Raw genomic sequence first — 42,392 nt, 5'->3', positions numbered from 1 at the left:
CTGAAATTGTCTTTTGTCCTTTGTAAAGAAGTCTTAGAACTGCTAATTTTTCATCTTTTGAGTGGTTACTTCGAGCCATAAAAAAATGCCCCCCTAGATAAACAGATTTTTATTTTTTAATCTGTCTACCTAAAGGGGAGCATATCATATCAGGCGGCTAATTTTTTTATTTTTGTTCAACTGCTTCTTTTATCTCGTCTTGCGTTTCACTAGCTGAAGCTGGCGCTTGCTCTCCTAAGCCTACTGCTATTCGCTCTAGCTCAGGACGCAATGTATGTTTACCTGCATAGCTTTCAATTAGTTCCTTCACGTCAATCCCAGAAGTCTCCTTCAACGTTTCCTGTAATGTTGACATTAAATTCGTTGCATAGGCAGTTACTTTATTAGCACCGCCTCCTCCTTCTCCACCACCAGTATCAACAACCGTAATCTTATCGATATTGCCAAGTGGACTCGCAAGCTCTTTCGCATATTCTGGCATCATACGTACAATCATATCAAGGACAGCTGCTTGACCATAATATTCGAAGGCTTCCGCAATTTTACGTTTTGCCTCGGCTTCTGCTAGACCACGAAGACGAATAATATCCGCATCCGTTTCCCCTTTTGCACGTTCAGCATCCGCTTTCGCAAGACCATCCAAACGAATTTTCTCTGCTTCCGCTTGTGCCAATGATTCGATACGGTATTTCTCCGCATCTGCCTGCGCTAGTTCACGCATTTTGGCTGCCGCTGCATTTTGCTCGACAGCGTAACGATCAGCATCAGCCTTTTTCTTAACTTCTGAATCGTATTGTTTCTCACGACGTAAAATCTCTTTTTCCTCTAATTCAATTTGCTTTTGACGTTCGATAATGCGAATTTGCATTTCCTGTTCTGTTACTTCCTGCTTTGCACGTGCTGTTTCTAGTTCATACGCTTGGTCTGCACGAGCTTTTGCAATATCCTGCTCACGACGGAATTCTGCTACTTTTAATTGATTTTCTTTTTCTGCTTCTGCAATTTCTGTTGCACGTTCAAGCTCTGCCTTTTGTGCTTCTTTCGATGCTTCAGCACGCTTTATACGTGTTTCCTTATCAGCATCTGCGGTAGCTATATCCGCATCACGTTTAACTTGTGCTATACGTGGCTTACCAAGCGATTCTAAGTAACCATTTTTATCACGTACATCTTTAATCGTAAAGGAAACGATTGTCAGACCCATTTTCGCCAAGTCTTGAGAGGCAACACGTTGTACTTCCTGAGAGAATTTATCACGGTTTTTATAAATTTCCTCAACCGTCATTGAACCTAAGATCGAACGTAAATGACCTTCTAGCACTTCACGTGCCTCATTTTCACGCTCTTCCTTTTGCTTCCCTAAAAACTGTTCCGCTGCCGTAGCAATTTCTGAAATGGAACCACCGATTTTAATGATAGCTGTTCCATCGGCCATAACCGGTACACCCTGTTCCGTATACACTTCAGGTGTCGTCACATCAAGCTTACTCGATAATAAGCTTAATGGATGTGCTTGCTGGAAAATCGGGAATACGAATGTACCGCCACCTCGGATAATTTTTATACGATTTCCTGACTCATCTTTATGTACATTTTTTGAGCCAAGATAGCTACCAGTCACAATCAGTGCTTCATCAGGACCCGCTGTACGATACTTAGTTACATACAGTCCAATTAGTGCAATTAAAACAAAAGCTACAATCCCTATAACAATTAAAATCTCCATTGACATATAAATATCGCTCCTTTATAAAAATTTCTTATCATAAGATCTCACAAAAAGCGTTCCTTCTTTCACTTCTACAACAAGTACCGTCGTATCGTAATCGATAGCCTCATTGTCAAATCCTGTTGCTCGCTTCGAAATCATTCCGCTAGTCGTTTCAATAACTACCTCTCCAAAACCATCAGTCGGGATTGGAACAATAACCTTTCCAAGCTGACCACCAAGCGATTCTTCTGTATAAGCTAAAGAAACATCGGCCGACCGTAGCGGAACAAGAACAAATAAATAAAATAGTGCACTTAAAATAGCTCCGATGATACAAGCAGCAACAATGTTCCAAACGCTAGGGAAGAAGGCTAGTTTTTCTAAAATAAATCCTGTTGCTGACATCAACGTAATGAAAGATAGAATGACACTTGGATTAAAAATTGGTAGCCCCTCTCCAATGCCCTCGACAGCATCACTAAAAAACGTAAATAAAAGTGTTGCAAGGCCCCCGAATATTAATCCCACTAAAAAGATTTGCTCGAGTGAATAGCCAAATAGCGTCAAGTGTTGTTCACCCCTTTTCATTGTATTACCTACTATACGGATTCAACCTATAAAAAGTTTCGTAATTTTTCATATTTTCTCAATTTTATAGTGATGACTTTTGAAATAATCAATAATGCCTCGGCATTATTGCGTCTGGAATCGGCTTTGTGCTTAGGCCTGCAGATGGTTTTTGCGCGAAAGCTCAGTGCTAACGTAGCTGCAGCAACATATTTTTGTCTGTGCGAAAGCGAAGCGACAGCAAAAGGGTTTTATCTGCGCGAAAGCGAAGCAGCAGCGGCAACAGCACGATGTTGGTCACTCAGTCGTTTTCACAGGATGTGAAGTTCTTAGCCTGAGTTCCTTTATTTCAGCGGAAGTTGGGACACCCGCTGAAAAGTAACTTTAGCCCGCATTCATCTCACCACCTATAGAAGTAGGAGACTTCTGTATCTGTCGCTTCGCTTTCGATACAAAAGACATCTGTACCTGTCGCTTCGCTTTCGCTACCCAAGCACTTGCTGAAAGAAGATAAACTTCTTAAAGTATTATTAGCCATGTTACAATAAATGGAATACTGGCAACTAAGGAGATATTACATGAGACTTTCAACGATTTTAAATTTTTGTATTCTTGTATTTTTCACCTTACTTTTCGTTAATGATTTCTTTCCACACACTACAATAGCTGAGATACTAACTAAAAAAATCATCCTTCTTATATTCGTAGCACTAGTGATCGTACAAATCGCATCTGACAAGGGTAGATATAAAAAGCTTTCAATAAAAGCCTATGTTGGCTTTACAGTATATACATTCGGACTTTGGATTGTATTAACATTACTAGGCGGCGAGTCACAAATAGGTCTATCCTTTAACAGTCCTACTTTTTATTTTATCGTACTGTTACTTGCGCTCGATTTATTGCGTATTTATCGTCAATCAAAGAAAGAGCAGCCTGAGGAAAAAGCAAAACAGTAAATACGGTTTATCGCCAAAAGTTAGGATGCCATTTGCTAAAACATTTAACAAAAATATTAGTTGATTGTAGTGGAGGCTGGGCTACTCCTTGGGGTCAGGTCACAGCGTCACAGACGAGACCCTGGAGCGAGCAAATAGAGGAACGAAGGCTAAGAATATCACTTATGATAACGCCTTCGTGACCAACATCCAGTTGCCGCTGCCGCTTCGCTTTCGCACAGAAATCATTTGTTGCTGCCGCTTCGCTTTCGCACAGAAATCATTTGTTGCCCTAGGCGGCCCATCGGAAGCGCCCAGTCGGAACGAGAGCAACCACACATTATGGTATTATCCTTCTATTTCTGTCTAGGAAAACAAAAAGCATGTCACCGACTGGGCTTTACTTGGAAGCTTCAATCTGCAGACATGCTTTTATTATGATTCTAGTACAATTAATGTGGAATAAAGTCATTTTTAATAAAGAATCCTTCGATGAATCACCAGCAATTACTATATAGAAACTAATATAAACAACCATTCGACACTATTCAGAAGTATTTGGTTTAGGTAAAACATACAAGAAACATAATTCTGTTTGCATATAGTAGCAATGTAATATAATAGAAAGGGTGTGCATTGTGGAAAAAGAAAATAATTTTAGAAAGTTCAAGTTTAAATCAAATCCAAGTTGTCGTTGTAATTGTTGTGGTTTTTGTTGTCCTTGTCGTTGTAAGCCACCATTTATACCACCATTTATACCTGAACCACCAACTCCACCTTGTCATTTTTTAGTGTACGTTACAGACGCTGGTCAGCAAGCAACTCCTGATAATATGGTATCAGTAATTGATACAGCTACAAATACTATAGTCGCTACCATTCCAGTAGGATCTGCTCCTCTAGAAGTAGCGATTACACCAAATGGAGAATTCGGTTATGTTCCAGCGCTCTTCTCAAATAATGTAACGGTTTTTAATACTGCAACAAACGCTGTAGTCGCTACCATTCCGGTAGGAAGTCAACCTCTTGGTGTAGCAATTTCACCAAATGGATTACTTGCTTATGTATCAAATCATGGAATTGGAGCTAACTCTGTATCTGTCATAGATACAACTACAAATACGGTAACGGCTACTATTCCAGTAGGGCTCCAACCTCAAGGCATAGCTTTTACTCCGGATGGTGCGTTTGCTTACGTCGCAAACGAAAACTCAAATTCAGTATCAGTTATAAATACAGCTACAAATGCCGTGGTGGCTACTATCCCTGTGGGACTTCGCCCAAGGTCAATCGTTTTCACACCGAGCGGACAATTTGCTTACGTTACAAATGAAAGTAGTAACACTGTATCTGTCATTGAAGTAGCTACAAATACGGTATTTACTACAATCCCAGTGGGAACAGGACCTGTTGGAACAGCAATTACACCTGATGGAATATTTGTTTACATTGTAAATAAAGGTAATAATACTGTATCTGTCATAAGTACAGAAACCAATTTGGTGATTGCTACAATCCCTGTAGGAACATCCCCAGACCAAGTAACCATCTTGCCGGATGGAACACTTGCTTATGTTACAAATCAACTTGACAATACTGTGTCTGTTATAGATATAGAAACAAATACAGTAATCGATACAATTCCAGGATTTAACGGTCCAACTGGTATAAAAACAGGGACAATCTGCCTAACTTCATAATCTAGAGTCCTTGAGGCACAAGGGTAAAGCAGGCACCTTCCCTTGTTCATAAAAAAGACATACTTCAATTGCCATCATTTAGGCAATTGAAGTATGTCTTTTCGATTTTGTTATGAAGTTCGGCTATCTTAAAATCTTTGACGTAGAACTTTAGACCAAGCGATTACTAGTTCCTAGTTGTTCACTGCCTTCATAAATGTGTTGGCAGTTCTTTTAATTCAGCCGACACATTTGACCGAGCTATTGAAAATGGGGCTAGCTCATAGCTACCCCCACTCAAACTGCATTTTATAGGCATTAACATAGCCTTTAAGATTCTAGTACATTTAAAATAGCATCAAGATCATTGACAGCAATATCTAGGCGTTCCTTTGCCTCGATATTTTGCTGTTTTAACTGACTAAACTCTAGCAAATTTTTCTCATGCTTTAATTTGATAGAAGACAAGCGTTCAATTCGCGATTCTACCTTTTCAATTGCTTGCTCACAAACTGCTGTCCATATCTTTTCTGACTGCTGCATTTCAGTCGTTGATGGGTTGTGGTGACGCATAATTCTTGCATATACTGCTTCAATTTGTTCAATTAATTCTGAATAAAAATGTCGCTCAACACGAGTTGTTTGGAATGTTGGGTGCTCTACCTCTTTTGCATATGGGGTAATTTGACGTAGTAGCTTCCCAGCATTTTCTCCGAATCCATGTGATAAATTCAATACGTTCATTAACTGTAAAAGCAAACGTATTTCTTCTAGATTAATAAGTTGTGAATCGATGCTTTCCTTTAGCTTTAAGGATTCCATATAGCGTCGATCAAAGTGCTCAATTTCACCATTGCGTTGTTCTACTAAATGATCACCTGCATTATCTTTTAAGCTTTTAATATAGCGAATTGCATGGCTTTTTAGCTCTTCCATTGATAGCAAGTTGTCATTGTCTTGTTGTGGCTTTCCTCGTTGAACATACGCAAATGCATCCATTTTTTTGGGCCATTGTGCTGCTGGGGTTTCTTCTAAGACATTATAGCGTATATAAATTCCGTGCATTCCATATCCTCCAAGTCCATTAAACAAGTATCTCTAAAGAGAGTAAATCGAATTCGCCATTTTTTCAAGTAAAAAACTTTTAAAGATTGAAAATCCTTCTTTTGAACAGTAATTCAAAAATCCTGAATAGTCGATACTATTCAGGATTGCCTTATATTTATCATGATAAAATTTTTTCCATTTCACCCTCTAACTAGCTTTGTTCGTATACGGTTTGAAACATACTCCACTACTAAAATAAGAAAAATCAGTCCCAATAAAATAGCCCCTACCTCTGACCACTTATAGGCATTCATAGCAAAAATAAGTGGTGCTCCTATTCCGCCAGCCCCAACTAGGCCGAGTACTGTTGCATCACGCAAATTCATATCAAAACGGTAGATCACAATAGATAAAAATAATGCCGTCAGCTGTGGCCATATTCCAAAGCGAATCTTCTCCATTAATGTACAGCCGATAGCCTCCATTGACTCTAGTACACTTTTATCTAAGTCCTCAATTACATCTACATATAGCTTTGATAGCATTCCGATAGACGTCAATGACATTGTGAGCACACCTGCAAATGGGCCAGGACCTGTTACCCTGATAAACATAAGTCCGTAAACGATTGCTGGAATAGTGCGAATGATGATTAACAACAAACGAACTACAAATGCAATTGGTTTTGGCATAATATTTGAAGCTGAAAAAAAAGCCAAAGGTATTGCCAACAATGCACCTACAATCGTACCGAGAAAGGCAATTGCCATTGTTTCGATTAATAAATAAGGGATACCACCAGTAGACACATTAAAGATTAATGACCAATCAGGATTTAGCAGTCCTACAAATATGTTTTTAGCAATCTTCGTACCATTTAACGATACATTTTCGAAATGAATTGTTGACACAGACCAGACAAATAAAATACTTAAAATAAAGACGGTCATGATGTATGACAAGCGTCGATTTGGTTGTAATTGTAATTGCTTGTCGATTGCATTCATAGCATCACCCCTACATTAATTTCTTGCGAAGATATTCGCTAGTTGTTTCAATAATAAAAACGGTACAAACAAGCATTAGTAAAATCATGCCCACATTCGAATAACTTCTCCATCCTAGACTTTCGTTGAGAAGTAAACCAAGCCCACCAGCACCGACATAGCCTAAAATAGACGCATAACGAACATTTCCTTCAAAGCAAAATAAAGATGTCGATAAGTAATTAGGCAGAATCTGAGGCATAATCGCATATCGAAATGCTTGAATCGTTGTCAATCCCATCGAATGCATTGCTTCAAAGGCCTTCATATCGACATTTTCAATTTGCTCATATAACAATTTTCCAACGTATGCAATGGTAAATAAAAAAATAGCAACCGTACCAGCCATTGTACCGAGCCCGAATATAAATGTTGCTATAAGAGCAACAATCAAAGTAGGCAATGTTCGAAGCAAACTTAAAATAAATTTGCTCGACATAGCGATCCATTTATTTTTTGTGATATTTGTCGCAGCAAGCATTGCGATGGGTAAGGCACAGATAGCACCTAGAATGGAACCAAACAATGACATTTTAATCGTATCGAATAACGGTTTCCATAGCTTCGATAAATACGTCCAATTAGGTGGTATCATCTGTTGTATAATAACGAAAAACTGACTGATTCGATTGACAATAACCTCTATGCTAAAACCTGTAATACGAATTGAAAGGAATGTTAATAGAAGCAGAATAAGCCACATCAATGGCATTATCGAGTGTTTCTCTAGCACTTCTTTGCCATTAGGCAATACTATTTTTTTCTGGGATAGCAGCCTCCATTGCATGATTATTTGCCCTCCTCCCTTCACTATTGTTATAGATATACGAAAGAATTTCCTCGTCTACCTCACTAGCTCGCCCATCAAAAACAATTTCACCGCTTCTCACACCAATAACACGAGTTGCATAGGCTAATGCCAGTTCAACGTGATGAATATTAATAATAATCGTCATATTGAACTCATGATTAATGCGTTTAAAATCCTCCATGACTTGCTTTGCAGTGACGGGGTCTAATGAAGCAACAGGTTCATCCGCTAAAATAATTGATGGATTTTGCGCGAGAGTACGCGCTAAGGCTACACGCTGTTGTTGACCACCAGATAACTGATCTACTCGTACATATGCCTTATCTAAAATACCTACCTGATCAAGTGCCATTAATGCTTTAAGCTTCTCTTCTTTCGTAAAGATGCCGAGCATTTTTCGCCAAAGCGGCATATTGGGCACAAAGGAAACGAGGACATTTTTCAATACAGATACACGAGTTACTAGGTTAAATGATTGAAAAATCATCCCGATATTACGGCGTAATTTTCGTATCCCCTTCCCCTTTAGCTGTTGTACGTCAACAGAATCTACACGTAATGATCCTCCTGTGATGTCATGCATTTTATTTATACAGCGCAATAAGGTTGATTTCCCTGCACCTGATAAGCCAATAATAGCAACAAATTCGGCCTGCTCAATTTGTAGGTTAATTTGATTTAAAGCAAGAAAGCCATTTGGGTATCTTTTTTCTACCTCTTTAAACTCAATCATAGAACCGCTCCATTTCTGACAAAGTGCTGTAGTATTTTAAAAAGGACTAATCGCCATATTGTTATTCCAAACTTTAGATGAAGAACAAAAAAAGAATCTGCAAGCCTTCTGCGGGTAAGCCGCAAGCTTCGCAGATTCTTTACTATGAACAGCTCTATTCCATTCTATTTAAGGTTCTGAACTAATTCCTGAGCCTTGCGCTCATTGTCATAGTCACTATCCTTTGCTACCTGATAACCTTCATGGCTGTAGATAGCGATAACTTCCTTACCTTTTTCAGAGTTTCCAATATTAATAAATGCTTGCTGAATAGCCTTTTTTAAATTATCATTCATGACCTTCGAATTTTTACTTACGCTAATTGTGTCATTATAAATAGCAGGCATTACACCGATTAAATCAGTTTCATCCCAAATAGAAGCGCTGCGACCAAATTCACCTTTCCAGCTCTCCTCATAGTCTCTACGTGCATCTGCATATGTGACCAATACATCAGTTTGACCTGCAGCTAAACGCGCAAAGGCATTGCCATAGGAGTCAGCCTGAACAACCTTCGCTAAATCTGGAATTGTTTTATTAAACTTCTCATGTAACCATAGTGTTGGGTAAATATAACCTGCTGGTGAAGATGAAGACATAACATTCCAAGTGACATTATTTAAATCCTCGAAAGTTAATTCTTCACCGTTATTTACTTTCGCTGCTAAAGCTTTTCCTTTTTCCGATGGCCCCGCAACTAGAATCGCTCGATATGATGTCGTTTGTGTCGTTGTTGGTGCAGTTGGCTTGTTTTTATTCCAATCAACTGGATTATCTGAATCATTACTTAAACCTGCGCGTGTTGCTGTTAAAATAACTTCTGCGCCATCATCATAAAGGACATATGTCCCCCCAGGAATTAAACCAATATCAGTAGTACCCGCTGATAATGCTTCGCCAACCGCTTCATAATTTGTGCCTACTGTAATATCGATTTCACCTACGTCATAGCCTAAACTTGCAAGCTCGTCCTTTAATAAATTTTTTAAAGGCTCCGTTGCTGTAATAATTTCATCCGGATCACGTGAAGGCACAAAGCCAATCGTTAATTTTTTTATAGATTCATTGCCTTTTACTTCTGAGGACACATCTACAGTCTTGTCAGAATTAGATGTTTCGGAAGCCTCGTTTCCACATGCCATCAAGAACACTGAAAACATAATTGTTAAACAGAAAAATAGTAATTTCTTCAAGTTATTATCCTCCTCAATTTCAAAATGCTTCCTCAGTATAAACAGTAAATATTTCCCTGGTGTTAATAACAGGTAAATATATGTTTCTAATATGTAAAACAATATTTTGATATCGTAAATAGGCAAAATTATTAAAAATAACTTTATATACTATGGATATACTAACTAACGGAGGACTTCTTATGACTGTAAAAAAAATACAAATACTTGCAACTAGTGATATTCACGGCTATATAATGCCCACCACTTTCCGGAATACACGCAACGAAGCACTTGGTTTAGCCAAACTAGCAACAATCATCCAGGAAAAAAGGTTGGAAGGGCCAACAATTTTAATAGATAACGGAGATTTTATTCAAGGAAGTCCGTTAACCTATTATCATCAAAAATTTCAAGCACAAGAGCCTAATCCATTAATACAGGTTGCCAACGCTCTTCAATATGATGCGATGATATTTGGTAATCACGAATTTAATTATGGGCTGCCTGCCTTACAATCTGTAATAAGTCAGTCTAAATTCCCATGGCTAGGCGCTAACATTTTAACGAATGAGGGCCAGCATTTTACAAAGCCCTATATCATCAAAGAGATAGAAGGCGTTCGCATAGCTATTTTAGGCGTTACAACTCATTTTGTAACTAAATGGGAGGAACCGCATCATATCAGTGGGCTGCGTTTTGAAGATGCTTTCTCTAGTGCGAGCTACTGGGCAAAATGGATACGTTCAAATGAGCAAATTGATGTTGTTATTCTTTGCTACCACGGAGGGTTTGAGCGAAGTCTAGAAACCGGAGAATTACTAGAAACAGAAGACGGGGAAAACCAAGGATATCGTATATGTACCGAAATCGAAGAAATAGATATCATCATTTCCGGTCATCAGCATCGTGAAATTAGCACAACATTTATGGGAAAATCAATAGTACAGCCTAGCACTAAAGGAACTTGCTTAGCAAGTATAGGACTAAAAATTATGATGGACAGCAAAAAGAAAATCCACTCTATTACCCATGCACCATCACTGATATATGTTACGGAAGATATAAAACCTAATACATCTGTTTGTGGCATCATCTCCCCTACTTTCGACAAAACAGAGGCATGGTTAGATGAAACGATTGGGACCATTCATGGAAATATGCTAATCGAGAATACATTTTTTGCACGTATTCAAGAGCATCCATATATCGAATTTATAAATCATATTCAAATGGAGGCATCTGGAGCTTCTATTTCTTGTACAGCGCTCTTTCACGATGAGCGTGGTGGCTTAAAACAAGAGGTGACCATTCGTGATATTGTTACAAACTATATTTACGAAAATACATTAAAAGTTCTTCGTTTATCAGGGCTCGACATCTTACTCGCCCTTGAACAATCAGCGACTTATTTTACTGTAGAGGAGGGAGAACTGAAAGTAGCGGAGCCTTTTCTTTATCCTAAAGCACAGCCTTATAATTATGACATGTGGGAAGGTATCGAATATATTTTTGATATTTCAAAGCCTATTGGTGAGCGTGTAACTAAGCTTACCATCAATGGTGAGCCTATAAAGATGGATGAAGAATTCGACGTTGTTATGAGTAGCTATCGTGCAACTGGGGCGGGGAATTTCGATTTTTTAAGAAGCCGCCCTGTCGTGAAGGAGATACAAATTGATATAACGGAGCTAATTGCAGATTATATTTTAAAACACCCATCTATTCATGCAACATGTAATAACAATTGGCAGGTAACGTTCTAGCATAAAAAAATTCGCGCTTTTCCTGTAGGAGAATCCATCTTGGATTGCTGTCCTACAGGAGTAAGACGAATTTTTTTATCTTTCATCCTAATTAAGAATCTTGTCGTATTTGATGAATGCTTTTTCCCTCAGTAAAGGCATGAATTGATTTTATTGTACCTACTGATTTGAAATTTGCTCTGTCATAGACCTTGGCAACCTGTTCATTGATAGGTAAAATCCAGAGATATTCTAACCCCTGCTTTATTGACTCTTGCTGAATATGTTGCAGAATATATCCAATCAATCCTCGTCCTCGATAGCTTTCAAGTGTTGCTACACTCTCAACTCTCCCTTGATTTCCTGAGACAAAAATATTGGCAGTACAGCAAGCTGTGCCATCCAATCTTAATAAATAATACGTAAAATGCGGAGAATGATATGTTTCCTCAAAGGCTTTTTTGATTAATGCAGGCTCTCCAAATGTAGAAATGCTCATTTCTACAGCCAATGCTTCCTCCATATTGGCATCTGTTACACGTTCAATTTGTATGGCTGGATTATGAGCTAATTGCGAGTATTCGCCATTCCAACACTGTACATCATCAGTAAAACTTTCATACTTGAAAGCCATGATTCTCTAATACTTCTATGCATGACTGATTTTCCTCCACGTTGTATAAATACAATCTTGGGATGAGAGATTTTGACTGATAGAAATCCTTGATTTTCTTCAAAAACATATCTGGTTCGGCAACTCTCTTCCAAATGTGTGCATGATTGGCGTCGTAATATGTTGGCATTTCCTTATTATAAAATAATACTCCTTCGTGACATGTTTCCATCTCACTAAAACTTTTAATATAATCAATATCTAGCTGCATGATATGCTCAATTTTATGCATCTTTTGTTCCTCCCTCAATCCATTTTTCATATAAATCCTCTAGCTGCTGTTCAAGCTTTTGACGTTGCTCTTTAGCAAGTGTCGGCTCCTTTAATCTCATTTCGAGCTTTTCAATTTGTTCTTCAATTGATATCTCTTTTTTAGGAACATAGTTTTTTTCAGGTACTACTTTGATAACTGGTTCTTTTACTATTTCTAATCGTTTTTGTCTTGCCCATTCATAATCGCCTTCAAATACTTGAATCTTCTCATGCTCAATCCATGCAACTTTTGTAAAAATCTTTTGTAAAAAATAACGGTCATGCGAAACACCAATAATGGTCCCTTCAAAGGATTCTAGTGTATCCTCCAATACCTCTCTCGCTTCAATGTCTAAATGGTTGGTCGGCTCATCCAGCATCAATAAATTAATATCCTCATGCATTAACTGCGCTAGACGTAAGCGCATTTTTTCACCACCACTTAAATCCTTCACTTTTTTAAAAACGTCATAGCCATAAAATAAAAACTGAGCAAGAATATGACGCGCTTCAGCCTCTGACACAGAGACACTCTCACGGAAGGCATCTATTAAGCGAATGACCGGATTTTTATGTTCAAATTGCTGTGAAAGGTAACCAATTTTAACACTGCTGCCTACATAACAAACACCTTCATTAGGCTCAACTTCGCCTAACATCATTTTTAATAACGTTGATTTCCCACTGCCATTGCCACCAACAATCGCCAATCGTTCTCCGAAGTAAACCGCTAAATTACTTTCCTTAAATAATGATTTCTCAAATGCATGGCTTATGCCTTTCATTTGTACAACCTCTTTACCACTACGCTCAGCCATCATTAACGCTAAATTCATTTTCTTTTTCGTTGAAGGCTTCTTCACACGCTCTATACGGGCTAATGCCTTCTCCATACTTTTAGCACGACGATGCAAACCAGCATTTGGCGGATTCGCTTCATTTGCCCATTGCTTTAAGCGCTTTATTGTTTCCTGCATTTTTTTTATTTTCTTTTGCTGTTCTTCGTATTGAGCAAATTGCTGTTCAAGTTTAGCTTCCTTTTGTTCAACAAATGCATCGTAATTGCCAATGTACGTAAATGCCTCTCCATCTTCAATTTCAATTATTTTTTGAGCCATTTGATTCATAAAATGGCGATCATGTGATACCGCAATAACAATTCCTGCAAAGTTTCGGACATAATTTTCTAGCCATTCAATTGCCTGCATATCTAAATGGTTCGTCGGTTCATCTAATAGCAAAATAGAAGGATTACTTAAAAGGATTTGCCCAAGCATCACCTTCGTTTTCTCCCCACCGCTTAAGCTACTAAAAGGTTGCTCAAGCAAAGGTGTAATACCTAGACCATTTGCAATCATCGCCAATTGCGCATCAATTTCATAGCCACCCTGCAGCATAAACTGTTCCTGCACATGACCATATTGCTGGAGCACCTTATCTGTTACAGCTAACTGCATTTCCTGCTCAAACTTCGTCATTTTTGCCTTTATGGCATAAATTTCCGCAAATGCTTCCTCCAGCACTTCCTTTACTGAGAACATAGGATACTGTGGAATTTGATGTAAATAACCAATCGTCGCTTCCTTACTTTTTATGATTCGTCCCTTATCTGGCGTATCCAAACTAGCTAGTAATTGTAGTAAAGTTGTTTTCCCACTGCCATTCACGCCAACAATAGCAACATGCTCCCCTGTATTTACTTCTAATTGAAGCCCTTCAAATAAAACATTTCCACCAATAATTTTTTGTAGTTGTTCAGCTTTAATTTGCATCGTTTTTTCCTCCAATGAAACGTGCGAAAACATCTATAGACACAAAAAAGACTGCTCGATTAACAAGCAGTCTTTTCCTCATTAGTTTGTGAAAAAGAATGGTTAATTCGCTACGTTTGATATTTGATTTTGCTTAAAAATAGACAGACCTATCCCGTTGTTCGCAAAATCGAAAGTAATAACACGTGCAAAATACATAGCTGTATCCACCTTTACACATGTTGTCGTAGCGTTTTTATTCATTCCTTTTCACCTCCGTTCAATATAATTAAATTTATATTACCATAATTCAGTAATTTTTGAAAAGGGAAAATTACATTCTTTCACATTTTTTCAGCCTTGCACCATAACGAAGGTTGCCGTTCCGGTCGAGTACCAATGTTTCCTAAAATTCATCACTCATCTCCAATCAAGATGTTTATTAAAAAAATGCGAACTCTAGTACAAATACTTATGTACTAGAGCTCGCACGTTTATGTTGCACTAATCAACTATTATGGCTGTAATTAAAACATTGTATTTTTTTCTTGTACCATAAACTTATCGCCATACTTATAAAAATTAATGCACCGACAGCTGTAATCCAAAAGAATACATTTCCTCCAACAGTTGATGAATTAAAAAATAAAGCGCTAGTAACAATAAATACACAACTTATTATCCCTGACAAAATAATGGCTAACTGACGATTTAGTTGAAAAATGAAAAATATAAGTACAGTACAAATATAAAGAACACTTACTGTCATAATAGTCGGGAAAAATGGTTGGAATTTAGCCGCATAGACAAAGTAATCAAGCTGGCTAATATCTTGGCCATTGTTTATCTCAATATTAAATATCTGAGAAAACGGGGTTGAATATTTCCATTCCAGCGTATTATCTATGATACCACTTCCCTCATACCAAGAAATAGCTGATGACATCAATAAAGTCAAGAAACCAAGAATTAGTTGTATCACATATTTAAACAATGTACTTCTCCCTTCACCTTTTGAAGTTAAAGACGTTTCAACAAGTTCTCGGTTTCGCAAATCTTGGATAATAAGTAATAACGTGGGGTTGTTTTTATTCCTACTGGGTGTCTTAAGAGGATTACCCTATTTTATTTGAAAAGGTACTACGTCTTCTTCTAAGGCTGTTAATATGCCTAACTGAAATATTGACATTAATCTTTTACTTTCCTGTGCTCCTGAAATACTAATCTTCTTACCACCCAAAGTATTATTTATTGCTCGAGCCTGATTCAACTTTTACATCAGATACCTTCCTGACTGACATAAAACTATTTTTGTAAGTCCAAAATATAAACTATACTTGGAGAGGAAGTAATAAATTCTTTTGATGAGTACAGCTTAGAATGTTTCGTAAGATTATAAGACATGGCTAATTCATTACCTTTATTTTGTTTATCAAAGCCAATATGAAAAAAGAGGTTGATGGGATTCATTAACCTCTATGTTTTCGCTTTTTTCACAAACATTTTAACAAACGGTACAAGGAAAACGGATACAACCAGTACGCGGAATAGCTGAAATGCAGTGACGATTGTGACCTTTGCATGAACGGAAGCAGCGATAATTCCCATTTGATCAAGGCCGCCTGGTACGATACTTAAAAATCCTGTTTGAAAATCAAGGCTGTAAAAACTCTCCATGACAAATGTTAAGCCATAAGCAGCGCCAACAAAGATCCCTGCCGAAACAAAAGCGTAAAACACATGCTTCTTCGATAAATGTAGATCGTCTTTTTTCAATAAAAGTCCAATGTAAATCCCAAGCATTAGTTGTGCGATATGAAGTAGTGACAATGGCAATTTCGGTACATCAATCCCTGCTATATTGATGCCCATCAATAAAAACACTGGACCAAGCATATAACCTGTTGGAATCTTTGCCTTTTGCGCCAGCCACCCCGCTACTCCACACACAGTAAGTAAAACTATTAGGCTCCACGTATACGCTCCATTGACAACTACACCAGTTCCCCCAGAGCTTGACACCATTAATGGCACAAAGCCGACGATTAAAAGAACCCGTAATATTTGGAAGAACGTAATGACGACCATATCCATATCCCCCTGCTCCTCGGCAAAGGCAACAACCTGTGACATGCCACCGGGTACACAGCATGTCAATGCGGTCGCATAATCTAAATCCGCACGTTTTGCAACTAAATAACTAACACCAAAAAACAATACAATAAATAATACGTTTAAAACAATCATACTTCCTATGAATTGTTTAATATCCTGCACCGCTTCTGGTGTAAACGCAAAACCAATAGAATACCCCGCAACGATTAAACCAAAATTACGGAAATATTTATGCCATTTCAATTGTACTTTCGTCGATAACTGAACAATTAGCACCGCCGCAATAGCTCCAAGTAACCATGGCATTGGAATATGTAATACATTAAATAAAATCGCACCTGTTAAACCAATACATAATGTAATAAACATGTGTTTGTCAAAAATAAACATAGAAGCAACCCCTCATGACTGTATCATTCTATTATGCCGTGAACCTGCCTATTTTTCTACTTCATCACTTTTTTGCAATGTTGTATATCGTTAAAATTGAACCTGTTATTTATAAAATTTAACCTCTTATCCAAGATTTTCACCAAGCCAAAATTTTCTATGCTACATTATTATTACCTGATTCAGTGATTCTCTGTAGCGGAGATATGTAAAGGAGGCCTCCTATGAAATGAAAATTCATTTAACAATCAACAGTACATTAGAAGAAACTGAGGTTCATATACATGCAAAGGAATATAACGAGCAAATTGAACGACTGATGAAGCAACTACAAACTTCACAAACGACAATGTTAGATGGCTACTTTCAGCAGGAAATTCATATGCTAAAAATTTCAGATATTTACTCCATTTACGCAGAGGGTGCAAAAGTATTTTTGCAGACGGAGGAACAGGAATTTGAAACGAAGCGTAAATTATATGAGCCGGAAGCACAATTAGCGAAAGACTTTGCCCGAGTCAGTAAATCGACACTCGTCAACATTAACAAAATTGCCTCTATTCAAATGGGTAAAATCGGTACAACAGAACTAATTTTAGAAAACGATGTGTCCGTCCATGTTAGCCGCAAATATTTAAAAGAACTAAAACACCACTTAGGGATCGGGAGGGACTTATAATATGAAAATTATTCGCATGATGATAATCGGACTATTCATATCACTTAGCTTTTCCTACATCTTTGTAACATTCACTGTCATATCTAATAACGCTGTGGTGTCAGGGTCGGTATTACTAGAACAAATTATCTTCGCCGCCATACTTGGAGTTGTTTTAGGTCCACTGTCCATCATCTATGATATTGAACGTTTACCTTTTATTGCTCAGATTATTCTACATTTTATTGCTGTTACGGTTTGTGTTATGGTAGCAAACTATTTGACGGGTGGGTTTGAACACGTCAGCATTATGTATGTTTTTATATGTGAAGCTATTATTTATTTCATCATTTGGTGCATCATTTACGTACTTCAAAAAAATGATATTGCAAAAATCAATCAAGAAATTCGAAAAAGAAAGGAATAAACATTATGACTTTTGCTATACAAGTTGAAAATCTATGTAAGCAATACGGGGATCAACAAGCCGTAAAAGGTATTTCATTTACGGTTGAACAAGGCTCCCTCTTCGCCTTTTTAGGTGCGAATGGTGCTGGGAAATCAACGACTATTGAAATACTCTGTACATTATTAAAAAAATCAAGCGGTACTGTAAACATTAATGGCTATACACTTGATGCAAGCAACGACAATGCGGAAATTCGAAAATCCATTGGTGTCGTATTCCAGCAAAGTTTACTAGATGGACGATTAACAGTGCAGGAAAATATACTTCATCGTGGTAAAACATATGGCTTATCGAAAAAACAATTGATCGAAAATTATCAGTTCGTTTCAACATATTTGCATTTAGATGATATAGAAAAGCGCAAATACGGAACTTTATCGGGTGGTCAAAAAAGACGTGCTGATATCGCTCGAGCCCTTATCCATCGCCCGAAAATATTATTTTTAGATGAACCGACAACTGGACTTGATCCACAAACTCGTCAATTCGTTTGGCAAGCAGTTAAGCAACTTCAGCTCGAAACAAACATGACCGTTTTTTTAACAACACATTATATGGAAGAAGCGGCAGTTGCTCATCAAGTCATTGTCTTAAAAGAAGGGGAAATAGTTGCTGAAGGGACACCAGACGCTCTTAAAACAAAATACGCCTATGATTCAATGGCTCTTGTTTTTCATAATAATTCTGAAGGGATACAGTGGCTTGAGGAAAATGCTATCTCCTATACAGAAAACCTAGGTATTTTCTCCATCCGAGTCGAATCGACACTTCATGCATTAGCGCTATTAAAAAAAGCGGAGTCGCTTATTGCTTCATTTGAAGTAATCAAAGGTACGATGGATGATGTCTTTCTTCATATTATGGCCGAGGGAGGTGCAGCTTAATGGAAGCATTATTTAGCTTAGTAAAACGAAATAACAAGGTTTTTAGACGTGATAAAACACAAGTCTTCTACTCGCTGCTTTCTGTCATTATTGTCATTGTCCTTTATGCCGTATTTCTTCAAAAAATGCAAGTAAATGCAATTGAAGAAGTGACAAAGGCTACTCCAGCGTTGGTAACGATGGTCAATGAATGGATTGTCGCTGGTTTACTATCTATGACCGCTGTTTCTACTACACTCGCTGCGTACGGCATTGCTGTAAGGGATCTTGAATCAAAAGCGCAAGCTGATTTTCTTACAGCTCCAATCTCGCGAGCTACTATTCAATTTAGCTATGTATTGAATGCCTTTATTATTGGCTGTATCTTTTCCTTTATCGCCCTTATTGGCTGTGAAATATTTATCGTATCAACTGGCGGTGAACTACTAAGCTTTGGGGATTTCATGAAAGTAGTAGGCTTACTATTTTTATCTGTGTTACTTGCCAGTGTTTTTAATCTCTTCCTTGTGTTACTTGCTAACAGCCAACATTCATTTTCAACGCTCAGTACAATCGTCGGTACAGCACTCGGTTTCTTATGTGGTGTTTATGTACCTGTTGGTGCACTTCCAAGCTTTGCTCAAAATGTTATTATGTATTTCCCTATTAGCCATACAACTTTACTATTACGCAATGCCTTTATGGAGAGCTCAATTTCCAACGTTTTCGAAGGTGCGCCCGCTTCACAGTTGGAAGATTATAAAAAAATGTATGGCATTGTCTATGACCTTCACGGAAATATACTAAGTACCTCAACAAGCATTATCATTATTATCGTCACAATTATTGTGCTAGCAATCTTATCTATCATTATTTTTAAAAAGAAAAATAAATAAACACTTTCGCACATCGTTTATAAAACGATGTGTTTTTTATTGATTTTATTTAAACAATTTGTTATTTTAATAATATATAAGCAAACAAAATAATTAATCGTTTGTTTTTTAGGAGGATACTCAATGGATGTAAATGAATTATTTTGGCAAGCTTCGATTCATGACATAAAAAAAGGCTACAACGATGAAGCAACACATTTCACTTGTTTGCTTTGCGGGGAAAAGATTGAGAAGGGTATTATTTATCCACATGAAGGCGTTCTCTACGAGGCAGAAAAATTTATGCAACATCATATTACTGCTGCACATCAATCCGTATTTCATTATTTAAATGGCCTTAATAAAAAAATGACAGGACTAACTGATCATCAAAGTCATATTTTACGCTTATTTTATGAAGGAAAAACCGATCAAGACATTAAAGAAGAATTAGAGGTTGGTAGTGCAACAACTATACGTCATCATCGCTTTACCCTTAAAGAAAAGGAACGTCAAGCGAAAACATTTCTTGCGATGATGGAGCTATTAAAAGAACAGAATCAAAAGGAAGATAGCTTTGTACCTATTCACAAAACGGCTACGATGGTCGACGATCGTTATAATATTACGATTTCTGAAGAACAGCAATTACTTGAAAAATACTTTCCAAACGGTATTGGTAAAGCACTTGTCCGCTTCCCAAAACGTGAAAAACATAAAATTGTGATACTCCGTGCAATCACAAAGCTTTTCGATGAAACAAAACAGTATTCAGAAAAAGAATTAAACGAAATGATTCAACCGATATATGAGGACTATGTGCAAATACGTCGCTATCTAATCGAATACGGCTTCATGGATCGACAAGAGGATGGCAGTGCTTACTGGATAAAAAAATAAGAAAGAGGGTTTCCAATGGATCATAAAAAAGAATTAAAGGAAATGTATAAAGAAATAAAAATCGAAGCTGGTGTTTTCATAATGACCAATCAACAAAATGGTAAAGTGTTTGTTGGCAGCTTCAATAATTTAAAACGCTTAAACGGCTTTCAATTTTCATTAAAAACAAATACACATACTAACAAAAAACTACAAGCTGATTACAACACATTCGGCAAGGATGCCTTCGATATTGAAGTTGTGGAATATTTGAAGAAAAAAGAAGAGGGCTATTTCGATGACAAAAAAGAGCTAGAAAAACTAGAACAAAAATGGCTCGACAAACTTCAGCCATTTGGTGATCGTGGATATAATTAGGTAACACAAAAAAAGAATCTGTTTTCTCCGAGATTAAGTTGGAGAAACTTGCAGATTCTTTTTTGATTTCTATTATTTTGCGTGGGGATTCACTGCTTCCAGGCTATTCCTTTTCGTAGGTAGAGCAAATACCGTTGGACCTGAGCGGTTCTTTGGCTGACCCGAGCACTTTCCTCTCGCACCCGATCAGTTCTTTGGCTGACCTGAGCACTTTTCCCTTACACCTGAATATTTCTTAGCTCGATCTGCTCCTACTTCTTTGCGTGGGGCATCCTACTTGTTTCCTTACTTCATTTCTTCCACTAAATTAATTTCCTGCTGAGCTTTTTTTGTTAGCTTTCCGAAAACTAGCTCATACGAATGTTTGATTAAATTTTCAACTAAATCAATAGGTACGTCATCTACATCCATATAGATTGAATTCCAATGTGTTTTATTCATATAATAACCTGGAATAATACCTTCATAGGCTTCTCTCAACTCTTCAGCTCGATTAGGTTCGCATTTTAATGTAAGTACTGGTCTTCCGGTAGCATCTCCGCCCATCATCCCATACATTTTACCCCCAATATGATAACGATCCGCCTGCCATTCTTCTTTGTAATCATGCGTTGTTCCACGAAGCTTTAGGCAATATGCATGAATGGTTTCTTTGTTCATTATTTAACCCCTTTTCTCCCTAATATCAATTATGCCTCGGCATAATTGCGTCCGGAATCGGCTTTGTGCTTAGGCCTGCGTGACGCAGGTCAGTTAGCCGTTATCACATGGATGCGATGATCTTAGGCTAACATCCTATGTGAATTCCTTTCCGATTCCGTGACATTCGCCGGAGGCTTACCTTCTTTCAGCAAGTGTTTTTTGTACCGAAAGCGTAGCGACAGGTACAGGTATTTGGACACCTGCTGAAAGAAGGTAAAAACACACGTTCGATTATTTTATTATAATCAATAACGTGTGTAGAGGAAATATTTATTTATTTTAAATTGCCAGATAGCCGGTTTTTGTGTGAAAGCGCAGCGACACGTTATGATAGGGCGCCCATTACTTTATGCCTCTATCAAACACGCCGATAACCTCGGTAGTTTGTAATATATTGACAAAGGCTTTAGCATCAGCTTCCTTGATCATACCTTTAACATCGGCAAGCTGATAGCGTGTAATGACGGTAATTAAAACTTTTCGCCCTTCGCCTGAATAAGCACCCTTCGCATCCATAATAGTTACACCTCTATGAAGCTTTTCCAGTAACTGCTGTTTTACTTCCTCGCCCTTGCTCGTAATAATCATCAGTGTCAATTTAATATGGCTCGTATGAATGGTGTCGACAACCTTCCCTGTCGCATAAATTGATACGAGCGTCAGTAATGCCGCATCCCAACTAAAGACGAATCCGGAAATAGCTACAACGATACCATTCAAAGCAGAGATTAATGTACCAAGTGGAAAATCTCGTTTGCGACTTAGCAGCATCGCTATAATATCAAAACCACCAGAAGAACCTGCCGCACGAAAAATCAACCCCAACCCTATGCCCACAATAACACCACCAAATAATGAGGCAAGAATTGGATCTTGTGTAGCTTTATAAACCGGAATAATATACAAGCTTACCGACAAGACAACTACAGAAAGAATGGTATAGCCAATAAACCGCTTCCCTAGCTTCAAGACCCCTATAATAAGCAAAGGCAAATTCAATAGTAAATTTAAAACCCCTGTATTCAAGGGTGTAATAATACCAAGCATGATAGCAATCCCGCTTAATCCCCCACTTAAAATCTCATGTGGAATTAACAAAAGATTGTAGGCGCAGGCGACTAATATCGATGAAAGTGTAATAACGACAATATTTCGCATAATAATTCCCCTATCATTAACGAACAGTTTTTGTACTTCTTTCCCTTAGAATACCCAACTTATTCGTTCAAAAAACCTGGAGTATTGCACCGCCGCTGTTATAACAACATATTTATTTCTTCTGTTGTTCTTTTTTCTGCTCCTCTTTCAACGGCACTTCTTTTACTGGCTCCTCTTTATTCTCTTCAGCTTTCTCAGCTACCTTATAAATACGTTCAAGCATTGGCGGGTGTGTGTAACGGAACCACTTTACGAGTAACTGTGGATTTACCTCACTTAAGCCAGATATCGTTAGCTTCTGGAATGCAGTAATTGCGGACTCTCGATCACCTGTTAGTGAAATCGCATATTGATCAGCTCTATTTTCCTGATACCTCGAAATATAATTCGACAGAGGGCTTGAAGCAAATAATAAAACAGATGTTAGGAGTAAAAATAATGGATAAGAGCTTATATCACCGATTTTTTTAATTTTTAATACCTGTCCGTAACGTCCAATGAACCACCTCAAACATTTCGCCGTCAGCCATAAGCCTATCAATGTCAACAGAAGATACCCAGCAATGCCAAAATAAATATGCTTTTCAACATAATGTCCCATTTCATGTGCCATGATAAATAATATTTCATTATCTGTTAAACGATTTAAAGTTGTATCCCATAGCACAATTCTCGAATTACTGCCAATACCCGTTACATAGGCATTTAAGGCATTTGTTTTTTCTGCCATATTGACTTCATATACGTGCTCTGCTGGTATATTTGCCTGTTCAGCAATAGACAAAATTTTCTCTTCTAGCTCTTTATTTTTTAGCGGATAAAAATCATTATATAAAGGATCAATAACTACAGGTTGAATAAACATAATAAATATTGTAAATGGAATCGTTAGAAACCATGCATATAACCACCATTTTTTGGCACTCTTTTTAATGAGCCAATAAAGGACAGACACGATAATAATACTCATGCCAAAGTTGACCCAAAAATCAATAATGCCATCTCGCATCCATGACGAAAACCCTTGTGTACTAATTCCGTAGGTTTTGCTTAAATTGTAACGATAATAATTGAGTGGAAATAGTACAACATATAGTAAAAGTGATAATAAGAATAAGTAACTTGCATTTTGTAACAGCTTCCATTTTGTTTGTGATGTAGCTACTTTTTCGAAATAACGTGATACGCCCATAATTAATATCATGAAATAGATTAACCATTCCAAAGGTGTAGCAACAAAGAATAGGAAGTTCCGTATTTTAGAATATTCACCGCTTAAGTATAGTTCTTTTTCAGACATAAACATCACTGGATCTGCAGCTGTCCCCTGCATCGCCCTTGGTATTGTACCTCCACCGCTGTGGAATATATACCAATACATACACAGCACATAAACACCGAATAAAAGTAGCGCGACAATTCCCATTTTTTTCGCTATGTCATTTCCTCCCTTGTTCAACACTAAGTTCGTCCTATAGTAAGTGTAAGCTAAAACGAAAAAGTTAGAACAAATTTTTCTTTGTTTTATTTACCTTCTATTCTACTTCACACCAAAAGAAAAATTCGCTCTACTTCTTCAAACGAGTGACAAGCACCATAGCTTGCTCACTATTTCCAGAAGTGTCGCGAATTAATTTAAATTACTTATCCATTACAAATGCCGTTTTGCCACGTTGATCATCACTTAAATAACCTGCAGTTTTTAATTGATCATGCCATTCTTTTTCTATAACAGCGGCCTTTAATGCATCTTCCTCTTTCGTTGATAGCTCTACCATAATCTCTTCTTGATATTGCCAAATCTCAATATCTGCCTCATAGCCCGCAAAGCTTCCTATATATGTCGTTGCCTTTGCAGGACCATAAACTATCGCTTGAGATAATGTATTTTTATACCATGCTTCAGAATCCCAATTTAAAATTTTCTTCGGAACATTTTCTAAAATTAATTTTTTGGCCGCATTCGTATCCACATCATCATAGGAAACTTTAGATGTAGTCTTTAATGATTCTTTACGACTTATGGTAAATGTACGATTGTCACCCTTAATATCGTTTTCAAATTTATAGTTAGACTCTGCTCCAGTAAAGCCATGACTTTCTGTAATAGCGATTGCTTCATCTAGAGGTGTATTTAAAAATCTCTTTTTATAGGTAATATCCATTTTATTGCTCCCTTTATAGACACGCAAACGATGGATATAATCCTCTTTTAAGAAATCTTTTTTTGGAGTATCAAAGAAATATACCTTTACCTCATCTTTTTTTGTAGCTTGGAAAACTTTTAAAATATCCGATTCACTGAAAAGCTCAGATTTAATATTGAATTTAATTTCATTCCCTGGCTCGATTGCTGCTTTCGCTTGTGTGGAACTAAAGCCAATAATGCTAACAAGTACAATGCCAATTAAACAAAAATTTACTAAACATTTCTTCATATGATCTCCTCCTTTAGTAATTGCAAGAAAGTTGTTTCGCTATTCGTTAATGAACTGTGAAAATAGATTGTTTTATGTGCATGTATTTTCTGAGATAGTGCGATAATATCATGATAATCTGGATGCGTTTTGTAAAAAAAATCCTTGTATTGATTTTTGGAGAATTGCATTCTATATTCGCCTTTATTCCAATATCCTGTAAAGATGACTATAGCTGTGGATTTATTATTAAGTAGCTCCACTAATTTCGCTTCATCACGCTCAGGTATAAAATAAATGGCGTTTTCACTTTCTGTTTTCTTTGCCAAACATTCTACTTTAAACTGTTGCAACAATGTTTTGGTAGCCAATAAATTTTCAGGTGCTTTATCATAATTATCAAATAAAGACAACAAATCATGATCTACACGTACCGCCCTTGTCGTATGCTGAAAAAGATAGGTAGCAATATCTGCTGTTTTTCCTGAAAAAGAAGATGGGAAAATAATTGGGCAGCCCGGATTTGCATGAATATATTCTGTCATTTGCTGTAATACTTCTAAATTATTGATGCGCTTCTCAACATGACCGCTATCAATAATAGCTACATCATATACAGTCCCGTCCTCTATCGGCAGCTCTGCTTTCAACAAAAAGGAATCCACCACATAATCGCCAGAGTAAAATATCACCTCCTCAAAAAAACGAATTTTATACCAAACGCTCCCTATTAGATGTCCACTGTAGCCCCATTGAAAGGCTAGACAGTTACTAACAACTAACCACTTTCCAATAGATTCTGGTTTAAAGGTTCTTGTATGTTTGCATGGCTGTTTTAATTGCTGCGCAGTCATTTTACTCATAATTATCGGCCCTGTGTATCCCAATGTCTCAAGTAAAGGAAGAGCACCTACATGATCTGTATGTGAATGGGAAATAAACACTGCATCAACCTTCGCTACATGAGCTCGTGTTAAATTCGGAGGAGTCTTCTGTCGATTGTTCATCACTCCGCAATCGAGTAAAATAGCATGTCCATTATTTTCAATGAAAAAGCAGTTACGGCCATACTCACCGACCCCACCTAAAATCTCTACATTAAGCATCCGCATGCCCTCCCCTTTTTTGTAACCAGGCAAACAGCAACATGAAAATAACGGTCATGATGACTGTTATTACTGCTAAAGCCATTCCTTCCCCGACATTTCCTTGCTCAAATTGACTGTAAATAAATGTTGCTCCAGTCTCTACTGAAGGGGGCAAAATAAGTAATCCAGCGACAAGCTCACGCATTGAGATAATAAACGTCATCGTCATCCCAGCTAGAATTCCCTGCATTAATAATGGAATGATGATCTGTCGATAAACAGCCCAACTACTTCTCCCAAAAATAGCTGCTGATTGGAATATCGAAGAATCTAATTGTGATAAAGAGGACTTTATATATTGCACAGAATACGGTAAAAAAAGTACACAATACGTGACCACAACCATTGCTTTCGTATTATAAATGGTCGCTGGTAGCCACGGTGCATTCCAAAACATAATTAACCCAACTACAAAAACAATTCCAGGAATAATATTAGGCATTAAACTAAAGAAATCTAATACTTGCTGCTTTTTCGTTTCTCCTTTTTTAATGTATAAGGCAATGAACAAACCAATAATCGCTGTAACGACAGCTGTGATCATGGAGAAAACAACACTATTTAAAAATGCTGACAATCCAGCACTTCCACTTGTAAACACTGCCTGGTAGGAGGCAAAGCTAAAATTGCCTGCTTGTAAACCATCTCCTCTTACTTTTTGCAAAGATGTCATGATAATCGAGAAGTAAGGAATACCGATTGATAGCAAAATGACGATCCCAACAAAAAGCCATGAACCGAGCTTGATATACCACTTATCTTTAATCCCACGAATAGCTGATGTTTTTCCAGAAAGTACGCTATATGTATATTTGCGTCCAATAAGATTTTGAAAATACCAGATAACGAGACAAGCCGACAATAAAAATAATGACAGTGATGTCGCCATACTAATATCTACAGGCCATCTCGATAGGTAAGAATGAATTTCTGTCGTAAATACTTGATAACCAATTCGACTACCAAATGTTGCAGGTGTTCCAAATTCCGCTAACGTTTTGATGAAAATTAGCATACTCCCTAGAACGTAGCTAGGAACCAATAAAGGCAATACTACTTTCGTCCAATTTCTCCAAGGATTTCGTCCGAAAATTAGTGCAGCATCAAGAAAGGAGCCATTGATTCTTAATAGCGTATTTTTTAGCATTAAATATAAAAAAGGAAAAAGATGCAGGCTCATAATCATAACCATTCCAGATAAGGAGAAGAACGCTTCAGTCATCCAAGCTGCACTTGGAAATAGCTGTTGGAGAAATCCATTGTTTTGCATAAACAATATCCATCCCATTGAGCCAATATATGGTGGTGTCATAAATGGAATCGTTAGAACAATATCTAGCCAATTATATTTATACAAGCTTGTTTTCGTTCTTATTAAGGCCATGGTAAATGCTATAATTGTTGTCCCTATAATAACTAAAACTCCTAATAGTATAGAGTTTCCAAGCGTTTGCCATACTCTCTCGTCGGCAAACATTCTATTAATCTGTGAAACACCTAATTGCCCATCTCTCATAAATGTATAAAACACAATGGCAATTAACGGTGCAATAGCAAACGTAATGACAAGTGTCAGTAATAATCCAAAAGTTCGTCTGCCTTCCATAATCATTAACGATTCAATCCTTCCCTAGAAAAACTTAAAGGAGGCTAATAAACCTCCCACATCTACTTAACGAAAAATACCATTGAATTTAGTTAATACTTCAAGCTGCTTCGCTTCTGCACCTTTCCAGTTCACGTTTAACTGTGGAATTTCATCTAAGGCTGCACGGTCCTTAACAGGTATATCTTTGTTCCCTGGTAGTAAGTAGGCATTTGCCACAAGCTTTTGCCCTTCATCTGACAGTAAAAAGTCAACGTACGCTTTTGCACTATCTACGTTTTTTGCATCTTTCAAAATACCAACAGCTCGTGGACTGACAACTGTTCCGCTTTTTGGATAAACAATTTCTACTGGCTCACCATCAGCTTTTGCTTTATAGGCCATGTAATCTACCCCTGAAATTGTGGCATTTTTGTCACCTGTTATAACAGCATCTAAAGCTTCCTTATTGGCGCCATTTACCTGTAGACCATTTTCCTTCCACTTCTCCATCGTAGTCCAAGCCATTTTTTCAGCTTCTGTATATCCGTATAGGAAATCTACAGCAGAACCTGACAAGCTAGGGTCTGGAATATTAATTTTATTTTGCCATTCAGCTTTTGCTAAATCTGTCCATTCTGCCGGAGCTTGTTGCGTATTTTTTGTATTATAAGCAATTCCTAAAGCTGAGGCACTGTAACCATAGTAATAACCTTTTGCATCAGACCAATCGCTATTGATTTTCTTTGCATTTGCGGCTTCTTTATAGCTTTGAAGCTGATCTGTTTCCTTTAAGCCCTCCATTGAAGCGACAGAAGCTAGTACGACAACGTCTGCTACAGGGTTATTTTTCTCCGCTTCTAAACGCGATAATATTTTGCCTGTTGTCCCTTGGAACATCTCTACTTTTATTCCTATTTTCTCTTCAAAAGCTTGTTGAATATTCGCCGCTAAACCATCTGGACCAGCAGAATATACCGTTAAAGTTTGTTCTTCTTTCGGCTTTGCACTTGATTCTTTATCGCTCTCTACTGTTTTATTTCCACAGCCCGCTAATGCTAGTGTTAAAAGAATTCCCGCTGTAGCAAATAGTTTTAAACTTCGTTTTTTCAATGTAAACCCTCCAATTGATATATTCGTTTTTCATCAATAAAAACTTCAAGCTGTTTTCCGTGCTCTATAGGTTCTGCCTCGTAAAAGCTCCAGTGCTTACCTTCTACTTGTGCTTGCACTAAATACCGATCACCAACAAAGGTACTTTTTACAATCATCGCTTGTTTCGCAATTGTACCTGGGCGTGGTAATCTGGAAACTCCTTCTGGTCGCACAATATAATTGCCTTTATCAAACCAGTTCACCTTGCCTATAAAATCTGCTACATACGGTGTTGCTGGGGCGTGATATATTTCTTCTGGGGTTCCTACTTGTGCAATTCTTCCTGCCTCCATCACGATAATTTGATCTGACATTGCCATAGCCTCTGTTTGATCATGTGTGACAAAAATTGCCTGACAATCTAGCTCATGAATAATATGCATGATTTCATCTTGCATTTTTTCTCTTAGTACTGCGTCAAGAGCCGATAAAGGTTCATCAAACAAAATAAGCTTTGGATTTGTCGCAAGTGCCCTCGCAAGCGCTACTCTTTGCTGCTGTCCTCCAGATAACTCACCAGGCTTTCGTTTTTCAAACCCCTCCATTTTCACCAATCGCATAACGTGCTCTACTCGTGTCGGAATATCTGACTTTGGAACAATTCCCTTTAAGCCAAAAGCAATGTTTTGGAAAATTGTCATATGTGGCCATAATGCAAAATCTTGAAAAACCATTGTCATATTTCGCTTATTTGGTTTTACATTTTTACGGACTTCGGATGAATAAATAATTGTTTCATCAAAACGAATTTCTCCATTTGTCGGTTGTTCAAGCCCTGCTAATATTTTTAGTAACGTTGTCTTTCCACAGCCTGATTGTCCTAAGATTGTAATGAATTTGCTATCCAACTCAATATTGATAGGCCATAGCGCTTGAGCCTGTCCATATTTTTTCTCTATATTCATTAATGAGATTTTCATAATATCCTCCTTGTTAATTACAACTATAAATTCCAGATATTTAGAAAATATTAATCTACTATTAATATCTCGTTAAAAAAAATCTAATAAACTAAAGCAAATACAAGATTTTTTCTAATTTACTTTAGGAGGATAAAATGAATAATGTGAAGTTACAGGCATTTTGCCTACTCGTAGAATTTAAAAAATTAGCTCCTGTTGCCAAAGAGCTAGGTCTTACAGCGCCGACAGTATCCTTTCATATTCGTTCCATTGAAGAGGAATATGGCATCCGTTTATTTCGGACAAATGCAGGTGGATACCGTTTAACAGAAGCGGGAGAAGGGCTCTATCATTATGCTCGCCAAATTGTACAGCTACAAAAAGACATGAATCGCTTTGTCGAAAATCTTTTGGCGGGTAATATTGGCTCCATTCGTCTTGGTGCAAGCGGGCTACCTGCACATATTTTTATGCCGGATATTATTCATCTGGTTTCAACAGCTTACCCAGACATTCGAATATCGCTAGAAGTAAAAACAGCGCCTGAAATTGAACAAAAGGTAGCTCTTCAAGAATTAGATTTCGGGCTAATTATGGAAACAAAACAAGAAAATTCGTCTCTAATATACGAAACAATCGGCGAAGATTCCCTTGTATTAGCATTGAGTCCTACCCATGAACTTGCAGCAAAAAAGGACATCACAAAAGCAGATGTCCTAAAAAACAAAGTATTATTGCATACATCCTCAAGTTCAACGAATCATTTTATAGAAAAATGGATGGACCAATTTCACCCATCCATATATACGATCGAGCTAGATTCTGTCAGCACTATTAAGAAAATGCTTACTTTCGGAAAAACAATTGCCTTTTTGTCAGTTGCCCTGATAGAAGATGAGTTAAAATCAGGACTTTTGATCAAAAGAGACTTACACGATGTGGCACTTAATAGAAAGATTCAACTTATTTATCCTAAATCTCGTCTAGATAGCAAGATGGATGCGTTTGTAAAAACTGCAATTTATGATTTAGCCAAACAATTAAAAAAATAACCTCTTATGACATAATTCCATAGTCGACAATAATAACATGGAATGGGGATTGTTTATCCCTATGAAAGGAGGGTTGTACTTGTTAACTGAGTTACTGACAAAAGATACTATACAACTCGCAAATTTTGTAAATACTTGGCAAGAAGCTGTTCATTTAGCAGCAAGTCCACTATTAAAGCACAATAAAATCGAAGAACGCTATATTGAGTCTATGATTCATTCCATTGAAAAACACGGACCTTATGTAGTCATTACACCAAAAGTAGCGATTCCTCATGCACGGCATACAGAAGGAGTCAATGAACTAGCCATGAGCCTTTTAAGCTTACAAAAACCTGTTTTGTTTGGACCAGAAAAGCCTGTTTTCTTAATTATTGTCTTAGCTGCGACCGATAATGCGTCACATCTGCAGGCCTTAGTTGACTTAACAAAGATTTTGCAAGAACCCAATCAAATCGACAGCATCATCGCCTGCCAGCATAAAGACGATATTATCAAAGAAATCCAACAAATTGTGGCAAAGGAGTAATCTTGATGAAGATTTTAGTAGTGTGCGGAAATGGCTTAGGCAGTAGCTTTATAATGGAATTGAATGTAAAAAAAGCGTTAACTGAACTTGGAAAAGTTGCAGAAGTAACTCATACAGATTTAGCATCTGCCAAGGCCGAGAAAGCGGATATTTATATCGGTGCAGAAGATATTGTTAATCAATTAGGCGAAGAGAGAGGTCATATCGTTAGTATTGTCAATATGATGAGTATTTCTGAAATTAAATTAAAGCTTAAACCGCTGCTATAAAGGATTGAATTTGAACTTAATTAAAAATTGGATAGGATGAGGTGTTAATATGTTAGATGTTATTATGAATGACATTTTAGGAACACCAGCTATATTAGTCGGCCTATTCGCTTTTGTCGGTTTATTAATCCAAAAAAAGTCAGCTTCAACTGTTCTTTCTGGTACATTAAAAACGGTTATGGGCTTTGTTATACTTGGCGCAGGTGCAACCGTTTTAATTGGTTCTTTAAATCACTTTAGTAAAATGTTTGATCATGCATTTAATGTCCAAGGGGTTATCCCAAATAATGAAGCAATTGTAGCAGCCGCTCAAACTAGTTTTGGAACAGCTACTGCCATGATCATGGTTTTCGGTATGATTATGAACATTTTATTCGCAAGATTTACGCCCTTAAAATATATATTTTTAACTGGTCATCATACATTATTTATGGCGTGTTTAATCGCAGCATCGCTTTCAGTTGGCGGTATGAGTGGCACACCACTTATCATCGTTGGCTCTATTATTCTTGGTCTTTGTATGGTCATATTCCCTGCCATTCTACAACCAACTGTTCGCCAAATAACAGGTAGTAATGATTTTGCTGTTGGCCATTTTGGCAGTGTTGGTTATTATGTATCTGCTAAAATCGGGAAGCTCTTTGGAAACAAAGCCAAATCAACAGAAGATATAAAAGTTCCAAAATCTCTAGGTTTTTTACGAGATACATCTGTAGCTGTGTCCTTAACTATGAGTCTATTTTTTATTATCGTTGCCTTATTCGCAGGCCCATCCTATATTGAGACACAATTATCTGGCGGTTCAAACTTTATCGTCTTTGCCATTATTCAAGCTATTACCTTTGCCGCTGGTGTCTATATCATTTTGGCTGGAGTGCGAATGCTTATTTCCGAGATTATTCCTGCCTTTAAAGGTATTGCAGATAAACTTGTGCCAAACACAAAGCCTGCATTAGACTGCCCTACAATTTTTCCGTTCGCACCAAATGCAGTTATTATTGGCTTCCTGTTTAGCTTTGTAGCAGGCTTAGTGTCTATGTTTATACTCCCCCTCATAGGGCTAAAAGTGATTGTACCTGGGCTTGTACCACATTTCTTCACAGGTGCGGCTGCAGGAGTATTCGGTAATGCAACTGGTGGAAGACGCGGTGCTATGGTAGGAGCATTTGCTAATGGATTAATTATTAGCTTTATCCCCGCGATTCTACTTATCTTTATGGGTGATATCGGCTATGAAGGAACTACTTTTGGCGATTCAGACTTCGGTATTGTAGGTATCATTATTATAAATGTATTGAAATTATTTGGTGCAGTGTAGCTTAATTCTTACTATTGAACGATGGGCCTTGCAAACTCTTTAGATGTTTGCGAGGCTATTTTAATTGACAAAGAAAAGGGTTGATCTTGCAAAATATATAGCTATTTCACTAGTAAAGTTATCTTTCCCATTTACAGTAATTTATTGACCCTAGTCAAAAAAAGTGTATAAAGATTAACAGAAAGCCTTATCAAACTAATCAATCCCTTCACTCATATTTTCTTTTTTTATCAATTCATTTCTTTTTCTTAAAGAACTAAATCCAATTAAACCAATAATTAAAATAATTCCTCCTCCGCCCCAAAAGACACTGGATGTAGAAAAAATAGCCAAAATACTACTACTAATCCCTAACGATAATGTATCACTTGTATAATTAATAGATGATGAAATACTGAACACTTTACCTAACATATTGCTGGGAACTTGCTCTTGTATTATTACAATTCTTCCAAGTCCTTCACTCGCCTGACCTATTCCAATAATAATTGTGGCTATATAGATAACAAAAATAGATGCTGATAGACCGATTAATAATAAACCACTACCCCATAGGATGATTCCTATATTAAAAATTACTATTGGATTAAGTTTTTTCAATGTACCAAGAATAATAGAAGTAGAGAACGCTGCTGCACCAAGTATGCCCGTAATAATTCCAAAAGTTGAAATATCTTTTCCTAAATAAGAATCTAGATAAATAGGTAATCCCACACGCCACAATCCTGTATTTATCAGTATACTTATACCTTGAACAAACATAATAAAGAGAATAGTTCTATCTGATTTTAAATAAGCTAAAGTCAATTTAATTTCGCCTATTGTTCCTTGTTCACTATTATTAGTATTCAAATGTGTAACTTTATAGTTAATTAGCAAATGAAATACACTAGAAATACTTATTAAAATGAACGCTAGAGTTAAAATATGAATTTGATCTGTAACTTTAACAACTATCCCTACTGAGGCAGGAATAATAATACTAGCACCACGCTGAATTGAATCCAAAAGAGCATTACTTCTTTGTAATTTATTATTTGTAACTAATTCTGGTAACAGAGCTCGAAAACTTGGTTCTGAAAAACAATTTAAAATACTTATTAACATTGCAATACACATTAATATGAAATAATTTAGAAACCCTAAAAAGAACATAATTGGAATACTAAAAATTAATATTGCTATGAGAAAATCACAAATGATCATGATTTTCTTTTTGTTCCACTTATCAGCCTTTACTCCACCATAAATTCCAAGAAATATAAAGGGCAAAGTCTCAGCCATTACCATTAAAGATAAATAGAGTGGTGATCTATTTGTCAATTCCATCGTTAACCAGATGAGCTCCAAACTAAATAATATTAAAGAACTTCTTTTAAAAAGCCTTCCTAATAACAAAAACGTAAAATTTTTATCATCTAAAATATCCTTATACAGGATTTTCATTCTTTAGCATCCTTTCATTATAGAAACTTACAAATCTATTTAATCCTTCTTTTAGGCTTAGACTATCTATGGCACATTTATTCCTTTCGATTTTTACATTTTTTAATAATGTAAGCTATTGTTACCACTGCAAAAATTGTTATTAAAGCTGATGTTTTGAAATTTCATTAGCAATACACGAAAATATTATTTCGGTTGAAGCTCCGAGACTTCTTACCTTTTAATCTAGGATGATGTTTAATCTAATATAATAAAAGCTCAATTAAACAATATGATTTATACATCTCAAAAATTTTCAGCGCTCTGATTAATGAAATTATTTCGCTTCCTTTCGAATCCATGACTTTAGCAAGCGATATAATGACAATAACAAGTACCATTTTTTTATTTATAACGGTTATTAACATTCTATGCGAACTTTCAAAACAATCAAAATCAGAATTCGCTGTTATTTCAATCAATTTTGATAATTACGTAAATCAATTAGCTGAAAGAGAAAAAAATCGAAAATATATTAAAATTATTTGGTGCTGTTAATTCATTACTAACAAATGGTGGGCCTCACAAACTCTTTGAATGGTTTGGCGCGGCTTTTTAAATTGCCTAAATGAAAAGGTTGATTATGTAAAATATATAAATATTCCACAATATCCCTCTACCTTTTTCACTATATACATAGAGGAAATCCATTACAAAACAAACTAAATGCTCATTGCTTAGAAAATATCAAGAATAATTTGAACCCATTTTCCTGTAGTAAATTGTAAATAATCTGATAGTATTTAGTGGTAAAACAAAAATCATCGTCTGACATCTGACATAAATTAACTATTTGTCGATATAAATAATACATATAATTGGAGGTACTCATATTGAAAAAATTCATGATTGGCTTGTGTTTAATAGCTTTGTTAATAGCAGGATGTTCAACAGCATCGCAAGAAAAAGCGCAAGATAACTATAAAATTGGTATCTTACTTTCGGATGCAGGGCTTGGTGATGAATCATTTAATGACTCAGCTTTTAAAGGTCTTGAGCAAGCACGCGATGAACTAGGTATTTTGTTTGATTATAAAGAGGCGCCTGATGGCAATTACGAACAGAAGCTAGAGGAACTTGTCGCAGAAAAATATAACGTCATTATTGGTCTAGGCTTCTCTGTACAGGAGGCATTGGAAAAGACTGCGAAGAAATATCCTGATCAACAATTCGTCTTTATTGACGGACAATCAGATGTTGCAAATATCACTTCCATCACTTTTAAAGAGCAGGAAGGTAGCTTTTTACTTGGCATGGTTGCAGCAATGACGAGTAAAACTGGAAAAATAGGATTTATTGGTGGCGCAAATGTTCCAGTTATCCACCATTTTGAGAACGGCTTTATTGAAGGCGCTAAATATTATAATCCAAATATCGAAATTGTTAGTGAATATTCTGGCTCATTTGATGATACCGATGCGGGTGCCGCAATCGCAGAACGTTACATAAAGAACAAAGTAGATTTTATTTATCATGCAGCTGGATTCACAGGCTTCGGTGCCATAAAGAAAGCGGAAGAAATGGGCATATATGCGGCCGGAGTTGATATTGATCAATTTTACATTGCAGAAAAAACTGTCGTAACATCGATGTTAAAAAATGTCGACCAAGCTGTTTTTAAAATTGCTAAAACATTAGATGAGGAAGAGAAAATTTCCGAAAAATCGTTGTCATTCGGTTTAGCTGATAATGGAGTGGGCCTTGCGGATATACGTGTTATTAAACTTACACCTGAACAACAGGCTGCTATTGAAAAAGCAAAAGAAGATATTGTCTCGGGTAAAATAAAAGTTACTGCAGAAAAGGGGAACAGCCAGTGACACTACGAAAAAAGCTATTTTTGAACATACTTATTCCAATTGGACTCGCAATGGCAATGATTGGTTTTATTATCATTCAAACATTCGATATACAAACAACTGCACAAGAGGATACAGAACTATTACTGGCAGTGAAAGAACTTGAACAAAGTTTAGTTGTAGCAAGCCAATCATTAAACAACTACACTTTTTTAGATAGTGAGGCCAATAAAAATGAAGCTCTTTCAATTTTAAAAGAAACGGAAGTAAATTTAGAAAAACTATCAACTATTGCAAAAATACCTGAGCATCAGGCAATCATCAAAAAAATCCAAGGTAAATACGATGCATTAGCAAAAGCTTCAGAAGCAGGGTTTCTTGCTCACAATCGTCCTGAAATAAAAAAACAAGCAATTAGAATATCCGGTATTTTGAACGATATGTATCTACTGAAAAAAGAAACAAATGAATGGTATAAAGAAACGAATGATTTGGCAACACAAAAAATTTCTTTTATTACCACATCAACAATAATAGGAAGTATCCTTCTAATTATTGCTACTATCATTTTTTCGTATGTCGCAACGAAAAGAATTACTAAACCGATTAACCGAATCGTGGAATATGCACAATTGGTGGCTGCAGGGAATTTGACAATTGACCCCTCTTCCCTCATCTATAAGGAAGGCAGTCGAAATGAAGTTGACCAACTGACCGAGAACTTTTCCAAAATGATTGTTGGCTTAAAAAGCACCGTACAATCAATTGATCATGTAGGTAAAAATGTTGGTCTATTTACAAAAGATGTCACAAGCTATATTGAAACCGTTAACGAAGGCAGTAAACAAATTGCTACATCAACAGACGAATTGGCAAAGGGTAGCCTAACTATTTCAGAGGATATCCAGTCTGCGGCTATCCTGATGAATACGATGGCGGATCAATTTACTACTGTTCAGGAGACAAGTGAACAATCAGCAGTGAACGGTAACAAAGCACTTACTGCTGTTCAAAATGGTCGTAGCTCACTAGAGAAGCAATCCTCTATCGCGAAGGATATTTCATCCACTTCGATTAATATCAAAGAGGCTGTGACTCAATTCTCTCAATTCACAACAGAAATTGAAGGAGCGGCTAATGCAGTCCACGCGATTGCTGATCAAACAAATCTCTTAGCATTAAATGCTGCAATCGAAGCGGCACGTGCAGGCGAAGCCGGAAAAGGATTCGCAATTGTAGCAAAGGAAGTCAAAAAACTATCTCATGAAACAGAAAAGGCAACTACTTTCATCTCTTCGATGGTGACACATATACAAGATGGCATTACGCTCATTCTCTCTACTGCAGAGCATGGACATCAACTCTCAAAAGAACAATTACAATCGATGACCGATACAGAAAAGTCATTTGAGGCGATTGCATCTCATATATTAGACATTAACGATCAGTTACAGCACCTTACGAAAGATATGGAGCAAACAAGCGAAATGAGCCAGCAAATGAACAGTGCCATTGAAAACATTTCAGCTATTACGGAAGAAACTGCAGCAGGAACAGAAGAAATATCCGCTTCTACTCAGGAACAGTTAGGATCATTCGAAAAAATTAGTGAAAAGGTTTCTGAACTTCAAGAAATGACAAATACATTAACTGTAGAGCTAAAAAAATTCACATTATAATGGTAAAAACAGCTTTAGGATAAATTAATAAAAAAAGTTAGAAAAACAAAATCCCGAATAACGGACATTATTCGGGATTTTACTTAATGAAATATTTAAAGTTAACCCCATCAACTAAAGCTATTGATCCTTTCCACTTCTAGCTCAATCATTGCGCATAGAATCGTAGGAGCGAATATTTAGATGAACGAAAATGTAAATTCTAGAGTGATACCTTATTTCAAGATAAATATTTCATTGTTAAATGGAGAACTGCAACTTCATCTCCGGTGTTTTCATAGCTATGCTTTCGATTTGCTTCAAATTGAATAGAATCATATTCGTTTAATGTATATATTTCTTGTCCAACTTGAATCGAAATTTCCCCTTTCATTACTGTTACAAACTCAATAGCTCCTTCATGATGAGGTTCTGCCTCATATATGCTATTCGGTTGCAAACAAGCACGATGCATTTCCAACCCCGTTTCTTTTTTGTAACGAAATATAGTCTCTAAACGCCACATTTGATTTTCTTCTATAATAAATCCTTCTCCGCAGCGTGCAACATTTACTTTATCTTCGATAACCATAAGCCTTGACAACGGAATAGATAATCCTTTTGTAATCTTCCAAATGACGCCTAATGTAGGATTCGTTTCTCCTCTCTCAATTTTTCCTAGCGTTAATTTACTAACACCCGTTTTTTTCGCTAACTCTTCTAAACTTAATTTTTGTTCATTTCGTATTTGTCGTAACAATTGACCAACTTGCAGAATTACTTCTTTTGTTTGCATATCCTCTTGTTCTTTCATAGGAACCCCACTTTCGGTATATTATAGTTTACTTTTCACCTAAATAATTATATTATAATATATATTTAGAAAGGAGCGAACGAAATGCGTGCTATCTTATTAGGTATTTTATCATCTGCGTTTTTTTCAGCTACATTTATTATAAATCGAGTTATGAACGTATCAGGAACAAGCTGGGCTTGGACTGCTTCCTTCCGATTTTTATTCGCTTTACCCATTTTATTCTTTATCGTTCTATTTCGCAAAAACCTTCGTCCACTATGGGTAGAAATGCGTAAACATCCTTTGGCATGGCTTGGTTATGGCACAATAGCCGGAGTTGGATTTTATTCCTTATTAAGCTATGCTGCTGTATTCAGTCCTGCATGGCTCGTAGCAGGTACATGGCAAATAACCATTTTAGCTGGTTTGTTATTATCTCCGTTATTTTTTATTACATTGGAGACGAAGTCAGGAGTTAAACGAGTTCGCGGTAAAATTCCAATGCGAAGCTTACTCGTTTCCTTATTTATTTTAACAGGTGTCATTTGTATGCAATTAACAGAAGCTGGGGATATTACTATTTCTCAATTTTTATCCGGCTTCCTCCCTGTAGTCATCGCTGCATTCTTATATCCTTTCGGTAATAGAAAAATGATGGAAGTCGTTGGTGGTCGCTTAGATACATTTCAACGCGTGTTAGGCATGGCAATTGGCAGCCTTCCTGTCAGTATTATATTAGCGATTTATGGTTGGACTACAACTGGCATACCAACATCTGGGCAAATCATGCAAGGTTTCTTATTAGCATTATGTTCGGGTGTTATCGCCACAATGACATTTTTCTTCGCTACTGACTTAGCGAAAAATAACCTTTCTTTGTTAGGGGCAGTGGAGGCAACACAAGCAGGAACAATGATTTTTACTGTTCTTGGTGAAATCCTTTTTTTAAATGGTTCTTGGCCTGTTGGACTATCTTTAATCGGTATGATCATTATCATGATTGGAATGATAGCTAATAGTATTTTAAATCGTTCTGTTCCTGTATCCAGACAAAAGAAAGCAGCATAGCTTTACTTTCTTCAAGTAGCATTTTACATCGTGTAAAATGCTATTTATTTTTCATGTTGTCAAAGAGTTAAATTGTAATTCAAGATCATTCAAAGTGTCTCAATTATGCCTCAGCATAATTGCTTCCGGAGGCTTTAACTTCTTTCAGCGAGTGTTTGGATACCCGCTGAAAGAAGTTAAAAAGAGATGTTAACGCTGTTTGAACACCACCTGGACAAATAGCAATGCGATTGCCTTTTTTAACGTATTCTAACGAAGCTGATTTAGTCAAACCAACGACAACATAATTATTTGCAGATTATGCAGCTATACTGTGCTTTGATTTTCGTTCCGACTGGGCGTTTTGCCGCTGACGCTTCGCTTTCGCGCAGAGCAGAGCTTCCTGGGGCGTCCGATCCTATATACATGGCATACGTTTAACAAATGTCATCTACAACTTTTGGCGATGGGCCTCAGATGCGAACATTCAATAAAGAGAGAGCATGTCCTTTCATGAGTAAAAAACATGCTCTCTTTAATGTATTATTATAGTTTTATCAAATATATTTTTTTAATATGACAAACTGCGAATTTATGATAAAAGGTAAAATAAAAGAGACAAGTATGATTACCATTATTTACATCTAAAGAATAAAGCCCAACTTCTCCATAAATTAGTATAATGAATGATTTTCAAACGAGGGACCATCGATGCGTCCGATAGCGGGCATTTTCACCCATTTATCCTTATTCTAAGCCTTTTTTTCAATATATTCATGGTATACTTTTACAAAACTTTAGCGGAAAGGAGATTTCCACGCCCTATGTTAAAAGAACGAATCGATTTTTTGTGCAAAAAGAAAACCATCACCCGCAAAGAGCTGGTTGAAGGTTTAGTGACGCAAACCCATTTTGCCAATATCCTCGCAGAGCGTTACCCTCTCGCCGCTGATTTGGCTGAACATATAGCCTCCCGTCTCAGCGTCTCTTCTGCTTATTTGCTACAGACTTCATCTCAATCGCCGGATACATTGGCAAAGGCAGAGAGCATTTTCGAAATGTTATCCCAATCCACTGCATCCATCGATGAACAGCAGGTTAACGATCTGCCGGATCGCGACGATGCTTTAACCGTTGAGTTGACCACAGCCTTAATGAAAGCCGTATATTACCAGCAGCTTAATGACGCGGCAGCTCATGATTATTTGCACCGGAACTATTTGAATTATTACTTGGATAAATACGGTCGTCCTGACGACAATGATCTGCCCCTGCCAGCCAAAAAAGCGATGTTTTATTATAAAATCCAACTTTTCAGATCCAAACACCATTACCATGAGGCACTGCTTCAAGCACGAAAACTTGCGGAACTGCTCGCTCCAGGTAGCGAGCCATGGCTGACGGCGCATAATTTCATGCTTGAGGCCTTTATCTATTTGAAACAGTATGATCATGCGAAACAGACGTTTGAGCAAATGATGAAGCATGTCTATGAACAAAGGCTCTTTCACCGTTTGAGCGGGTTCTATCTTACCTACAGCGGTTATCAGTTTACGGTCGGACTTGTTCAGGAAGCGCTGCTAACCTTATCCATGGCGGAAGCACATTTGGTTTACACCTCCAGTCAGGGCGAAATGATGACATCCATAATGAACAACCGAATTATCATGCAAACGCTGCTGGGCGAATATGACAAAGCCGCATTGGAGATTGACCGCTTTAAAGAAATGATTCGGTGCGAACCAGAAGAAATTAGACAGAAGTTCCAACCGCTGCTCGATATTTACCGCTGCGAGTTGGAACTAAAACAAAAGCAATGGGCATTGCTCCCGCAGATGATCAAGGCGCTTGAAAACAGCGCCGAAACAATCGATCAACAAATGTCGCTGCAGTTCTACCAAAGCCAACTCTCGTTTGCGCAGGGGCAGTTCGAACGTTCAATGGAGCATGCCATGGCCTGTTTGCCTTATTTTGAGTCCATTCAGCAAACCAACCGCTTGGAGACTCTATATGAGTCGCTTGCCGTCGTCTCTGAGGATGCCAGAAAATACAAGGAATCAGCTGCCTATTACAAGAAGCTAGTTTACCTTCTGCGAAGCAAATAATAAACCGGATTTCAGTCGGAAAACCGCAATACGAATGGGCTGTTCCAAACGTTAAAAGGCGGATTTTCCGCTTTTTATTGCAGTAACAGCGTGGATCTTCGCAAAATTCACTCCTTAAACCGGAAGTAAAACCGTTGATCACCGCCACCATATTGTATCCTTTCAAACCTATTGTCGCCTTTCCATCCACTGTTTACAATTGTGATAGAGACATCGATGAACTCAAAAATACGATTGTAGCGAGGTGCTTAACATATGGGCTGGTTCGGTAAAAAGAAACATGCACAGGACAATTTGGAAAAAGCGGATCAAGTATTAAATAAAGGCTTGAGCGGCATGATGATGAAGGGTCTCATCCCCAAGCAGCATCGCGAAGCCATAAATCAAAGCATTGAGCAGACTAGGCAAGCGCAGATGGCCGCGGGAGGTTCCGTCCCTATCACTGCTACCGCTATCGTCCTTTCGGTACGCGATAC

The 42,392-nt window shown here is 37.1% G+C and carries 42 protein-coding genes and 1 pseudogene (1 of these 43 only partly in view); 19 read left to right on the top strand and 24 right to left on the bottom strand.

Annotation, left to right across the window (positions count from 1 at the left end; translation table 11 throughout):
- Positions 1-166: 166 nt before the first annotated feature.
- Both AC1DCY_RS09810 and AC1DCY_RS09805 read right to left on the bottom strand, forming a co-directional pair.
- Positions 167-1,732 carry a flotillin family protein gene (locus AC1DCY_RS09810; protein WP_477349626.1) on the bottom strand — a complete coding sequence of 522 codons (1,566 nt, stop codon included), beginning with the start codon at positions 1,730-1,732 and terminating at the stop codon, positions 167-169.
- Between the two features lie 15 nt (positions 1,733-1,747).
- A complete protein-coding gene (locus tag AC1DCY_RS09805; protein ID WP_053482607.1) occupies positions 1,748-2,278 on the bottom strand; it encodes an NfeD family membrane protein in 531 nt (176 codons plus the stop codon).
- A 165-nt stretch (positions 2,279-2,443) separates the two neighbouring features.
- Here AC1DCY_RS09805 and AC1DCY_RS09800 point away from each other — a divergent pair, with 165 nt between their 5' ends.
- Both AC1DCY_RS09800 and AC1DCY_RS09795 read left to right on the top strand, forming a co-directional pair.
- Complete coding sequence (locus AC1DCY_RS09800; RefSeq protein ID WP_477349625.1) at positions 2,444-2,602, top strand: hypothetical protein; 159 nt, start codon at positions 2,444-2,446, stop codon at positions 2,600-2,602.
- 254 nt (positions 2,603-2,856) lie between these two features.
- The gene (locus AC1DCY_RS09795; RefSeq protein ID WP_477349624.1) at positions 2,857-3,237 is read left to right on the top strand and encodes a hypothetical protein; all 381 of its coding nucleotides are present in this window, start codon (positions 2,857-2,859) and stop codon (positions 3,235-3,237) included.
- A 162-nt stretch (positions 3,238-3,399) separates the two neighbouring features.
- Here the strand turns inward: AC1DCY_RS09795 and AC1DCY_RS09790 are convergent, their stop codons facing one another.
- Entirely contained in the window at positions 3,400-3,555 is a 156-nt protein-coding gene (locus AC1DCY_RS09790; protein ID WP_477349622.1) for a hypothetical protein, read from the bottom strand.
- Between the two features lie 383 nt (positions 3,556-3,938).
- Here AC1DCY_RS09790 and AC1DCY_RS09785 point away from each other — a divergent pair.
- A pseudogene (locus AC1DCY_RS09785) lies at positions 3,939-4,916 on the top strand (beta-propeller fold lactonase family protein); the annotation flags it as partial.
- A gap of 309 nt (positions 4,917-5,225) precedes the next feature.
- Here AC1DCY_RS09785 and AC1DCY_RS09780 read toward each other — a convergent pair.
- The 5 genes from AC1DCY_RS09780 to AC1DCY_RS09760 all read right to left on the bottom strand — a co-directional run bounded on the left by AC1DCY_RS09780 (position 5,226) and on the right by AC1DCY_RS09760 (position 9,764).
- Positions 5,226-5,960, bottom strand: a complete 735-nt coding sequence (locus tag AC1DCY_RS09780; RefSeq protein ID WP_370075972.1) for a hypothetical protein — start codon at positions 5,958-5,960, stop codon at positions 5,226-5,228.
- Positions 5,961-6,142: 182 nt separating this feature from the next.
- A complete protein-coding gene (phnE, locus tag AC1DCY_RS09775; protein WP_477349620.1) occupies positions 6,143-6,949 on the bottom strand; it encodes a phosphonate ABC transporter, permease protein PhnE in 807 nt (268 codons plus the stop codon).
- Positions 6,950-6,959: 10 nt separating this feature from the next.
- Positions 6,960-7,775 carry a phosphonate ABC transporter, permease protein PhnE gene (gene phnE, locus AC1DCY_RS09770; protein WP_477349619.1) on the bottom strand — a complete coding sequence of 272 codons (816 nt, stop codon included), beginning with the start codon at positions 7,773-7,775 and terminating at the stop codon, positions 6,960-6,962.
- A complete protein-coding gene (gene phnC / locus AC1DCY_RS09765; protein WP_477349617.1) occupies positions 7,732-8,532 on the bottom strand; it encodes a phosphonate ABC transporter ATP-binding protein in 801 nt (266 codons plus the stop codon). The genes phnE (AC1DCY_RS09770) and phnC overlap by 44 nt, the downstream gene beginning before the upstream one ends.
- A gap of 164 nt (positions 8,533-8,696) precedes the next feature.
- Positions 8,697-9,764: a phosphate/phosphite/phosphonate ABC transporter substrate-binding protein gene (locus AC1DCY_RS09760; RefSeq protein ID WP_477349615.1), complete on the bottom strand. Its 1,068-nt coding sequence runs from the start codon at positions 9,762-9,764 to the stop codon at positions 8,697-8,699.
- Positions 9,765-9,946: 182 nt separating this feature from the next.
- Here AC1DCY_RS09760 and AC1DCY_RS09755 point away from each other — a divergent pair, with 182 nt between their 5' ends.
- The gene (locus AC1DCY_RS09755) at positions 9,947-11,509 is read left to right on the top strand and encodes a bifunctional metallophosphatase/5'-nucleotidase (protein ID WP_477349613.1); all 1,563 of its coding nucleotides are present in this window, start codon (positions 9,947-9,949) and stop codon (positions 11,507-11,509) included.
- 91 nt (positions 11,510-11,600) lie between these two features.
- Here the strand turns inward: AC1DCY_RS09755 and AC1DCY_RS09750 are convergent, their stop codons facing one another.
- From AC1DCY_RS09750 to AC1DCY_RS09725, 6 genes are all read right to left on the bottom strand, one after another.
- Positions 11,601-12,122 carry a GNAT family N-acetyltransferase gene (locus tag AC1DCY_RS09750; RefSeq protein ID WP_477349611.1) on the bottom strand — a complete coding sequence of 174 codons (522 nt, stop codon included), beginning with the start codon at positions 12,120-12,122 and terminating at the stop codon, positions 11,601-11,603.
- The gene (locus AC1DCY_RS09745; protein WP_477349609.1) at positions 12,106-12,393 is read right to left on the bottom strand and encodes a hypothetical protein; all 288 of its coding nucleotides are present in this window, start codon (positions 12,391-12,393) and stop codon (positions 12,106-12,108) included. The genes AC1DCY_RS09750 and AC1DCY_RS09745 overlap by 17 nt, the downstream gene beginning before the upstream one ends.
- Complete coding sequence (abc-f, locus tag AC1DCY_RS09740; protein ID WP_477349607.1) at positions 12,386-14,185, bottom strand: ribosomal protection-like ABC-F family protein; 1,800 nt, start codon at positions 14,183-14,185, stop codon at positions 12,386-12,388. Before abc-f ends, AC1DCY_RS09745 begins: the two co-directional genes overlap by 8 nt.
- A gap of 102 nt (positions 14,186-14,287) precedes the next feature.
- The gene (locus tag AC1DCY_RS09735) at positions 14,288-14,428 is read right to left on the bottom strand and encodes an RAxF-45 family protein (RefSeq protein WP_477349605.1); all 141 of its coding nucleotides are present in this window, start codon (positions 14,426-14,428) and stop codon (positions 14,288-14,290) included.
- A gap of 244 nt (positions 14,429-14,672) precedes the next feature.
- On the bottom strand, positions 14,673-15,158 hold the full coding sequence (locus tag AC1DCY_RS09730; protein ID WP_477349603.1) for a YjdJ family protein: 486 nt from the start codon (positions 15,156-15,158) through the stop codon (positions 14,673-14,675).
- Positions 15,159-15,640: 482 nt separating this feature from the next.
- Positions 15,641-16,669, bottom strand: a complete 1,029-nt coding sequence (locus AC1DCY_RS09725) for an AbrB family transcriptional regulator (protein WP_477349601.1) — start codon at positions 16,667-16,669, stop codon at positions 15,641-15,643.
- A gap of 229 nt (positions 16,670-16,898) precedes the next feature.
- Between AC1DCY_RS09725 and AC1DCY_RS09720 the strand changes: the two genes are divergently transcribed.
- The 6 genes from AC1DCY_RS09720 (at position 16,899) to AC1DCY_RS09695 (ending at position 20,791) form a co-directional block, all read left to right on the top strand.
- Entirely contained in the window at positions 16,899-17,348 is a 450-nt protein-coding gene (locus AC1DCY_RS09720) for a LytTR family DNA-binding domain-containing protein (protein WP_477349599.1), read from the top strand.
- A gap of 1 nt (position 17,349) precedes the next feature.
- Positions 17,350-17,754, top strand: a complete 405-nt coding sequence (locus tag AC1DCY_RS09715) for a DUF3021 domain-containing protein (RefSeq protein ID WP_477349597.1) — start codon at positions 17,350-17,352, stop codon at positions 17,752-17,754.
- Positions 17,755-17,759: 5 nt separating this feature from the next.
- Positions 17,760-18,680 (top strand): ABC transporter ATP-binding protein, encoded by a 921-nt coding sequence (locus AC1DCY_RS09710; protein WP_477349595.1) that lies wholly within the window; start codon positions 17,760-17,762, stop codon positions 18,678-18,680.
- Entirely contained in the window at positions 18,680-19,555 is an 876-nt protein-coding gene (locus AC1DCY_RS09705) for an ABC transporter permease (protein ID WP_477349593.1), read from the top strand. The genes AC1DCY_RS09710 and AC1DCY_RS09705 overlap by 1 nt, the downstream gene beginning before the upstream one ends.
- Before the next feature lie 123 nt (positions 19,556-19,678).
- A complete protein-coding gene (locus AC1DCY_RS09700; RefSeq protein WP_477349591.1) occupies positions 19,679-20,434 on the top strand; it encodes a DUF2087 domain-containing protein in 756 nt (251 codons plus the stop codon).
- A gap of 15 nt (positions 20,435-20,449) precedes the next feature.
- Positions 20,450-20,791, top strand: a complete 342-nt coding sequence (locus tag AC1DCY_RS09695) for a GIY-YIG nuclease family protein (protein ID WP_477349589.1) — start codon at positions 20,450-20,452, stop codon at positions 20,789-20,791.
- 285 nt (positions 20,792-21,076) lie between these two features.
- On the opposite strand, the gene AC1DCY_RS09690 is transcribed toward AC1DCY_RS09695, so the two are convergent.
- The 8 genes from AC1DCY_RS09690 to AC1DCY_RS09655 all read right to left on the bottom strand — a co-directional run bounded on the left by AC1DCY_RS09690 (position 21,077) and on the right by AC1DCY_RS09655 (position 29,876).
- The gene (locus tag AC1DCY_RS09690; RefSeq protein WP_477349587.1) at positions 21,077-21,451 is read right to left on the bottom strand and encodes an MmcQ/YjbR family DNA-binding protein; all 375 of its coding nucleotides are present in this window, start codon (positions 21,449-21,451) and stop codon (positions 21,077-21,079) included.
- A 384-nt stretch (positions 21,452-21,835) separates the two neighbouring features.
- A complete protein-coding gene (locus AC1DCY_RS09685) occupies positions 21,836-22,651 on the bottom strand; it encodes a YitT family protein (RefSeq protein ID WP_477349585.1) in 816 nt (271 codons plus the stop codon).
- Between the two features lie 112 nt (positions 22,652-22,763).
- Positions 22,764-24,089 carry a M48 family metallopeptidase gene (locus AC1DCY_RS09680; protein ID WP_477349635.1) on the bottom strand — a complete coding sequence of 442 codons (1,326 nt, stop codon included), beginning with the start codon at positions 24,087-24,089 and terminating at the stop codon, positions 22,764-22,766.
- Positions 24,090-24,291: 202 nt separating this feature from the next.
- Positions 24,292-25,089 (bottom strand): hypothetical protein, encoded by a 798-nt coding sequence (locus tag AC1DCY_RS09675; RefSeq protein WP_477349583.1) that lies wholly within the window; start codon positions 25,087-25,089, stop codon positions 24,292-24,294.
- A complete protein-coding gene (locus AC1DCY_RS09670; protein WP_477349581.1) occupies positions 25,086-26,174 on the bottom strand; it encodes an MBL fold metallo-hydrolase in 1,089 nt (362 codons plus the stop codon). The genes AC1DCY_RS09675 and AC1DCY_RS09670 overlap by 4 nt, the downstream gene beginning before the upstream one ends.
- Positions 26,167-27,828: an ABC transporter permease gene (locus tag AC1DCY_RS09665; protein ID WP_477349579.1), complete on the bottom strand. Its 1,662-nt coding sequence runs from the start codon at positions 27,826-27,828 to the stop codon at positions 26,167-26,169. Before AC1DCY_RS09665 ends, AC1DCY_RS09670 begins: the two co-directional genes overlap by 8 nt.
- Before the next feature lie 60 nt (positions 27,829-27,888).
- Positions 27,889-28,914 carry an ABC transporter substrate-binding protein gene (locus tag AC1DCY_RS09660; RefSeq protein ID WP_477349577.1) on the bottom strand — a complete coding sequence of 342 codons (1,026 nt, stop codon included), beginning with the start codon at positions 28,912-28,914 and terminating at the stop codon, positions 27,889-27,891.
- Entirely contained in the window at positions 28,911-29,876 is a 966-nt protein-coding gene (locus AC1DCY_RS09655) for an ABC transporter ATP-binding protein (RefSeq protein ID WP_477349575.1), read from the bottom strand. Before AC1DCY_RS09655 ends, AC1DCY_RS09660 begins: the two co-directional genes overlap by 4 nt.
- A gap of 137 nt (positions 29,877-30,013) precedes the next feature.
- Here AC1DCY_RS09655 and AC1DCY_RS09650 point away from each other — a divergent pair, with 137 nt between their 5' ends.
- The 4 genes from AC1DCY_RS09650 (at position 30,014) to AC1DCY_RS09635 (ending at position 33,026) form a co-directional block, all read left to right on the top strand.
- The gene (locus tag AC1DCY_RS09650; protein ID WP_477349573.1) at positions 30,014-30,910 is read left to right on the top strand and encodes a LysR family transcriptional regulator; all 897 of its coding nucleotides are present in this window, start codon (positions 30,014-30,016) and stop codon (positions 30,908-30,910) included.
- Positions 30,911-30,989: 79 nt separating this feature from the next.
- Complete coding sequence (locus AC1DCY_RS09645; RefSeq protein WP_477349571.1) at positions 30,990-31,439, top strand: PTS sugar transporter subunit IIA; 450 nt, start codon at positions 30,990-30,992, stop codon at positions 31,437-31,439.
- Between the two features lie 5 nt (positions 31,440-31,444).
- The gene (locus AC1DCY_RS09640; RefSeq protein WP_477349569.1) at positions 31,445-31,708 is read left to right on the top strand and encodes a PTS sugar transporter subunit IIB; all 264 of its coding nucleotides are present in this window, start codon (positions 31,445-31,447) and stop codon (positions 31,706-31,708) included.
- Positions 31,709-31,757: 49 nt separating this feature from the next.
- Positions 31,758-33,026 (top strand): PTS ascorbate transporter subunit IIC, encoded by a 1,269-nt coding sequence (locus AC1DCY_RS09635; RefSeq protein WP_477349567.1) that lies wholly within the window; start codon positions 31,758-31,760, stop codon positions 33,024-33,026.
- Between the two features lie 195 nt (positions 33,027-33,221).
- Here the strand turns inward: AC1DCY_RS09635 and AC1DCY_RS09630 are convergent, their stop codons facing one another.
- Entirely contained in the window at positions 33,222-34,472 is a 1,251-nt protein-coding gene (locus AC1DCY_RS09630) for an MFS transporter (protein WP_477349565.1), read from the bottom strand.
- 884 nt (positions 34,473-35,356) lie between these two features.
- Between AC1DCY_RS09630 and AC1DCY_RS09625 the strand changes: the two genes are divergently transcribed.
- Together AC1DCY_RS09625 and AC1DCY_RS09620 are read left to right on the top strand one after the other, a co-directional pair.
- The gene (locus AC1DCY_RS09625; protein ID WP_477349633.1) at positions 35,357-36,331 is read left to right on the top strand and encodes a BMP family lipoprotein; all 975 of its coding nucleotides are present in this window, start codon (positions 35,357-35,359) and stop codon (positions 36,329-36,331) included.
- Positions 36,328-37,989 carry a methyl-accepting chemotaxis protein gene (locus tag AC1DCY_RS09620; RefSeq protein ID WP_477349563.1) on the top strand — a complete coding sequence of 554 codons (1,662 nt, stop codon included), beginning with the start codon at positions 36,328-36,330 and terminating at the stop codon, positions 37,987-37,989. The genes AC1DCY_RS09625 and AC1DCY_RS09620 overlap by 4 nt, the downstream gene beginning before the upstream one ends.
- Before the next feature lie 220 nt (positions 37,990-38,209).
- Here the strand turns inward: AC1DCY_RS09620 and AC1DCY_RS09615 are convergent, their stop codons facing one another.
- On the bottom strand, positions 38,210-38,782 hold the full coding sequence (locus AC1DCY_RS09615) for a helix-turn-helix domain-containing protein (RefSeq protein WP_477349561.1): 573 nt from the start codon (positions 38,780-38,782) through the stop codon (positions 38,210-38,212).
- An 84-nt stretch (positions 38,783-38,866) separates the two neighbouring features.
- Here AC1DCY_RS09615 and AC1DCY_RS09610 point away from each other — a divergent pair, with 84 nt between their 5' ends.
- From AC1DCY_RS09610 to AC1DCY_RS09600, 3 genes are all read left to right on the top strand, one after another.
- A complete protein-coding gene (locus AC1DCY_RS09610) occupies positions 38,867-39,832 on the top strand; it encodes a DMT family transporter (protein WP_477349559.1) in 966 nt (321 codons plus the stop codon).
- An 803-nt stretch (positions 39,833-40,635) separates the two neighbouring features.
- Positions 40,636-41,916, top strand: coding sequence for an XRE family transcriptional regulator (locus AC1DCY_RS09605; RefSeq protein ID WP_477349557.1), 1,281 nt, complete (start codon positions 40,636-40,638; stop codon positions 41,914-41,916).
- 255 nt (positions 41,917-42,171) lie between these two features.
- Positions 42,172-42,392 carry the 5' portion of a hypothetical protein gene (locus AC1DCY_RS09600; RefSeq protein ID WP_477349555.1) on the top strand. Its footprint extends 193 nt past the window's final position, so the window shows 221 of its 414 coding nt (coding positions 1-221); its start codon is at positions 42,172-42,174; its stop codon lies off the right edge, out of view.

The sequence above is a fragment of the Lysinibacillus sp. 10T31 genome (assembly GCF_056394365.1).
Note: the sequence above shows the minus strand (reverse complement) of the source record. Positions and strands in the feature narration are given on the sequence as shown.

Coding starts and splice junctions, on each gene's coding strand:
- AC1DCY_RS09810 (WP_477349626.1), bottom strand. CDS start 1,732: ATGTCAATGGAGATTTTAATTGTTATAGGGATTGTAGCTTTTGTTTTA.
- AC1DCY_RS09800 (WP_477349625.1), top strand. CDS start 2,444: ATGGTTTTTGCGCGAAAGCTCAGTGCTAACGTAGCTGCAGCAACATAT.
- AC1DCY_RS09795 (WP_477349624.1), top strand. CDS start 2,857: ATGAGACTTTCAACGATTTTAAATTTTTGTATTCTTGTATTTTTCACC.
- AC1DCY_RS09780 (WP_370075972.1), bottom strand. CDS start 5,960: ATGCACGGAATTTATATACGCTATAATGTCTTAGAAGAAACCCCAGCA.
- phnE (WP_477349620.1), bottom strand. CDS start 6,949: ATGAATGCAATCGACAAGCAATTACAATTACAACCAAATCGACGCTTG.
- phnE (WP_477349619.1), bottom strand. CDS start 7,775: ATGCAATGGAGGCTGCTATCCCAGAAAAAAATAGTATTGCCTAATGGC.
- phnC (WP_477349617.1), bottom strand. CDS start 8,532: ATGATTGAGTTTAAAGAGGTAGAAAAAAGATACCCAAATGGCTTTCTT.
- AC1DCY_RS09755 (WP_477349613.1), top strand. CDS start 9,947: ATGACTGTAAAAAAAATACAAATACTTGCAACTAGTGATATTCACGGC.
- AC1DCY_RS09750 (WP_477349611.1), bottom strand. CDS start 12,122: ATGGCTTTCAAGTATGAAAGTTTTACTGATGATGTACAGTGTTGGAAT.
- AC1DCY_RS09745 (WP_477349609.1), bottom strand. CDS start 12,393: ATGCATAAAATTGAGCATATCATGCAGCTAGATATTGATTATATTAAA.
- abc-f (WP_477349607.1), bottom strand. CDS start 14,185: ATGCAAATTAAAGCTGAACAACTACAAAAAATTATTGGTGGAAATGTT.
- AC1DCY_RS09735 (WP_477349605.1), bottom strand. CDS start 14,428: ATGAATAAAAACGCTACGACAACATGTGTAAAGGTGGATACAGCTATG.
- AC1DCY_RS09725 (WP_477349601.1), bottom strand. CDS start 16,669: ATGTTTATTTTTGACAAACACATGTTTATTACATTATGTATTGGTTTA.
- AC1DCY_RS09720 (WP_477349599.1), top strand. CDS start 16,899: ATGAAAATTCATTTAACAATCAACAGTACATTAGAAGAAACTGAGGTT.
- AC1DCY_RS09715 (WP_477349597.1), top strand. CDS start 17,350: ATGAAAATTATTCGCATGATGATAATCGGACTATTCATATCACTTAGC.
- AC1DCY_RS09710 (WP_477349595.1), top strand. CDS start 17,760: ATGACTTTTGCTATACAAGTTGAAAATCTATGTAAGCAATACGGGGAT.
- AC1DCY_RS09705 (WP_477349593.1), top strand. CDS start 18,680: ATGGAAGCATTATTTAGCTTAGTAAAACGAAATAACAAGGTTTTTAGA.
- AC1DCY_RS09700 (WP_477349591.1), top strand. CDS start 19,679: ATGGATGTAAATGAATTATTTTGGCAAGCTTCGATTCATGACATAAAA.
- AC1DCY_RS09695 (WP_477349589.1), top strand. CDS start 20,450: ATGGATCATAAAAAAGAATTAAAGGAAATGTATAAAGAAATAAAAATC.
- AC1DCY_RS09690 (WP_477349587.1), bottom strand. CDS start 21,451: ATGAACAAAGAAACCATTCATGCATATTGCCTAAAGCTTCGTGGAACA.
- AC1DCY_RS09685 (WP_477349585.1), bottom strand. CDS start 22,651: ATGCGAAATATTGTCGTTATTACACTTTCATCGATATTAGTCGCCTGC.
- AC1DCY_RS09675 (WP_477349583.1), bottom strand. CDS start 25,089: ATGAAGAAATGTTTAGTAAATTTTTGTTTAATTGGCATTGTACTTGTT.
- AC1DCY_RS09670 (WP_477349581.1), bottom strand. CDS start 26,174: ATGCTTAATGTAGAGATTTTAGGTGGGGTCGGTGAGTATGGCCGTAAC.
- AC1DCY_RS09665 (WP_477349579.1), bottom strand. CDS start 27,828: ATGATTATGGAAGGCAGACGAACTTTTGGATTATTACTGACACTTGTC.
- AC1DCY_RS09655 (WP_477349575.1), bottom strand. CDS start 29,876: ATGAAAATCTCATTAATGAATATAGAGAAAAAATATGGACAGGCTCAA.
- AC1DCY_RS09650 (WP_477349573.1), top strand. CDS start 30,014: ATGAATAATGTGAAGTTACAGGCATTTTGCCTACTCGTAGAATTTAAA.
- AC1DCY_RS09640 (WP_477349569.1), top strand. CDS start 31,445: ATGAAGATTTTAGTAGTGTGCGGAAATGGCTTAGGCAGTAGCTTTATA.
- AC1DCY_RS09635 (WP_477349567.1), top strand. CDS start 31,758: ATGTTAGATGTTATTATGAATGACATTTTAGGAACACCAGCTATATTA.
- AC1DCY_RS09630 (WP_477349565.1), bottom strand. CDS start 34,472: ATGAAAATCCTGTATAAGGATATTTTAGATGATAAAAATTTTACGTTT.
- AC1DCY_RS09625 (WP_477349633.1), top strand. CDS start 35,357: ATGATTGGCTTGTGTTTAATAGCTTTGTTAATAGCAGGATGTTCAACA.
- AC1DCY_RS09615 (WP_477349561.1), bottom strand. CDS start 38,782: ATGAAAGAACAAGAGGATATGCAAACAAAAGAAGTAATTCTGCAAGTT.
- AC1DCY_RS09610 (WP_477349559.1), top strand. CDS start 38,867: ATGCGTGCTATCTTATTAGGTATTTTATCATCTGCGTTTTTTTCAGCT.
- AC1DCY_RS09605 (WP_477349557.1), top strand. CDS start 40,636: ATGTTAAAAGAACGAATCGATTTTTTGTGCAAAAAGAAAACCATCACC.